Consider the following 57671-nt stretch of genomic DNA (forward strand, 5'->3'; position numbering starts at 1 on the left):
CCGGCGCTCCGAGATCGACCGCCAGGCCGCCGACAAGGCCAAGACCGGCGTGTTCACCGGCTCGTTCGCCACCAACCCGGTCAACGACGAGCAGATCCCGGTGTTCGTCGCCGACTACGTCCTGATGGGCTACGGCACCGGGGCGATCATGGCCGTGCCCGGCCAGGATCAGCGCGACTGGGACTTCGCCGAGACCTACGACCTCCCCATCATCCGCACCGTCCAGCCCAGCGACGGCTTCGACGGGAAGGCCTTCACCGGCGAGGGCCCGGCCATCAACAGCGGGTTCCTGGACGGGCTGGAGGTCGGGCCGGCCAAGGAGGCGATCATCGCCTGGCTGGTCGAGCACGGCCACGGCACGGCCACCGTCCAGTACAAGCTGCGGGACTGGCTCTTCAGCCGCCAGCGCTACTGGGGCGAGCCGTTCCCCATCGTCTTCGGCGCCGACGGCGAGGCCCGGGCCCTGCCCGAGGACCAGCTGCCGCTGGAGCTGCCGCCGATGGAGGACTTCACGCCGAAGACGTCCGACGACGAGGACTCCGACCCCGAACCGCCGCTGGGTCGGGTCGAGGGCTGGACCACCGTCGAGCTCGACCTGGGCGACGGCGAGGGCGTCCAGACGTACCGGCGCGAGCTGAACACGATGCCCAACTGGGCCGGGTCGTGCTGGTACGAGCTGCGGTACCTCGACCCCACCAACAGCGAGCGCTTCGTCGACCCCGAGAACGAGCGCTACTGGATGGGCCCCGGGGACCGGAAGCCGCACGGTGGCGTCGACCTCTACGTCGGCGGCGCCGAGCACGCCGTGCTGCACCTCCTCTACGCCCGGTTCTGGCACAAGGTCCTGTTCGACCTGGGCCACGTCAGCTCCAAGGAGCCCTTCCACCGCCTGTTCAACCAGGGGATGATCCAGGCCCCCGTCTTCCGCGACGACCGGGGCTTCCCGGTGCCCGCCGCCGACGTGGTGCACGCCGACGGCACCTACACCTACGAGGGCGCCCGGGTCACCCGGGAGATCGGGAAGATCGGCAAGTCGCTGAAGAACGTCGTCACCCCCGACGAGATCTTCGAGCAGTACGGCACCGACACCCTGCGGCTCTACGAGATGTTCACCGGCCCGCTCGACCAGAGCCGCCCGTGGGACTCGACCGCCATCGTAGGCATGTTCCGGCTGCTGCAGCGCATCTGGCGGGTCGTGGTCGACGAGGAGACCGGCGCCGTCCGCGTCGACGACGGCGCGACGCCGTCGGACGAGACCCAGCGGGTCCTCCACCAGACCATCGCCGCGGTCCGCGACGGGATGGAGGGCCTGCGGTCCAACACCTCGATCGCCCGCATCACCGAGCTGACCAACCACCTGACGGGCACGTACCCCGACGGGGGGGTGCCCCGCCCGGTGGCCGAGGACCTGGTGCTGCTGCTGGCCCCCCTGGCCCCCCACGCCGCCGAGGAGCTGTGGTCCCGTCTGGGCCACGACGACACCGTCACCTACGCCTCCTACCCCGAGGCCGACCCGGCCTGGCTGGTGGCCGACACCGTCGAGCTCCCCGTCCAGGTCAACGGCAAGGTGCGGGGCCGGGTGACCGTCGCCGCCGACGCCGACCGCGACGCCCTCGAGGCCGCCGCCCGCGCCGCCGTCGCCGCCCAGCTGGAGGGCGGGACCGTCCGCAAGGTCATCGTCGTCCCCGGGAAGATGGTCAGCTTCGTCGTCTGAGGTCGCGCCGCCAGCCACCGAACCTGCGACACCCCGCAACCTGCGACAGGTGGGCCAGCACGACCCTGTCCTCGCCCACCCCGATGCGGTCGTCGCCGCCGTCCGGACCGCGCTCGTCGCCGCCCTCCGCGCCGCGGCGTGACGGCGACGACGATCAGGCGACGACGATCAGGCCTTGGGGGTCAGCACGAAGAGCGGGATCTCACGGTCCGTCTTGGTCTGGTACTCGTCGTAGGCGGGCCAGACCTCGGTGGCCCGCGCCCACCACTCGGCCTTCTCGTCGCCCGTCGCCTCGTGGGCGACGTAGTCGGCGACCGTCGGCCCGTCCTGGAGGGTGACCACCTCGGGGTGGGTGACCAGGTTGTGGTACCAGACCGGGTGCTGCGGGGCCCCGCCCATCGAGGCGACCGCGGCGTAGCGGCCCTCGTGCTCGACCCGGATGAGGGGCGTCTTGCGCTGGTTGCCCGTCTTGGCGCCGAGGGTCGAGAGGATGATGCAGGGCACGCCCTGCATCTCGCCCCCCTCGGCCCCGCCGCTGGACTCGTACTGCTCGACCTGGGTGGCGATGGGCTCCCAGGGGCTCGGCTCGTAGGGCGCGTCGATCGGCATGGCGGGGACGCTACCTCCAGGGCCGGCCCGGCCGTGCCGCTCCGGACCTAGCGTGCGCCCATGGCGTTCCGCGGCTGGCCGACCGAGGCGATCGACCTCTACACCGGGCTCGAGACCGACAACACCAAGGCGTTCTGGGACGCCCACCGACCGGTCTACGACGAGGCCGTGAAGGCCCCGTTCGCCGCCCTCTCGGAGGCGGTCGAGGAGGAGTTCGGCCCCCTCCACCTGTTCCGGCCGCACCGCGACGTCCGCTTCTCCAAGGACAAGAGCCCCTACAAGACAGCGGCCGGGGCGGTGGCCGAGGGCGAGGGCGGCACCCGGTTCTACGTCGAGATCAGCAGCGCCGGGCTGCTGGTGGCGGCGGGGTACTACCACCTGCTCCCCGACCAGCTCGACCGGTGGCGCCAGGCCGTGGCCGACGACGGGAGCGGGCCGGCGATCGCCACCGCGGTGGCGGAGGTGCGGCGCCGGGGGCTGGACGTCGCCGCTCGCGAGAGCCTGAAGCGGGCGCCCCGCGGCCACCCCGCGGACCACCCGCGCATCGAGCTGCTGCGCATGAAGGGCTGCCACGCCGGCCGGTCGTTCCCGCCCCGCCGGTGGCTGTCCACGGCCGGAGCCCTCGAGCGCATCGTCGACACCTGGCGCCGGGCCGAGCCCCTCACCCGGCTGCTCGACCTCCACGTCGGGCCCAGCCACCTCCCGCCCGACGAGGCCCGCTAGCGCGACAGCCGGCCCAGGCCGGGGACGAACCGCCCGGTGGCCGCGGCCCAGCGGCGGTAGGCGGCGCCGTGCACGCCGACCAGGTGCGGCTCCTCGACCAGGCGGACCTGGACGTGGATCGTGACGGCGGCGAGGGCGGCGCCGGCGAGCGTCGGCAGGGTGGGCACGAGCAGCGCCACCGCCCCGGCGAAGGCCAGCATCCCGGTGAAGATCGGGTTGCGCACGACGGTGAAGAGGCCGTCGGTCACCAGGTCGGTCCGCTCCCCCGCCTCGACGCCGATCCGCCACGACGCCCCCATCTGCACCTGGGCCACGACCGTGAGCACCCCGGCCACCACGGCCAGGGCGGCCCCGGCGCCCGCCACGGCGTCGGACCCGGCCAGCGCGGCCACGCCGAGCGGCACGGCGGCGTCACCGGCGGCGAGGGCCCAGGCCGGGCCGACGGCCAGGAGGACGAACCCCAGGCCGAGGCCGGGGCCGACGATGCGGTCGAGGCCGGTGCGGGAGAACCGCCACCCCGTGTCCCCGTGCCGGCGGACCTGCACGACGGTCCGCCAGCCGAACCCGAGGACGGTGAAGACGACGAGCGAGACGAGGGCCAGGGCCGGTCGGGTCATGGACCTAGGATGCGAGGGATCCTTCACGTTCGTCGACTCGCTTTCGGACATGACGCCCGCCGCCCTCGCCCCCCACCTCCGGCCCCGCAAGCAGCCCCGCCAGAGGCGCGCCCACGAGACCCGTGCTCGCATCCTCGACGCCGCCCGGGCCGTGTTCGAGGAGCACGGCTACGCCCACGGCACCACCAACCGCATCGCCGAGGCCGCCCGGCTCTCGGTCGGGTCGCTCTACCAGTACTTCCCGAACAAGGACGCCATCCTGGTCGAGCTGGTCGACGCCCACATCGAGGCGGGCGCTGCCGCCGTCACCGCCGCCCTCGCCGCCCCGGACGAGTGGGACCGGACCCCGCTGCCCGACCTGATCGGACCGGTGGTCGCCGCCCTCGTCGCCCTCCACGCCGACGGACGCGAGCTGCACCGCGTGCTGTTCGAGGAGGCGCCCCGCCCGCCCGAGCAGCTGGCCCGGCTGCGCGCCCTCGAGCGCGACCTCACCGACGTCGTGGCGACCCTCCTCGCCCGCCACCCCGAGGTGCGGGCGCCCGACCCCCGGCTGGCCGCCCGGCTGTCCATCGACGTCATCGAGTCGCTGGTGCACCGGGTGGCCACCGACGCCACGTCCGGCATCGACGACGACGCCCTCGCCGCCGAGATCACCCGGCTGGTCGTCGCCTACCTGCGCGCCACCTGAGGCGGCGTCACCCCGGGGCGGGGACGAAGGAGATGGCGTCGACCTCCCAGAAGGCCCGGAGGGCGACGATGCGGCCGTCGGCCCCGACGCGGTAGGTGTAGACCCCCTCGACCACCGCCTGGCTGCCGTCGCCCAGCGTCGTGGTGATCGTCCCGACGTTGGCCACCTCCGAGCCGCAGGCGTACGACTCGCGGATGGCGAAGCGGACCCGGTTCGGGCCGATCACGGTGTCGTAGAACGCGGCGATGGCGTCGGGGCCGTGGTGGCCGTGGCCCTCCGGGTCGAACATCGACGGCCCGATGGGGTCCTCGACGACGGCGTCGGGCGCGAACAGGGCGAGCCACCCGTCGCGGTCGCCGGCCTCGATGGCGGCCATCGACCGCTGCGACGCGGCGCGGGCGGGGTGGGTGTCGGTCCGGGGGTCGGTCACGGGGGCTCCGATCAGCGCAGGGGCTCGATGACCTCGACGGCGAAGCGGTCGACCGCCTCGTCCTGGGCCACCGGGTCAGTGGGATCGCCGCCGAAGAAGTACCAGGGCACCGTGATCACCTCGGTGACGCCGCAGGCGGCGACCTCGGCCATGGCCTCGGGCGTCGCCGCCACGATCGGGGTCAGCTTCACCGAGAAGGCGGGATCGTCGGGGGCGAGCCGGGCGTCGTCGCCGGCGGCGTCCCGGGCTGCGGTCAGGCGGGCGGTGATGGCCTGGATCTCGTCGAGACCGCACTGGGCCCCGATCCACCCGTCCCCGAGGCGGGCGGCCCGGCGGAGCCCGGCGTCGGAGTGGCCGCCGACCTGGATGGGCACCGGCTGCGGTGGCGCCGGGTCGACCCGGAGGCGGCCGAAGTCGTAGAAGCGCCCGTGGTGCTCGACCCAGCCCCCGCCGAGCACCGTGCGGATGACCTCGATCTGCTCGTCGAGCCGCTTGCCCCTCGTGGACATGTCCTGCTCGAGCCAGGCGAACTCCTCGGGGATCCAGCTCAGGCCCACCCCCAGCTCGATCCGCCCCGGGAACAGCGCCGCCGCCGACCCCACGGTCTTGGCCCACAGCAGCGGGTGGCGGAGCGAGAGCTTGTTCACGTTGGTGCCGAAGGTGATCCGCTCGGTCGCCGTGGCCATGGCCGGGATGGCCACCCACGGGTCGACCCAGGGGGCGTCGGCGGGCCAGAACCGCTCCCCGTCCGCGGTGTAGGGGTAGTCGGCCGAGACCTCCTCGGGGTAGAAGACCGACTCGGGCATGGAGATCCCGTCCCACCCGGCGGCCTCGGCCCGGACGGCCAACGGGACCAGCCGATCGGCCGACAGCATGGGCAGGGCGAGGGTGAAGCGCACGTCCCCAGTCTGCCCCATCCCTAGAACACGTTCTCGTTTCCGTGGCCCGGAGGGCCGGTGCTAGGTTGAACCCTCCCTCGGGGCTATAGCTCAGTTGGTAGAGCGCTTCCATGGCATGGAAGAGGTCAGGGGTTCGATTCCCCTTAGCTCCACTGGTTCCGTGGCCTCCCACCTCCTCGGTTGGGTGCCGGTCTGGGTGCTTATCCACCAGATCCGCCCCCGGAGGGCCGCCATGACCGACCCGGACGATCCCCTCAAGTTCGAGCCCGCCGACGACGAGATCGTCGTCGTCCCGGCGCAGACGGTGTCAACCGAATACATCCGCCGCGTCGCCTCCTTCGTCGAGGAAGTGGCTCGACTTCGCATCGAGATCAGCGGGCTCGCCGACCGCATGGCTGCAGAGATCCTCACTCGTCGCTTCGAAGCGACGTGGCTCGGCAGCTCCGAGGCTGCGGCAGAGGCGTTCGACGTTGCGACCGGTTGGGACCGCCTCGCAACCGATGCAACGGCAGCGGCTTCGTTGCTCCTCGCTGCAACGGGCGACCTCGACACCGACCTGCCAAACGAGGACGCGCCGACGTGGTTCCTCCGCCTCAAGCTGCGCCACGTGCTTAACGAGCGGCGGCGCTACTCGCCGGACGAGGACCGCTGGACCGACTCGGTTCCCGACTGCCAGGAAGAGCTCGAGCGTCGAGGCGTTGACACCAGCTAGCTCGAGTGCTCGACGCAACGCCCGGCGTACCGCGATCGAACGCGAGGGCAGTGGTGCGCTCAGTCCCGAGCTGGTTGCGCTCGGGAGAAGTCGTCGAGACCGCGCGCAGCGGTCCATCCATACCGCAGCAATCGCCAGCGCGGCACCTCGATCCGCTTTGCTGGCTGTGCCCTGGGCTCCGCCCGACTACTTCTCGATCGACTGAGCTCGATCGGGCGAACGGTGCCGACGGAATCCGAACGTGCGACCCGAGCGCGAGAGCCGTGCCAACATCGTTCACGTCGACCCTCGGAGCGCACCATGAAGATGCCACCCCGACGACAACCCGATCACCAAGTCATGCGCGGCGCCGCCACCGATGCAGCAGCATCGCTTCGAGCGGTGCTCGGGCTTGGCTGCCTGACATGAGGCGGGCGGGCACGCCCATCGAGATCAGTCCCGACGGAACCCGGCGCCTGCAACGGGTGCCGTTCACCGAGCGGACATTCGCCGAGAACTGGCTCCAAGAGCTGATACAAGAGCACCCGACGCTGCTGCCGGTCGATGAGATCCGAGCCTCGATCGGTCCCTTGACTTCGTTGGGCCGGGAAGTCCCGACCACCGCTGGCCAGATCGACAACCTGCTCGTGGATCCGAACGGCACGTTGGTCATCATCGAGACCAAGCTCTGGCGCAACCCTCAAGCCCGTCGAGATGTCGTCGGCCAAGTCATCGACTACGCCGCTGCGCTCTGTCAGCTCTCGTTCGACGAGCTCGACCACGCAGTGCGCCTTGTCAACGGCGACTGCGGCATCGCCGACCTGCTCGGAGGCGATGACCTCGAGCGTCAGCAGTTGATCGACGGAATCAGCCGCGGGCTGCGAAGCGGCGACCTGGTACTTCTCGTTGTGGGCGACGGCATCCGAGAGGAGATCGAGAGCATCGCCGACCTGCTCGGAGCTGCCCCCCACCTGGGGTTCACCTTCGGCCTCATCGAGCTCGCGGTCTACGACTCCTCTGCGTCGAGCACTCTCGTCATCCCCACCGTCGTCGCCCACAGCGTCGAGATCACGCGAACGACGGTGCGGGTCGAGGTCCTCCCGGATGGGCGTCTCGATGTGAAGGTCGCTGCGCTCAACGACGAGGACGCCGCTGCGCCGTCACGCCGTCAGAAGCTTGACGCTGAGACGTTCGCCCACCACTTGAGCGGGAACGTCGATCCGGCGACGCTCAGCGATGTTCTCGCTTGGCGAGACCAGGTCGCAGCCGACCCGCGCCTCCGAGTGGACTATGCGAGCAAGAGCATGATCTTTCGGGTCCGGCCGGTCGGCATCGCACGGGAGTTCACGGGCCTGCTGATCGAGGAGACCGGGAACGTCTCGGTCGGCTGGCTGCACCAACAGGTCACGGGAGTCGGAGCGCAAGGCGACATCGCCACCAAGTACGCCGCGGAGACAGCCATGCTGGTCGGCGCAGCACCGCCGACTCGCTACCCCGACACCTGGGGTGATGGAACCGGTGATAGCGGATGGGTCGACCTCGCCGCCGCCCTCGCCCGCCGCGCTGAGCTCACCGAGCGCATGTTGCAGGTGGCCGACGAGCTCGAACGGTCACTACACAACTAGGGGTTCTGTTGCGTTGGTTGTGGCCAGCGCGTCGACCTCTGCTGGATTGAACCGCCGACCGGTATGCGCGGCACCGGCCGTTGGGGGTCTCGGCTCGTGCCGTCCGGTAGGTCGACGGGCGGGCTGGCTCGTAAGTCGGCTGCCGCCTTCGGGTTGGCTCTTCCAGGGTTTGCCTCCGCCCGACGCCTGGTACGTCGACCGGCTCATCGGGCCCGATACCGTCACGACCCCTCCCCGAGTCGACGATCGACGCCTTCGAGGACCACGGCACCGTCCCCGCACCATCGACGACGACGCCGACGCGGCCTTGAACGGAGGGAGATCGGGACCTCTGTTCCCACCACCTCCGTGGAGATTGCCCACTCGGCGAGCGGTTCACGCCAGTCGGATCTCGAACGGCCTTTTCGTCCCTGCCATTCCCCTTGACGCTGGAGACATTCTCCAGCATGTCTCCAGTGTGTCCATAGAACGGGGAGCAGGCAATGGAGAACTTCGTGAACATCCCAGTGCCGGAGCGGTACGCAATCCGCGTCATGCAGGCGATCGTCGCATGGGATGCACAGGACGCTGCGGAGCCGAACGGGTCGGTCGAGATCCGAGCCAACGGCAGCGACGCCCAGCACCTGACGATCGCGTCGGACGGATGGGCGGACGCTGATCTGCTGAGGCTGATCCGCGACACCCAGCACAAGACGATGGCGATTCTCCGGTCGATGATGGACTTGCTGAGCGAGCAGCCAGGCCGCGGGTTCACGATGGAGGAGATCGTCCCCGTCACCGGCCACCCGCGCGCGAGCGTGGCGAACGCGATGACCAAGCTCCAGCCCCACTTCGACAAGTGGTACGACGGCCGGGGGCTGCCCTTCGTCCGCACCCCGGACCCAGCGGCGCCATGTACGGTACAGCGTCACCCCCGCTCGAGCTGAGCAGTGGAAGGCGCTGCGAGGGAACCCGTGAGCGCGTCCAAGCCCCTCCCGGCCAGCACGCTGCGGTGCAGCCGCTGCCGACATGAGTTCGGCCCACCCGAGCTTAACGCCGAGTCGTTCCACGCGGTCGCGTTCGCGCTCATCAGCCACCTCCGCGGAGTACACGGTGACGAAGGCGGGGCCGTCAGACTGGAGCGACACCTGGTTCAAGCGCGACCTGCCTGAGCTCACTCCCCGCCTATGTGGGTAGGTGGTTGGTGGGTCGGTCGGCACTCAACAGAACCTCCCTCCCCTGGCCACATGGGTCAACCGTCCGCCGCCCACCGCCCACCGCCGCTCTAGGCCGTCTGCCCCATGCACTCTTCCGACGACGAGTCGAGGGCACACACGTCAGAGGGGCCGTCCCTCGCTGACTGCGAGTCGGAGCTCGCGCTGAGAGACACCGAGCGCCTTGGCGATCGTTCGCTCGATGTTCCGTGAGAGCTCTCGCGCGCCGCCATCGAGGCCGACCTGGAGGCCGTCGGATCGTTCGTATCGTTCGTGGTCGCCCTTGCCCCGACCTGGAAGCTCAGCGAAGCCGTTGTCCTTCAGCCATTTCCTCGCTTGACGCACCGAGACCGTGTACGGGCGGGCTGACAGGCGAAAAGAAGCGGTCGAGCCTGGCGGAATGACCAGGTAGATGTCCGAGGTGATCGGGAAGACTGATCGGAGCATGTTCGGTCCCGCCTGCCAGTGTGCAGGGTTCGACGTCGGAGCGACTCTTGCTTCAAGCACCTGGGTCTGGAGGCGGGCGGCTCCGTCAGCGAGCTTCCCGGGGGTCAGGTAGTGGCGCGCCATGCGATAGCCCGGGGGATCAACGTGCATGAACCGCCACTTCATCCACCGTCGAAGGGCTCTGCGGATGGCGCTGGGAAGGAGGCGATGGTACGGCTGGTCGCCCAGCCGCTGGTAGGCGTCAGCGTTGGCCAGTGCTTCTTCGATGTTGTCATCGGTGCCGACCGTTGCCCGGTAGACCGCTCGGTCGTAACGCAGGTAGTGGTCGGGAGCGGCGCGGTCTGCGAGGGCCAGACGAATGCCGAAGCCTTCGAGCTTGTGGTGGAAGTGCTCGTGCAAGAACAGCACGAAGAACGCTGCGAGCCTCAGGTCCAGGACGGTCTTGTGGGTGCGCGGCGAGTCCCATGCGAACCATGAGATCTCGATCATGAGCTTCTCGAGGCAGTCCTCCCGGATGTAGATGCCCCACCTCGGGCCGTAGTAGTGCATCGGCGCGTACCAGGCACACGAGTCCCATGGTGGGGGGATCGCCTCGGACTGCCGTCGGTCCAGTTCTGCGTTTGATCGGGCGATGCCCAGTCCCCCCAGAACATCCGCAGTGAGCCCACCGTCCGAAGCCATCTGGAGGTCGTCTGCGACGAAGTCGCCCGACGTCAGATAGGCCCAGTCGACCTCTGCGATCTGTTCGTCAGGGCCCACCCGTCCGATCCGTACGTCGTCATCAACGGACTCAGGGGGACGAAGGAGGTCGTACTCCTCCAAGAAGTCGAGAATGCCGTCAACCTCGCGCACGGCTGCCTCCGAACTGAGTCTTGCGATCCCATTCCTTCGTTGTGGGCGTCATCTCAGACCTACCGGCTCGTCGACACCCGCAGCCTCGGTCTGGATCTCCTTCAGCGTCCGTCCGTCCTCGGCCTTCCACTCGACTCGGCCGTTGGAGGTCCTACCTTGCAGGACCATCGCTGCGTTCGATGGCGACGAGAAGACGTAGTCCTCGGTCAACCGCAGATGCTTGCCCTCGACGGCGAACACCCCCTTCTCGATCATCGCCTGCCGGATCTGAGTGCCGTAGGCGTGGATCGACGGCACGGCGACCGTTCTGCCGAGCGCGCCGGCGTACACCACGAACCCCTCGGAGGTCTCGGTGCCCTGTGCGATCGTGTCCTTGCCCCTCAGGAAGAGGCGCACCGAGCTCGACGGCAGCTCCTCGGCCTTCTGGAACGACAGGAGACCCAGGACGGGGTAGATGAGCAGCATCTCCCGGAGGAACGCTTCGGCCTCGGCGGTGTCCGGCTCGGAGAGCGGGGGGAGCGATCCGACGTTGCCGTTCTCGAGCTCGGATCGGTTCGCGGCCTTGGCCAGGGCGATGAGCCTTGCCTCCAGGTAGCGGATGTGGGCCTTGTTGAGGTTGTCGTCCTTGCTGGTGAAGACGATGACCCGGTTCCAGAAGTCCTTCGTCTTGTTGTGGCTGTCCAGGCGACCGGGCAGGTCGTCGGTCTCGCCGATGTAGATGCGCAGCGCGGGGACTCCCGACTCCGTCGGGCCGGACAGGAGGTACACGCCCGGTCCGTCGAGGTCAGATCTCGAGCGAAGGTCGCGGTACCGGGTGCGGGGTGCCATGAGGGCCTTGCCGGTCCAGTTGCTCTTCTCGACGACCCAGACGCCGTCGGCGATCCCGCCCGCAAGGAAGATCCGGATCGATGCACCTAGAGGGGCATCAGCGTCCGTCACCGGATTCCACCACCCGAGGTGAACTCGACCGTGCCTGCGTTGAGGTCGACATTGCGGGTTCGGTACCCGGCGTCCCAGCCAGGCGCGTGCATGAATGTGAGCCTCGACGGTCTCGTTGGCCCACCAGGCTGGGTGCCGGCGCGCTGATGCCGGCAGGTCGTCACCGAGTAGTCGTTCGATGTCGGTGAAGCGCATCTGAAGGACGGGCTCGTTGCAGGCGAGGAGGTGGTCGTGGAGCGGGTCGTACTTGCCCATCAGGTCGGCGCCTCCTCGGCGTCGATCGCGATGCCGATGCCCTGGAGGGACTCGGCTAGCTCGGTGAACTCGGTCAGGGCGGCTTGGAGGTCTTCGACGATCTCGGCGGCGATGACGCCTGGCGCGGGGAGGTTGTCTGTGTCTTCGAGGCTCTCGTCGCGCAGCCAGAAGATGTCGAGGCTGGCCTTGTCCCTCTCGACCAGGTCGTCGTAGGTGAAGCGGCGGAACCGCTCGCTCTCCTCCCGCTCCCCACGACGGTCAGGCCGGTAGCTGTCGACGAAGTCGTAGAGGTCGGCGCGGCGCAGCGGGTTGGTCTTTAACGTGAAGTGCTGGTTCGTCCGCAGGTCGTAGATCCACAGGTCCTTCGTCCACGGCGTGTCCGACCCGGGCTTGCGGTCGAAGAACAGCACGTTGGCCTTCACACCCTGGGCGTAGAAGATCCCCGTAGGGAGCCGCAGCAGCGTGTGGACGTCGCACTCGTGCAGCAGCCGCCGCCGGATCGTCTCGCCGGCCCCGCCCTCGAACAGCACGTTGTCGGGCACGACCACCGCCGCGGTGCCGCCGACCTTGAGCAAGGTCTTGACGTGCTGGACGAAGTTGAGCTGCTTGTTCGACGTCGATGCCCAGAAGTCGTCGCGCACCACGGTCAGACTCTGGCGCTCGGCCTTGCCCTCGGCGTTGACGATCTGGACCGATGACTTCTTCCCGAACGGCGGGTTCGTCAGGACCATGTCGAACCGGTCCCCCGGGTCGGCCTGAACCGCCCCGGGTTCCGTGACTGCTCAGGTCATTGGGTGATCGGCTCGGGAGCCGGGGTGATCTGACGGTAGTGGGCGGCTTCGAACTCGGCGGGGGTGACGTAGGTGTTGTCGGTGGTGATCTCGCCGTGGAGGCGGCGGTGGTTGAACCAGTCGATGTAGCCGAGGGTGGCGAACTCGACGTCGTCGAGGCTGCGCCATGGGCCCTGGGGGTAGATCAGCTCCCATTTGAAGAGGCTGTTGAAGCTCTCGGCCATGGCGTTGTCGTAGCTGTCGCCCTTGGACCCGACGGAGGCGACGATGTCGTTCTCAGCAAGCCGTTCGGAATAGCGCACCGCGAGGTATTGCACGCCCCTGTCGCTGTGGTGGGTCAGGCCGTCGAGCGAGCGGCCGTCGCGGGTGCGGTTCCACACGGCCATCTCGAGCGCGTCGAGAGCGAGGTCGGTGCGCAACGATTTGGAGATCTGCCAGCCGACGACCATGCGGGAGTACACGTCAATGATGAACGCGGCGTAGACCCAGCCGTCGAAGGTGCGCACGTAGGTGATGTCAGCCACCCAGAGCCGGTTCGGTCCGGGGGCCTTGAACCGGCGGGCGACGAGGTCGTCGGGGCGGTGCTGGCGCTCATCGGATCGGGTCGTGACCTTGAACGCGCGGCCTCGACGAGCCCCGGAGAGTCCCAGATCGCGCATCAGCCGCTCCACGGTGCAGCGAGCGACACGGGTGCCTTCCCGGTTGAGCTGCGCCCAGATCTTGTCGGCTCCATACACCGACAGGTTCTCGGCGTGCACCCGGACGATCTGCTCTTTCAGCTCGCCGTCGCGGATCGCTCTGGCAGACGGCGGCCGCTTCTTCGCCACCCAGTAGGTGTTCGGGGCGATCTTGCAGCCGTGCTCGGTGAGCACCCTGCAGATCGGCTCGACCCCGAACCGCTGGCGATGCGCGTCGATGAACTCGATCAGCGCTTTGACTGGCGGTCGAGCTCCGCCCCGAAGAAAGCCGACGCCGCCTTCAAGATCGGCGGGTTCAAGCGGTGGCCGCAACGACCTGTGCGTAAGCCTCTGATGGTGTCAGGTAGCCGAGGGTCTTGCGCGGACGGCCGTTGAGGCTCCGCTGGATCTCGACGAGTTCGGAAGCGGAGACCTTCGAGAGGTCGGTGCCCTTGGGCAAGTACTGACGAAGGAGACCGTTGGTGTTCTCGTTCGAGCCGCGCTGCCAGGGCGAGTGCGGATCGCAGAAGTAGATCGGGATGCCTGTCGCCGTCGTGAAGCTGGCGTGGGTCGACATCTCGGCTCCTTGATCCCAGGTGATCGACCGGACGAGCTCGTCGGGCAGCGTGGCGATGGCCTTGCGCATCGCCTTCTCGACGGTCACTGCCGACCGGTCGCCGTCGAGGTGCAGGAGGAGCACGAGGCGGGTGGTGCGCTCGACGAGGGTGCCGACAGCGCTGCGGCTGGCTTCGCCGAGGATGAGGTCGCCTTCCCAGTGACCCGGCACGGCGCGGTCGTCGGCTTCGGCGGGTCGCTCGGAGATGTTGACCATCCCGGGAATGCGCCCTCGCCCGTCGACGGTGCCGCGCTTCTTGCGACTGGCCCGGCCCGAGCGGAGGCATCGGGCCAGTTCACGCCGGAGTTCTCCTCGGCCCTGGACGAACAGCGACTGGTAGATCGTCTCGTGACTCACCCGCATCTCCGGGTCGTCCGGGAAGTCCAACGGTAAGCGTCGAGCGATCTCGTCGGGCGACCACAGCTCCTCGAGCCGCTTGGTCACCTCATCGAGCAGCCGGCCGGCTCCGAGCTTGCAGGGCTTCGGTCGTCGGGCGGCGTGGCGGGCGCGCTGGTGGGCGGCCCAGGCCGAGTAGCCCTGGCGGCCGCCGTTGGCGGCAACCTCGCGGGTCACCACCGACGGGACCCGACCGATCGCCCGGGCGATCGCGCTGAGCGAGTCGCCGGCGCGGATGCCGACGAAGATCTCCTCGCGATCAGCGATGCTCAAACAGCCCGGGCGCGGTTCCCACGTGTCGGGGACCCCGGTTGTGAACCGGCCGTCGCGGACCATGAGCCCGACCATCGGCGCGGTGCAGCCGATCTCCCTGGCGATGTCGACGAGCCGCCACCCACGGCCTCGGAGTCGGAACGCAAGCTGCTTCTGCTCGTGGGTGAGGATTCCGGCCATGGCGCTGCTCCTGTGATCGAGGTGCTCGGATCGTCACAGGACCGGTGCGCCCACCGGTGGATTCCGCCATCTCGTTCGCTCGGCGCAGCTCTTTCACCTCACGCTCGAGGTCTTTCATCCGGGCTCGCTCGTCGGTGGTCAGACCAGGCCGGCCACCGCGGTCGACGTCGGCCTGCTTGACCCAGTTCCGCAGCGTCTCGCGGTTCAGGTCGAGCTTGTCGGCGACCGAGCAGACCGCCTTCCATTGCGACGGATACTCGTGTTGGTGCTCGAACACCATCCGCACCGCGCGCTCGCGCAGCTCGGCAGGGTGCCTCTGGCCCCTCGGAAGTGCAGGCATAGCTCCATCCTCTCAAGAGAAGGAGCAGTCACCAGACCCGGGGCGGTTCAGCCCGCAGCGCGTCGTCGACGTGGACCGGGCTGTCGGACTCGGGCGACTCGATCCCGTGCAGCAGCAAGTTCATCGCACACAGCCGGGCCGTGTTGTCGACGATCTCCCACCCGGTGAACAGCCCCGAGCGCAGATGGCGCTTCTGGTCCGGGTCCAGGTTCGGGTGGTGGCGCACGATGTGATCGAACGCCGACAGGAAGAACCCACCGGTGCCGCACGCCGGGTCGCATATGCGCATGTCCGGGCCCGGCGCCATCACCTCGACCATCGCCGAGATCAACGCCCGAGGCGTGAAGTACTGGCCCGCCCCCGACTTGGTGTCCGCCGCGTTGCGCTCCAAGAGCCCCTCGTAGGCGTCGCCCTTCACGTCGGCGTCGAGGGTCATCCACGACTCGCCTCCGATCAGGTCCTTGATCAGTCGCTCCAGCTTGGCCGGATCCTGGATGCGGTTCTGCGCCTTGCGGAACACGACTCCGAGCAGGTCCTCGGTACCGCCGAGGTGGTTCAAGATGGCGATGTAGTGCGCCTCCAACGCCTCACCCTTGAGATCGAGCAACGACGGCCAGTCGTAGCCCTCCGGCACGATCCGCTCGAGACCGAGCTGTTGCTGCTCCTCGGCCATCTTCAGGAACAGCAGGTACGTGAGCTGCTCCAGGTAGTCGCCGTACGACAACCCGTCATCCCGCAGGATGTTGCAGTAGTTCCAAAGCTTGTCGACGATCACCTTGGTGTCGCTCACGATGCCTTCGCCCTCCGGGTTCGCTTCGTCGGGATGGTCGCTGCCCGCTCCGCCCGGATCCGTTCAAGCAGTGCGGAAGCCGGCTCATCGTCCGGATCCTGTGGCACGAGCTGACCGGAGAACGCAGCTCCGAGCACGGACCGCCGCAAGGTCGTAGACCGAACCCGAGAGCGATGTACCTCCGCTCTCACACGCTCACATTCCGACATCGCCGCGTCGAGCCGCTCAACCATCGCAGACTGCTCATTGAGCGACAGAAGCGGCAGCTCGATGAGCCGAAGCATCTCCTGGTTCACCTTGTAGATCCCGGCCGTAGTCCGGGCCTGCCCCTCGATCTGGCGACGAACAGGAGTCGAATCCCACACAAGGCTGAGGAACCGCACGTCGTAGTCCGACGGCTGGACGCGAACTCGAATGAGCGTGTCGGGATAGGCGACCGGATCCGGCGTTACAGCGACTAGCCCACCGCGACCAACCAGCGACAGCGAGCCGTTTCCTCTAGATACGAGGAAGTCGCCCTCTTGCACGAGGAACGGTCGGGCTTCCTCACCGGTCCATGCACCACCCTTGCGCTCCGCGAGATCGATCCGACGATTCCTGAGCGCCGTCAAACGCAGAACCGGAAATCCGTCAGGATCAGTTCTGACCGACCGGCCATTGGCGAGAGGCTGTTCGAGCAGGTCGGCTAGCGCGACCGTCTCCGCCCGGTCCCAGGTGGAGTCGATGAGGCGCTGCACGAGCGTGCCGGTCCGCCGGTGGGCTGAGTTGACGCCATCCTCGGCGGCGTCGAGGCGGGAGAGGTGTTCCTCGATGGCGGCGACGATCCGCTCCTGCTCGGAGAGCGGCGGCAACGGCACAGGAGTCGAGTCGAACCGTCCCTTGGTGATGTGGACCATCCCGGACCCGTGCGTCTGCCGCTGGAGGTCCGCCAAAGCGTTGTCGAGCAGCCAACGATGGAACCCAGGACGGATGCGGCTCTCGACCTTGAAGATGTGCTGATTGAGCACAGCCTCGGGGCCGCGCCACACGTAGACCCCCAGTGTCGCCGCCCAGGAGACGAGGAGATCACCGTCGTGGACGGTGTGGCGCTCATCGGCTTGGCCTTCGTAGTAGTTGAAGGCGGCACCGGAGCCCGTGAGGTTCTGGATACGGATGATGGGGCGACCGCTATCGCTCCACTCCGACTTCTTGAACCCCCGCCCGTTGAGATACCTGCCGATCTCACCAAGGGTCGTCCACTCCCACCCGGGTGGCAGCTCGCTCATGCTGCGATGGCCTCGGTGAGTTCAACCAGAAGGCCGTCGAGGTCTTGCCCGAAGAGCTCGCGTGCCTTGCCGAGACCGCCGCGCTGGCTGAAGGGCGGGTCGAGCAGCTCTCGCGCCTCGATCGACAGCGAGGCGGCGAGGTGATCGCGGATCAGGGTGAGCCATTCGAGCTGTTCGTCGGTGAAGGTGCGCCCGGCGTTCTGCTGCTGGACGAGCCACGCGTCGAACCGCTCGGCGACCTGCTCGGGGAAGGGGGCGAGCTCGTCGGTGTCGCCGATGGTGTAGCGCACGAGGCTGACGATGTTGGTCAGCACGGTGCCGGCAGAGCCGCGGACCTTGGAGGCGTCGAGGGTCTCGTATGCCTCCCACAGACGTTCGGGGGTCCAGCGGTGCGGGGGCCTCCCGATGGCCTCGGCCAGCTCCTTGACGTCTCGGTAGGTGAGGCGCTTGGCGTAGGGGCGGCTGTAGAGCACCTGGAGGGCGGTGATCTCGTCCTTGTGCTCGTTTAGGAACTCCCGGAAAGACTCGACGGTCTGCTCGGCCCGGGCCCGGGCGTCGACGGCGAACTCGGCCCGGGTGACGCGGTCCTCGCTGATCTCGTCGATGACCTGGTCGAAGCTGCGCTGCACGTTGACCAGGGCGTCGCGCAACTCGGCGTTGGCGGCCAGGGGCTTCACCGCCTCGCCAAAGAGCACCTTGCGGGCCTGGTCGAGCTCGACGTCGGTCGGGTCGGTGCTGCCGGTGGCGGCTCGGGCGGCAGCGATCTGATGGTCGGGGTCGATGGCCTCGACGAGGCCGTGCTCGATCGCCTTCAGCGATTGGCCGGCGAGCGTCTCGAGCGCCTCGCGGTCGGCAGGGGCGATGCGGTTGTCGATGCGGGCCAGGCGGGATGCGAGTGTGGAGACGAGATCCTCGCTGATGTGCCCGAGGGCGACCTGGTGAAGGACCTTCTCCAGCGACACGCCCCGCTTGCGCTCCAGGGGCGTGGTCTCGATGAGCTTGGTCTCGGTGACGCCGACGGCGTCGACGAGCACGAAGCGGTCCTTGTGGGCCGCGTCGGGGGTGACCACCTGGAGGTCGCTGGCGGGGATGGTGCGCACCCCGCGGCCCTTCATCTGCTCGAAGAAGTTCCGCGATCGCACCATGCGCATGAACACCACCATCTCGATGGGCTTCACGTCGGTGCCCGTGGCGATCATGTCCACGGTCACGGCGATGCGCGGGTAATAGCTGGTGCGGAATGCCTGGAGCAGGTCCTCGGGCTTCTGCCCGTCGGATGCCTTGTAGGTGATCTTGGCGATCACGTCGTTGCCCTTGCCCAGCTCCTCCCGGGCGGCACGGACGATGTCCTCGGCGTGGCTGTCGTCCTTGGCGAAGATCAGCGTTTTGGGGACGTGGCGCAGCCGGCCGTGCTCGTCGAGCTCGCGGTCGGGGAACATCGCCGGCAGGTTGTCTCGGATGGCCCGGATCACTGTGCGGATCTGGTCCTTGGCCACGACCTTGTTGTCGAGGGCCTTCTCGTCGTAGGTCAGGTCCTCGTCGACCTGCTCGAGGCGCTCGTCCCTGGTCTCCCGGTCCCGGAACGTCGTCCAGTAGCCGGCCTCGATGGTCGAGCCGCCCTCGCTGATGGCGGTGGAGAGGCGGAACACGTCGAAGTCGACGTTCACCCCGTCCGCCACCGCCTGGGGGAACCCGTACTCCATCACCAGGTTCTGGTTGAAGAACCCGAAGGTCTGCTTGCCCGGCGTGGCGGTGAGCCCGATCAGGAACGCGTCGAAGTACTCCAGCACCTGGCGCCACACCCCGTAGATCGACCGGTGGCACTCGTCGACGATGATGACGTCGAACGCCTCGATCGGCAGCGCCGGCTGGTAGTCGACCTCCACCGGCCGGTCCGGCTCCACGGCCTCCCCGGTCTGCTCGTCGAGCTCCCCGTCGAGGTCCGCGTCGCCTCGCAGCATCGAATAGACGCGCTGGATCGTCCCGATGCACACGCTCGCCACCGGGTCCACCCTGTTGTGGGTCAGGTGCTGGACGTTGTAGAGCTCGGTGAACTTCCGCCCCGACCCGGGCACCTCGAAGCCCTGGAACTCCTTGAGGGTCTGCTTGCCCAGGTTGCCTCGGTCGACCAGGAACAGGATGCGCTGCGCCTGGCCGTGGCGGATCAGCCGTTCGCAGATGTTCGCCGCCGCGAACGTCTTGCCCGACCCCGTCGCCATCTGGATCAGCGCCCGCGAGTGGTTGTCCTTCAGCGACTGCTCCAGGTTCGTGATCGCCTCGAACTGGGCGTCACGAAGCCGAGCGGGATCGTGCTCGAGCACCGGCATCGCCGGGATCCGGGCCCGCAACGTGCCGCCCCCGTGGGCCACGTGATCCTCGACCTGCCTTGCGAACGTCTCGGGCCGATGGAACCAGAACACCCGCCGCGCCGTCGGCTCCGGGTCCATGTGGCAGGTGAACCACGTCTCGGCCCCCGTCGACTCGTACGCGAACGGCAGGCACCGCACCATCGAACCGTCGTCACGCTCACGATCGACCAGGTAGGCCGGCAGCTCGTCAGGGACGTTCGTCTGGTACTTGACCGTCTGCCATTCCACCCCTGACAGGGTCGTGCCCTGCTTCTTGGCCTCGATCACCCCCACCGCCTGCCGGTCCACGAACAGCACGTAGTCCGCCGGCCCGGCGGTGGTGACCAGCTCCCGCACCGCCACCCCCTGCGCTGCGTAGAGGTTCACCGCTCGGTAGTCCTGCACCACCCAGCCTGCCGCCTCCAGCATCTCGTCGATGCGGACCCGAGCGCGCTGCTCGGGCAGAAGCCGCATGCCTTGCCCCTCCGTCATGCGCTGCACGCTAGAAGACCCAGCGGCCGCAGTTCGGCCCACCCTTACACCCGGAGCCGAGGTGCGCCGCCGGCTCTGCCCAACCGGCCACGACCCGACGTCGCCCTCATGGGCGACCCTGAATCGGCGGGTGGTCGCCTTCGCCCCTTGTGTGCGCCCGGAGGCGGCGGCCCACCGCTCGACCTCCGGCCAGGACCAGACGTTGCCCATGGAGAGCCGGGCCATCGGCTGGGGAGACTCCGGGTGCCCGCGGCGCCAGTCGATGATGACCCCACGCCGGCGCCTGCGAGGCTCCACCAGCGATCAGCGACCCTCCACGATCCGAGGGGAAGCCCTGACAGCGACGCAGAGGCCGACGTCGCCGGCACGGCAGCGTATGGAGTGCTGGTGCCGATGGTGCCGTCAACCTCGGGAGCGCAGCACCGTCACCAGGTGGTGAACAACGTCCTTCTCGGGCTGCGACAGCGCCGGGTCGACGTCGATGGCCTCATTCAGGTCCATCGCGCTTCTTGCTGCAGTTATCGGAAGGAACCCGAGCATCCGCGACAGCCCGCCGGGCGGGAACTCCAGGATCTCCTCGAGCCGCCAGATGGTGTCGATCCTCGGCTGCGTCTTTCCCGCCAGCCAGCTCGATACGCCCGCCTGGCTGGCGCCCACAAGATTGGCGAGCTCGACCTGCGTGACGCCGCGGCCCCGCATCGCGGCTCGCAGCTCGTCTCCGAACCGTCCGAGGGCCTCGTGCCGGGGTGCGCTGTGCTGCGGCCGGTCAGCGCGTCCACAGCGCTCCGATACACCCTCGGGCTCGCCCGGGGTAGCACCGGGCGGCCGCTTGCTACCGTCATTCATGTCAGTACCTCTGCGTAGGTAGTGGCCGGGTCCCGGGACGTTGGCTCGTCGCCGGGACCATCAGGATGTTGTCGGTCGCCAACCGTAACCACAAGGTTGGCGGTCGTCAACTAGCCTCGGTTGCATGCCCAGGCTTGTCGATCCCGAGGAGCTCATCGGCGCAAGCGAGGTGGCCGAGATTCTCGGGCTCTCGAGCCGGTCTGCGGTCAGCGTGTACCGCAGCCGCTACGCAGACTTCCCGGCCCCTGCGGTAGACCGCAGCCCGTGCGTCCTCTGGGTTCGATCTGACATCGCCAACTGGATCCATGGTCGACGTTCACCATCGGGGTAGTCGGTAGGAGTCCTCCATAGCGACTCGCCGACGGCGCGCGCGAACGAGGACCATCGGGTGGTGGGACCGGAGGCCCCTTCCAGTAGGTACTACGTGTGCTAGCGGGACCCGACCTACTCAGACGCGTCGAGCAGCGCAAGGCCGGCGAGAACCTCTACGGGTGGATCATCGCCGGCGACGAGCGCCTGGGCTTGAGCGCGCAGCTGATCCTTTGCACCCACGGTGAGCTTGCCCATGGACGCAGCGACCAGGAGCTCGGCGACCAGAAGCACAGTCCCCTCCCCGCCGCGGTGGATCAGGTCGGCCACCTCGTTCTTTGCGCTGACCGTGGTGCCGCCCCACCACAGCTCTCCTGGCCGCAGCCATCGGAAGATGCAGGCGATGATGATCGGGTCATAGTACGAGCGGACGATGGCTCCGACCTCGAACTGCCTCCAGAGAGGAGCGCCCCTCGCCTTCTCACCGTGGAGACGGGCCTCGTGCACGGCTGCGCCGATGGATGCGTAGGCCGCACGAGCCCTCAAATTCTCGCCGTAGTACGAGTGCGGGCTGAGGCGAGCAGTCGGCGCATCAACGTCGTCAATCCCCCAGAGCACGGGGTCCGCCATGCCTGGATCCGAACAGATGGCGCGGCGGCCTTCAAGGTAAGTCTGCACGTCGGGCGGCAGGGACTCATCGGTGACCCGGCTCAGGGCATCGAGCTCGTCCTGGAGGGGTGAACGGCGGTCCTCGGGGAGCACGCTGTCCCACAATGCAAGCAGGCGGGTTGCGAAGCTGTTGAACAAAGTCTCGGCTCGTCTCAACGACGCTGGCCGCAGGTGCACGACAACAGCGTCGATCGCGGCACCAACTCCGACTGTGCGACCCAGGTCCTGGATCGCAACGAGAGTCCGTTGGAGCGAGAGTCCGCTCACTGCTCCGAGCCGGAAGAAAAGGAGCCGCGGGGCGCCGACCACGGCATCCGGGTCCGAGAACCGCTCCTCGGACGCCCCGTCGAAGACGACGACAGGGCCGTTCAGCCGCCGTCCGAGGGCCGTGTGGAGGAAGGGCTCGAAGTTCGCTCGGGAGATGTCCGTGACGTCGACGACGACAGCGTCATACGGTCCGAACTCATCGGCGCCTCCGGGAGCACTCATGGTCGCCGCTTCCCGACGCTGCATCTGCTTGACGCATGCATCGGCGAACAGAGCCCACATGCCGTCCGAGAGCAACTCGTCGTGGCTCACCTTCACGGTCATGCGTTTGGTTGGGCCCATGCGCGGGTGACCCGAGCCGACGCCTGGGACGCCCTCGAGCTCGATGGCACCGGCAGCGTCTGCGAGTTCCCAGAATCGTCGGTTGTCAGCGGCGTACCGGACGCTCGGCATGACGAGGTCGGGCGCAGGTAGCACCATGCTCCCGAATGACCGGGGGTCGATCTGCACGAACCGCGCCTTGTCCGGACCACGACACATTCCGCAGGTCTCGGGTTGCTCTTCGATGTCCGCTCTTGCCGCGTGCCACGTCGTGACCTTCACCCCTTCGACGGCGATCGACTCTGGGACGGTCTCGGCCTGCTTGGCGATGACGACGTGCAGGGTTCGATCGCCTTCGACCATGGACGCCAAGCCACGCTGCATCCGGTCACGTGCGGTGCCAGTTGCATGCACCGACAGCAGACCTATGACGGGCTCAGAGGCGGGCGACACATCACGGAAGGCTTTGGTGGTATCCAGCTGGTTGAATGGGTACGCCTCTAGAACAGCGACTCGCCCGGTTCTCAACCCCGACGAGCGCATCAGGGCGTGCAGTGCGACGATTATCGGAGTCAGGCTCGCCGAGTCGGCCACGACGCCCAAACCGTCCGCAGCGTCGGGCAACATCCAGGAGGCGAGGGCGATGGCGTCCCGAGGCGACCGCACTGCGTCGGCCATGCGGATGAAGGTGTCCGAGTGTGTGCCGCTCGGCAATCGATAGTGGTACCCCTGGGGTCGCCAGACGGCCTTGCCCCAGGCGAGCAGAGCCGCCACTTCAACTGCGCGGCAACGGATCTCAATGTCTTCGGGCAGGTCAGCCGGATCTTGCAGTGATCCGTCGTCGGCTGCGATATGCCAACTCAGGGTCTGACCTGGAGCGAACCGAATCACGCAGAGTGGCGCAGTGCTGCCCAGGCGGGTCAGGCTCACCCGAACCGAGCGCAGGAAGGCTGCGAGGTGGTCCGCGGTGCAGACCTCCGGAAGCCAGCGCACCACGACCACCTCGACGGCGCCGAGCATCTCGGAAGGCGCTCCCCTGACGAGGTCGCCGAGTCGCTCCGCTTCGGTGTCGGACCCGCCATCGAGGTCGGGGTCGAGGAAGAGGAGGTTGGCTCCACCCGTCGCACCGACGAACCACGTTCGAGACGTGGTGTCACTCAGTCGCCCGTAGCTATCCCTGGTTTGCACAGGCGAAGAGCTCCGGCTGGTTGTCCTGCTTCTCGTCGGCCGACTCGATGGTGAGCGTGGCGTGCACGACCGTCCCTCGACACTCGAGCGTCGGGAGGCGCTCGGTCGAGACCTTGCCTTCGCTCCACCGGGCTCGGATGGTGCCGCCCATCTCGTCGTCGGCGATGGTCAACACGTCGACGGAGCCACCGAACCGCTGAGCCAGCTCGATGATGCGGCCGTAGCCGAATCCCTCGGCATGCCCGTAGGTCGGCAGCGTCTGCTCCAGAAGTCGCCTCACGAGAGCCTCGGAGGTCGCGCCGGTGAGCTCGGACCGCAGTTGGCGCAACTTGGGCCGCAGCGTCCGGCTGATCCCGTGCCCGGTGTCTGCAACGACGAGGTGTACGCGGTTCACACCTCCTCGTGTCGAATACAGCTCGACGTACGCCTTACGTCCCGTCTTGGGAAGGTCAGGAAGGCGAGCGATCGGCGCAAACGGATGGGTGGACAGGTTGTAGAGCAGTTCGCGGATGACCGTTCCGGCCGCCTCACTGAAGTTCCGCACCCATGCACCGGTGGCTCGAGGAGCGGCGTACCGGGTGACCCTCTCGACCCATGGCACGGCGACGTTGTCGCTGACCTCGATCGCCAGGCGCTCCCGCGGGACTGACTGATGGGGGTTGTTCAGCATCAGGAAGTCCGCTTGGATCGGTCCGACGCCGGTCGGCGAGCCGGGGCCAGTCGCGCTGAGTGCCTGCCGGAACTCGGCTCGATTGGGATTCCAGTTCGGCTTCCAGTCCTCCAGCAGATCCTGTCGGCTGACGTCGCCGACGAAGAGCCTGGTGGGTCCGTCTCGCTGCGCCATGGCGAACAGCAAGCCTCCACGAGCGATGCCTGCGTTGAGACCGTCGTGGTCGGGTAACCACACCGTGAGCGGACCCCTCCCGCCCGAGGTGAGCAGCACGCTCGAGACGACCGATGCGACGCGGGCGTCTACCCGACGATGATCGTCGTTGACCTCGGTGCTCAGGGGTCTGAGGTCGAGATGGATCTCGCGGCCTCGCTCGCGAAACCCACGGCTGAACTCATCGAGTTGGTCGTAGCGCCGGAGGCCGTCGAGCGTGATCGTGATCGGATCGATGCGGCACGGTAGATCAAGCGCCGGCCGGGCCGCACAAGGGCCACGCCGAGGTGACCAAACAGATCCCACGCTCTCCACTCCCCTCCACCTGCTCACCCACGGACGATCTTGCCAGGTCCCGACGGCGCCCTGGACGGACGCCAACATGGAGTGCGCCGACCAGCACCTGGAGCAAGTCTTGACCACATCCCTGCGCGAGACCATTGATTCGACCCTCGCTGAGCTCGAGGCCCGGGTCGTCGGGCTCGAAGGTCCGCTCAGCGAGGCCCACCAGGTCTACGCAGCGGCAGCCCTCGTTCGAGGCGTCAGCCTCACCCGAGCAGCGACCTTGGCCCTGGACGCTGGAGAGACCGTCGCCGTTGGCGTGTTGGCCCGGCCGATCTGGGAGACCTGGCTCGCTGGGATGTATCTGTTGCTAGGTGGCCACGAGGCGTGGATACGTATGCACTGGGCTCAGATCGAGAGCGACGGGAAGGTCGTGCGCGCCAACGATGTCGACGTCGGCGAAGTCCTGACCGTCGACGGCGCGGCCTTGCTGGAACTGGAGCGAAGGCGGCTGGTCGCTGCCGGCGAACGCGACGAGGCCGACGACTCGGAGGTCATCATCGCTCGGCTGTGGGTCGAGCGGATGGCAGACCTGGTCGGGCCGATGCTTGCGGAAGTTGACGGCACCGACGGCGCAGTCCCGAGGGGCTACGACGTCGTGTTCCGTTCGCACTCGGCATGGGACATCCACGTCGGCACCAAGGCTCTCGAGTACTTCATCCGAACCGACCTCAAGGCCGGCACAGCGACCCTTCGGCCGATGGAGCCGTGGCTCGAGCCTCTGAGCTCGGTCGGGATCGCCGCAATGCACCTCGCCTACCTCGGTCAGCATGTGTTCGACCGGTTCGACATCCCGTCGGTCGAGATCTCGACAAAGCTTGCGCTGCTGGTATCGCTGCTGGACCCTGTGATGGAGTAGACGCCTGCCAACATCCCGCCGTGAGCCTTGCCGATCGCGACCTGGTCGATGACCTGGCCGCCGCGGTCTGCGATCCTCTCGACGCCGTCAGCCGGCGCCCTCCGACACCGCGTCGTCCGCCTTCTGGGGCCTGGCGCCAGCGTCGTCGGCCTTGGGGACAGCGATGGCCCGGCTCAGGTCCAATTCGATCTCGTCCAATGCAACAGATCCCGGTCAGGTCACCCGGCTGGCGTACTCGGCGCTGGACTGGAAGCCGGTGATGACGCGGACGGTGCCCCGGGCGTTGGCCTGGTCGACCCAGTAGCGGAAGCCAGCCAGGTCCGGTACGCGGTCGAGCATGCCGAGGTAGACGAGGGTCACGGTGACCTCTGACGCCTGCGCGGCGACCGCTGACGCCAGCTCGGAGCGGGAGACCAGCCAGGATCCCCGGCTCTGCCCGCGGGCCAGAGCCGCTTCGCCGTCGCGTTGCTCGGCCGCCGTCGGGGCTCGACCCCACAGGTTCCGGTACGTGTCGGCGACGAACGCGCCGTCGGTCTTGGCCTGAACGGCGGGATCGGCGACCACTTGGTCAGCGATGGCCGACAGGGGCGTTCCGGCCCGTCGGGATGCCACCTGTTGCCGGAAGGTGGTGGTGTTCGCCGGCGGTCGGCCGAAGGTGCCGAGGTGCAGTCGAACGACCGGCCCGAGGACCGCCGCGAACTCGGCCGAACCGATGAGCTGGCGGATCAGCTCGGCGCCGGCGAGGCCAGTGTTCATGCGGTGGGTCCAGTACCAGGCACCTGCGGCCTCGGGCTCCCGGCGCAGGATGTCGCGGTACTGCTGGAGCACGAACCGACGGGCGCACCGCAGGGGCCGCCACGGCGCCGCACCTCGGAAGACCTCGCCTCGCCGGTCGGCGGTGCGCTTGAACATCGGCCAGTCGGCCCGGCAAAGAGGCTGACCGGTTGTGAACAGCATGAGACGGGTGACGTCGCCGGCCCGCGGCGGACCGGCGCTGCGCAGGCTCACCCCTTGGACGGCGATGACCGTGCGCCCACCGACGTCGGCAATGGTAGGGGTCGCAGCCGGTTGGAGAACGGGCCCGGGGAGGCCGACGCTGGCCTTGACGGCGCCCGTCTTGCCGTCGAACGCCATGAGCTCTTGATGGAGCGCAGCGACGACCTCTTGCACGCCGTCGTCGTCGAGGTCAGCAACGACCACCCCACCGTGAGCGCCGACGCCAGCTCCGCATCCCCCGCTGTTGGCGCATGCGTTGTACCGGGTCGTCCCGTCGCGGCGACGCACCGAGACCCGTCCGCCCTCGGACCCGAACGCGACCTCGACCTGTCCGTCGCCCTCGATGTCAGCGAGAGCTGGGCCGTTCGAGACCTGCCCATTCGTCGTCACCGGCCAGCCCGGGAGGTTGCGTCGGGTCGCTGCCGAGAAGGCATACACCCTCTGGGTCTGCGCTGTGGTCGGAAAGTTGTTGCCGGTGCCGACGACGATGTCCACCTTGCCATCGCCATTGACGTCGCCCAGGGCGGGGGTCGACCACACCGTCTGGCCGGGCACCGAGTACGGGTAGCCGCTGTAGGTCCGCCAAGAGCCGCTGGCCCGGGTGAACGCCCACACGAGCCCACCGCCAGGGACGCCGAGCGGGTTCCCGGCCCAGATGTCGCCGCCGACCACCACCTCGGGACGCCTGTCGCCGTCGATGTCACCGACGGCCGGGCTGGACCACACTGTGTCCTCGACGTACATCCGGAAGATCTGGGACCCAGTCGCCGTCCATGCGTAGATGGTGTGGTCGTAGCTGCTCGCCACGATGTCCGGCTGGCCATCGCCAGTGATGTCAGCCACCGCAGGCGTTCCAAAGAACCCGTCGGGCCGGCAGTCCTGTCCCGCCGGGCAGTGCAGCGGGGCCCCCTGCCGGACGGTCAGGTGGACCGACCCGGTCGGCCCGTCGAGGACGACGACGCGACCGTCCATAGTCCCGACTACGACATCAGGTGCGCCGCTCCCACGAAGCTGGCGCACGACCGGCGAGGACTGGATCGCGGTCCGTCCCAGGTCCCGCTTCCACAGCACGCTCATGTCGGTCGACCGGTAGGCAGTGACGAAACCGTCGAGCGAGGCGCTGATGACCTCGGGCGTCGCATCGCCGGTCACATCTGCGATCGCCGGCGACGAGAAGTGCTCCCACACAGGTCCTGAACCCGGGTAGACGCCTCGCAGGACGGTATCGACGGTGCGCTCGTGACGCAGACCGAGGGCCTGAGCTGCCACCTGGGCGGTCGTCGGTCCGGCCCCCTCGAGCGGCCCGGTCGCACTCGCCGGTGCCAGGTGCATTGCGCAGACAACGGCCAGGAGCCCGACGAGGGCCGCCGCCCGGGTCGCTCGAGGTTTCGTGGTCGTCATCGGAACAGAGATCGGAGCGACGGGTAGAGGACGCCAGCAGCGGTGGCCCAGTCGTAGACGCTGCCGCCGGTGCCGGCGGTCTCCACGAACACTCGGCGTAGGCCCTCGATGTCAGCCGGGGCCGTCGGTGAACCGATGACTTGGACCACGGCGGCGAGCAGGTCGAGGTTCCGACGCACCCGGTGCGTGTTGTCCAGGGCCGGGCCGATGACGACCACCCGATATGCCGCGCTCCGCCGACGCATGGCCCCTCCCCCTGCTCGGAGGTTGCGACCCTACGGGGCGGGCTACCGAGGGTCAACAGCCGAGACCGAACACCGCCGACACCGTTGCTCGAGGTCCTGGGGGACTGCCGCGCGTGGAGGTGACATCTGATCTGTGGTGCCGGAAGGTGCCGCTGGAAGGATGTTCACCATGCCCAGGCCCTATCCGAAGGAGTTCCGCGAGGACGTGATCCGGGTGGCCCGCAGCCGTGAGGACGGTGTCCGGATCAAGGATATCGCTGCGGACTTCGGGATCTCGGAGTCGTGCTTGCAGAACTGGTTGACCCAGGCCGACCGCGACGACGGGGTCCGCCCTGGCCCGTCGAGCGAGGACCATGCCGAGAACCGCGAGCTGCGCCGCCGGCTCCGACTCCTCGAGCAGGAGAACGAGGTGCTGCGCCGGGCGGCGGCGTATCTGTCCCAGGCGAACCTGCCGGGAAAATGAGGTTCCCGCTCGTCCGTGACCTTGCTGTTGACGGGGTTCCCGTCACGGTGACGTGCCGGGTCCTCAAGCTGTGCCGCCAGCAGTACTACCGCTGGCTCGACCAGCCCGTCGGCGACGCTGAGCTCGACGAGGCGTGGCTGACCAACGCCATCTTCGACGCCCATGTCGATGACCCCGAGTTCGGCTACCGGTTTCTCGCCGATGAGGTCCGAGCCGCCGGCTTCGAGGTCTCGGACCGGGTCGTGTGGCGGATCTGCCGGGACAACCGCTGGTGGTCCCGGTTCGGCAAGCCCAAGCGTTCCAAGGGCTCCAAGCCCGGCACGCCGGCTCACGACGACCTGGTCCGGCGGTGCTTCACCGCCGCTCGCCCGAACGAGCTGTGGGTCACCGACATCACCGAGCACCCCACCGGCGAGGGGAAGCTCTACCTGTGCGCCATCAAGGACCTGTGGTCCAACCGGATCGTCGGCTGGGCCATCGACTCCCGCATGAAGGCCCGCCTCGTCGTCGCCGCCATCGAGATGGCCGTCGCCCGCCGCGACGGCGACGTGGCCGGATGCATCGTCCATTCGGACAGGGGGTCGCAGTTCCGCGCTCGGAAGGTGCACCGGGCCCTGGCCCGTCACGGCCTGGTCGGCTCCATGGGCCAAGTCGGCGCCGCCGGCGACAACGCCGCCATGGAGTCCTTCTTCGCCCTGCTCCAGAACAACGTCCTCGACCGCCAGCGCTGGGCGACCCGCGACGAGCTGCGCATCGCCATCATCACCTGGATCGAACGCACCTACCACCAGCGACGACGCCAACCCGCTCTCGGCCGATTGACCCCCCTCGAGTACGAGACCACCATGACCCCACAGACGGCCACCGCCGCCTGACCCCACCTGTCACCTCAGCGCGCGGCAGTCCCTGGCGTTCGCCGATCGGGGCTAGACGCATCGCCAGTTCCGGTCGATGACCAGCTGGCGACGTTGCAGCCGGGTCTTCGTTGTCGCCGACCCCCGTGCCTCTGAACCACCTCGTCCATGGCGCCGACTCGACGATGGGCTCGGCACGGGACCAGAAGCACTGTTGTGTTGTCGGCCGGGGCGGCCATGGGTGCCGAGTTCGTAGTGGCCGCGTCGGTTGTCGTGTAGGTTTGCGCCGGGATCTTGGGGGGTGTTGATGCGCCGGTTGTGCGTTGTTGTGGCCGTTGCGGTGTTGGTGGCGGGTGTTGGTGTGGTTGGAGTGGGTGGGCCGGGTGTGGGTGCGCAGGAGGCGTCGGGGTCGTCGTTGGTGGAGGTGGCGTCGATCCCTCGGGGGCCGGGCCGGTTTGTCGATGCGGCGTACCGGGATCTGTTGGGTCGCTCCTCGGAGCCGGCGGGCCGGGAGTTCTGGGTGGGCCGGTTGGCGTCGGGGGTGACGCGCACGTGGGTCACCTTCCAGATGGCGCACGGCTCAGAGTGGACGCGGCGGGTGGTGCGGCAGAAGTTCGTCGAGGTGGTCGGCCGCGAGCCGTCCTCGGCGGAGCTGGCGGCGTGGTTGGACCCGTTGCGGCAGCGTCGGACGCGGGTGGCGGACCTGGTGGCGTTCCTGTATGGGTCCTCGACGTTCTATGCCCAGGTAGGTGGGAGTGGGGGGGCGTGGGTGGACGCGGCGTTCCAGCGGCTGCTGTTCCGAGCGCCCACCGCCACGGAACGCACGGCGGCGTTGGGTCGCATCGCCGGGGGGAATCGGCGCGCTGAGGCGTTGCGGATGGTGTTGTCGGTGGAAGCCAACGGGTACCGGGTCGATGACCTTTACCGGTTGTTGTTGGGCCGGGCGGCAGAGCCGGGCGGCAGGGAGTTCTGGGCGGGCAGGTTGGTCAACGGTGACGACCTGCGGTTGGCGGCGCAGCTGGCCGGCAGCAACGAGTACGAGGCCACGTCGCAGACGCGGATCGTCGAGGGGACCATCGAAAAGCCCGCCACCACCGCCATTGCGGCCCCCGGCCAGGTGAGGGACCTGGTCGACGGGGACCCGGCCGATCCGCCGGTGGTCGGCGACACCGCCATTGCAGTCCTCGACGCTGCGGCGGTGGCTCCGGGGGCGACACATGTGTCGATCCCCGTCTCTCCGGAGAGCCCGGACGGGTTCATGGGGGCGGTGACGTCTCGGGTGGTGTCGGGGGCGTCGGTGACGGTGGGGTTGCGGCGCACCCCGTTGGAGGAGGTGTTCCCGTCAGCGGACTTCTCTGGGACGATCGACCTGCCCCAGCCCGTCGATGGCGGCACCGTCGCGGCGAGCAGCACCGGTGATAGCCCGCGTCCCATGCGGTCGGCGTGCAGTGGGTCGGGGAACTCGTTCAAGTTCAACGCCAAAGCCGGTGTCCGTGTCGAAGTGGTGGGCAAGTGGAGCCCCGCCGGTGAGAAGAAGCTGCGCTTCGTGGCCACGGGCAGCATCGGCGGCAGCGTCGACATCTTGTTGGGGGCCAGTTTCTCCTGCGAGCTGCCGGCCCGGGGATGGACGATCCCTTTCGCCATCGGTCCCGTCCCGTTCACCGCTGATGTCAAGCCGTTGTTGCGCATCGACGGTGAGATCGGCGCCCGCATCACCGGATCCATCTCCTACGGGTGCACCGTCGGCGCCGAGTGGCGCAACGGCCAGGTCCAGAATCTGACCGGGTGCGGGCCTGTCAGATGGTCTGTGTAGGAGCTCCTCTTCCATGAGGTAGTGAACGTGTCCATGACCGATGACGAGGTCGAGCGGTCGGCTGAGCGGGCTGCTGTGCAGCAGCTCGTCGATGCCGGACTGCTCGACGATCTGATGTCCCGGGTTGATGCCGGGGAGGTGCAGCTGACCGGCGAGGGCGGCTTCTTGCCCGAGATGATCAAGGCCGTCCTCGAACGGGGTCTGGCCGCTGAGCTGACCGGCCATCTCGGCTACGAGCGGGGCGACCCGGCCGGACGGGGGTCGGGGAACTCGCGCAACGGCTCCACGCCGAAGACGGTGGCGACCGAGGTCGGCGATGTCGATCTGGCCACGCCCCGGGACCGGCTCGGGACCTTCGAACCCCGGCTGGTCCCGAAGGGCGCCCGGCGGACCGGGGGCCTCGACGAGATGATCATCTCGCTCTACGCCGGCGGCATGACCATCCGCGACATCGGCGCTCACCTGGCCCGGACGCTGGGCACCGAGCTGAGCCACGAGACGATCTCGAAGATCACCGACGCCGTGCTCGAGGAGGTCAAGGCCTGGCAGAGCAGGCCGCTCGAGGAGCTCTACCCGGTGATCTACCTCGACGCTCTGGTGGTCAAGGTCCGAGACGGCCATCAGGTCCGCAACAAGGCCGCCCACATCGCCGTCGGCGTCGATCTCGACGGCATCAAGCACGTGCTGGGGATCTGGGTCCAGGCCAACGAAGGGGCCAAGTTCTGGGCGGCGGTCTGCGCCGAGCTGGCCAACAGGGGCGTCCGAGACGTCCTCATCGTCTGCTGCGACGGGCTCACCGGGTTCCCCGAGGCCATCGAGGCGACCTGGCCCCAGGCCACCGTGCAGACCTGCGTCGTGCACCTCATCCGGGCCTCGATGCGCTTCGTGTCCTACAAGGACCGCCGAGCCGTCGCCGCTGCGCTCAAGCTCGTCTACACCGCCCCCAACGCCGAGGTCGCCGAGGCCGCCTTGCTCGAGTTCGCCGAGTCAGACCTCGGTCAGCGCTACCCGGCCACGGTCTCGACCTGGACCGCCGCGTGGGAGCGGTTCATCCCGTTCCTCGAGTTCCCGCCGGCGCTGCGCAAGGTGATCTACACGACCAACACGATCGAGTCGCTGAACTACCAGCTCCGCAAGATCATCAAGAACCGCGGTCACTTCCCCAACGACGACGCCGTCGTGAAGCTCCTCTGGCTCGCCATCCGAGACATCGAAGACAAGCGGGCCCGCCAACGCGCCGCCGAAGCCGGCAAGGCCCGCAACAAGCGCACCGCCCCCGGCCACCTGGTCGAAGGCGCCGCCACCCACGGATGGCGACCCGCCCTCGGCGCCCTCACCATCGCCTACCCCGACCGCCTCGCCGGCCGGATCTGACCCCCCAACCACGAGCTGCTTACACAGAAGTCTTGACAGGCCCCCGGGTGCCGCCGCGAGACCGCCACCTCGACCTTCACTCCCGCCTTGGCCCAAGGCAAGCTCACCGCCACCTTGGGCGTCGAGATGTCGGTCAAGGTCGCCGGCGTCCTCGGCTTCGCCCTGGACGCCGGGGCCGTCGTCACCGGCACCGTCGCGCCCCTGGCCACCCCCTGGTGGACCGTCACCGGGGCCGCCACCGCCGGGTTCAGCCTCGTCGCCGACGTCTGGCTGCTCTCGGTCCGCATCGAGCTGGCCCGCTACAGATGCTGCAACTTCACCATCGCCACCGCCCAATCAGGACCCCCGCCCGCGCCGCTGCTGGCCATCAACACCTCCACCCTTCCCCCCGGGACCGTCGGCTCCCCCTACACCGCGACGGCCACCGCCACCGGCGGCATCACCCCCTACCGCTGGACCGTCACCGGCCTCCCCGCCCCACTCACCATCAACTCCGCCACCGGAGCCATCACCGGCACCCCCACCACCCCGACCACTGCGACGGTCACTATCCGCGTCACCGACGCCGCCGGCACCACCACCACCCGCACCGCCACCCTCACCATCACCACCACCCCCCCACCCGGCACTGACTTTGCGACCACCCGGGTCTCGGTCGCCTCCAACGGCACCCAAGCCAATAATGGCTCCTACGGGCCGGTGATCAGCGACGACGGCCGCTACATCACCTACTCCTCCCTAGCGTCGAACCTCGTCACCGGCGACACCAACGGTTCCTACGACATCTTTGTGTTCGACCGGACCACATCAGCGACCACCCGGGTCTCGGTTGCCTCCAACGGCACCCAAGCCAACAGCGATTCCTACGAGCCGGTGATCAGCGACGACGGCCGCTACATCACCTACTGGTCCCTAGCGTCGAACCTCGTCACCGGCGACACCAACGGTGTCTACGACATCTTCGTGTTCGACCGGACCACATCAGCGACCACCCGGGTCTCGGTTGCCTCCAACGGCACCCAAGCCAACGGCGAGTCCACGCATCCGACGGTCAGCAGCGACGGCCGCTACATCACCTACACCTCCTCTGCGTCGAACCTTGTCACCGGCGACACCAACGGCTTCTACGACGCCTTTGTGTTCGACCGGACCACATCAGCGACCACCCGGGTCTCGGTTGCCTCCAACGGCACCCAAGCCAACAGCGACTCCCTCCCGCCGGCGATCAGCGGCGACGGCCGCCACATCACCTACACCTCCTCTGCGTCGAACCTTGTCACCGGCGACACCAACGGTGTCTACGACATCTTCGTGTTCGACCGGACCACATCAGCGACCACCCGGGTCTCGGTTGCCTCCAACGGCACCCAAGCCAACGACGAGTCCTCCGTCCAGGCGATCAGCAGAGATGGCCGCTACATCACCTACAACTCCTTTGCGTCGAACCTTGTCACCGGCGACACCAACAACACCTCCGACATCTTCGTGTTCGACCGGACAACATCAGCGACCACCCGGGTCTCGGTCGCCTCCGACGGCACCCAAGCCAACAGCGATTCCCAGCGCCCAGCGATCAGCAGAGACGGCCGCTACATCACCTACACCTCCTCTGCGTCGAACCTCATCCCCGGCGACACCAACAACATCTACGACACCTTTGTGTTCGACCGGACCACATCAGCGACCACCCGGGTCTCGGTCGCCTCCGACGGCACCCAAGCCAACAGCAACTCCTCCCGCCCGGCGATCAGCGGCGACGGCCGCTACATCACCTACGGCTCGGCGGCGTCGAACCTTGTCACCGGCGATACCAACGGCCAGCCCGACATCTTTGTGTTCGAGAGTTCGGGCTGACTAGCCCATACGAGCTGCTGAACCGCCCTGAGGGTTCGTCGGAGGCTCCTGACCTTGAAAAACGTGGATGGAGTCATGCCACACGAGCGTACGGTCGGGCGTGTTGCCGACGCGTCGGGAGTCGCCGGAGGAGAAAGCTCAAGCCGTGCGGTCGGTGCTTCAGATGCGACCGAGCTGGGGATGGCGCACGCCTGCATTCAGTGGGTCGCGACGCGCGACAGTTCGGGGCGAGGTCGAGTGATCGCACAAGGTAGAGCTTTCCCTCGCCGGTGGGGTGCTCGGTGATGTCGGTGACCCACAGCCCGTTCGCCGGTGATAGGGCATCAGCGAGCCCGGTCGTTGATCACCTACGGGCCCACGACCCCCCGGGGGGTTTCCCGTAACGGCCTTGCACCCGGTCGCAGCCCTCGCCCAGGCGGCGCATCCACGGATCCGAACGCGAAGGTTCCGAGTCCGCGATGGGTCAGGCGGGACCGGGATCTGGGCCTTACGTCAGAAGGACAGGCGGCATGGCCGAGTCAGCCGACAGACTCTCGTCGACCAATCGGGAGCCGGTCGGCTGCCTCGATGCTTGTTGCATGACAACAGGGTCCGTGTCGATGTGCGACGACTCGTTCGAGGGCTGCCGACAGAACCATGCGAACCCTTGCCCTGCAACCCGCAGGGGCTGGCGGTGACTGCCCGTTCCCAATGAGACGGCGCGATCTTCCCACCGCAGCCGCCTCGGACCCGCCCGGCGGGCCGGGCTCTTTGACGTTCAGGATCGCACCTACGACGGCGCCCCGTCAGGTGCGCCATCGTCCCGAGCGTGGGAGTGGACGGTCGACGACTACAGGGAGCAGATCAGCCCACTCCCCCACGTGCGCCCGCCCCACATGCGCCTGGGCACCAACCTCGCACCGGCCCAGATCGCGCCGCCCGGGCGTCTGAACTGACGCTCACCGCCGGCCTGCGAAGGGATTAAGTCACCATCGCGCAGATGGCAACCCGCCCTCGACGGGAACAAGCAACCGTAGGCTGCGATACAGACTCAGGGCGTTTGCGGACCGCTCGCTGGAGCCGAATCATCAGATGGCACCGGGCTCTGCTGCGGCGGTCGCCGAGTCCCCTCTGCACCGGCGTCGGCAGTTTCCACGGCTTCGGTCTCTCCGGACCCCGTGACCGACATCTCGCCCGGCAATGGGAAGTGGCGCTCAAGGGCAAGACGGGTTGCGGTCTCCACCTCGGGGGGCAACTCGTCACCGGTAACGACTGCCGAAGCGAGAAGGCGCCGCTGTTCGGTCAACCAGTCCTCGGCCGCGAGAACCACGAGAACGCGCTCCTCGTACTCGGCGATGCTCATACGAGCCCGGTCCGAAGAAGGCGGCGTCCTCTTCTCGGCGGAGGCACTCGGTTGGGAGACGGCAAGCTCAATCACCTGCTCGGCATCAGCAGACGCACTAGCGGCCTTGCGGCGGCGCCAGCGGCGTCGATGACCCCACGCTTCGCGCAGCTTCGTACCCACCCACGGGAACACAACGGCGACGAGATACTGGCCGATCGCCTCTCCGAGCTCCTCGACCTGGCGGCGCTGTTCTGGTGTCAGCTCGTCGCGGCCCTCGTCGTAACCGTATGGCCCCGGGTCATAGCTGCGGGCGCGCTGGGAGTCATCGAAACCTGCTGCTCGCGATTCGGGGGGGCCAAGGAGCTTGTTGGATCCGTCCTCGCGCAGGAGGTCGCGCTCGACGCCAGGCGTCTCCGACGACTTCGACAGGTGCGTACCTCGCGGCACTCGGACAAACCGCAGCTCCCACTCGTCGTCCATGCGTCCATCCTCTCACGCCCTCAGGCTCCGAGATCAGTGCCAGGTACCGGCGCGTGCAGGTGAGCTCCAGACGGCCGCTGGGGGCCACTCCGTAGCTTGGTCAGTGGCCCGGGGTGGCGTCAGATGGCCGGTTGCGGCGCCCTACTGGTCCAGTTGTGGTCCCGAATGACTCGCTCAGGCGGTTGGGATGCCACCAGTCGTGCCGTGGGGGCTCTGGTCAGTCCACTGCATGCCGTTCCAGTACCGCATGGTCGCCGGCGACGCCGGGTCGGGGTAGTAGCCAGGCGCTGCGATTGGCGGTGCGGCAACCACTGGGCCGTGCCCGGCCGAACCCATCAGCGAGGACGCCCTCTCCGACCAGTAGCGATGCGGAAGGCTGGCGAGCCGCCAGGCAACTATGAACACGAACATCGTGCCGTAGAGCGGAACGAAGATGAACAGGCTATCGCGCTTGCGATAGGCGATCTTCGGCAAGACCAGCATCAGTCCGCCCAGAAGGAGGCCGATGGTCACGAGTTGGCCGACTCCGGCGGCGGTCGCTACGGCAGCGTCGTAGCCTTCATGATCCACGACGAAGTGGTAGTCGGCGTTGCACGGCGTCAAGACGCAGGTGACGTAGTCGTCGGGATCCGGCGCCAGCGCACCAGCAATGCCCGCCGTCAAGCCGAAGGTCACGACGCCCGACACCGCCAGGATCGCAAGGAACTTCGCCACCCTCATCCCGGACCATCGGTCACTGCTCCGGACATGTGAGGGAGGCAGTCTTGTTTGAACTCTGCCAGCCGAGACATGGGTGGTGGTCTGGTTGGCGTGGTGGTGGTTGGCTGGTTGGTTCGAGCCCGACGGGCCTGGCGGAAGGCTCAACACCCCCGCCGGACGATCACAGCAAGTGGGCCACCGTCACCGTGAGGGCGTGCCACTAGGGCGCCGCCCGTGGCGCTTCCGCCCTCTCCCAGCGAGGGGACCCAGACTGTCGGGCTTGACATTCATGGCAATTCTCCCTCGAGCTCAGGTGGCGGACTTCAGTGGTTCGCAGTGCTTGAAGGTTCTTTGACTGCCCGGCCCCAGTAGGAAACGGTCCATCACCCGATCGCCCGCACACCGGGCGAGGCGTCCAGGATCGTGCCTTTTCCTGTGTCTGACCCTTGGCACGTACTGGGATCGCTGGCAGGAACGGGCCAGTCAGTGCCGTTGTCGGGGTTCGTGCCACGGGTGCCACACAGGAGTTGGCCCGAACCCATTGGCACGGAAGGCGGTTCTGTCTCCAGGCTCGACGGACCTGCGGGTCCGCACCGGAGCACCCCCTGACCTGCGGCGTCACGTCCCGGCAGATCAGCTGATCTTGGTCGTCCGGTTGCCTGGTGGGGCGCCTGTGGGGCTGGTTTGCGGCCTCCAACAACGCTCGCTACGGACTCATCGGAGCCCGACGCTTGCAGTCGGCGCTAGTGCGTGCCGGGGCCGGCTCAACCTTTGTCGGCGCTTCGGATCTGCGGGGGGTGTAGGCGGTTGATCTGAGGGTCCGCGGGCGCGGCACAGGGGCTCAACCAGGATCGGGGTTGCGAAGCCAACCGAGCCTGGAGAGCCCCTGTGGAGACTGACGCTACGCGCATGTGCGCCCTTGTGGTGGGCTTGCCCGCCATCCGCGTGCTGGGCGTCGAGGACGACCCGGGCGAGCCGTTGCGGGTCCACGTCGAGACCACCGCGACCGTGGTCGGCTGCACGGCGTGTGGCACTCGGGCGTGGCTCAAGGACCAGCGGCCGGTGGCCCTGGTGGACCTGGCTGCGTTCGGCCGCCCCGCGGTGCTGGTGTGGCACAAGCGCCGGTGGCGTTGCCCGGAACCGGCCTGCGGGACCGCCACGTTCACCGAGACCCAGCCGGCCATCGCCGCGCCCCGAGCGGGGGTGACGGACCGGGCCGGTCGGTGGATGACCCGCCAAGTCGGCCAGGGCCAGCCGGTCTCTGCGGTCGCCGGGGAGCTGGGCTGTGACTGGCACACCGTCATGGACGCAGTCGTCGCCTACGGCACCCCGCTCATCGAGGACCCCGACCGCATCGAGCAGGTGAGCGCGCTCGGCCTGGACGAGACGCTCTTCGTCCGCACCGGCACGTGGCGGCGCCGGTCCTGGGTGACCTCCATCGTCGATGTCACCCAGCCTGCGCAGCTCCTCGATGTCGTCGAGGGCCGCACCGCCAAGGCCCCGTCGGCGTGGCTCGAGGCCCGACCTGCCGCCTGGCGGGTGGACATCGCGTGGGCGGCGTTGGACCTGTCGGGTCCGTACCGCAAGACGTTCAACGACACGCTCCCCGACGCCGTGCAGGTCGCGGACCCGTTCCACGTCATCAAGCTGGCCAACACCCGCCTCGACGACGTCCGCCGCCGGGTCCAACAAGAGACCCTCGGCCACCGCGGCCACCGAGACGACCCGCTCTACCGATCGAGGCGCCTGCTCACCAAGGCTCACGAGCGTCTCGACGACCAAGGCGAGGCGAAGCTGCTCAGCTTCCTCGACGCCGGCGACCCCCACGGCGAGGTCCGGATGGCCTGGCACGCCAAGGAGACCCTCCGGGGTCTGTTCGACCAGCCCGCCGAGGCCGCGGCGGGCTACCTGGCCGAGCTCATCGAGAGCCTCCTCGACCGCTCCATGCCCAGAGAGCTCCAGCAGCTCGGCCGGACGCTGCGGCGCTGGTCCGACGAGATCGTCGCCTGGCACCAAGCGCAGGTGACCAACGGGCCCACCGAGGCCATGAACAGCCTCATCAAGCGGATCAAGCGCGTCGGGTTCGGGTTCCGCCGGTTCCGGAACTACCGCCTACGCGTCCTGCTCTACGCCGGCCGCCCCAACTGGGACCAGCTCGCCACGATCACCCCCGCTCCACCCCCGTGAAATCCGAAGCGCCCCTTTGTCTGAGGCGAATTCTCGATGTCCCTCCATGGAGGGAGCAACTTTGCTACTTCCTCTTGGGTGTCACGGAGGACCTCGACTGCTGCCTTCGACCGGTCGTTACCCGCCACGCCAAGCTTACGCTCGAACTGCCACATCCCGTGGCTGACCTCGTGGGCGAGGAGTTGCAACGACCACGCCATTGGATCGGGTGCTGTCTGCTGCCAGGACAAGTTGGCCTGCACCCAAGAAATGACAGACACGCGACCACGCAGGCGACGATCCGGCTCCTCGCCACGGCTTCGCCGGGCTGAAGCTCTAGGTTTCAGCCCATGCATCGGGTAACGCTGGTGGTTCCGAAGCTCGATGGGCTGCGAAAGGCCTTCCGGGCGACCGCTGGTCGGGTGCTCGCGCCGAAGTCCGCGCCTCGGTCAATGCTGCATCGAGTTGGAGTTGCGGACGTGCGCATCGGCCGGCGGGACAAGCAAGGACGTCCGGTCGTGACGATGCGGACCTTCGAGCAGTCGGCGAGGTGGTGCAGAGAGTGTTGCAGGCCAGTCACGACTTCGCTCTGGCCTCTCTCACTGTCGGTCCCGGTTTCGTCGACCAGTGCGAGCATCAGTCGGGCTCCGGGTACGAGCCGACCTGCGACGTGGGCGACGACCTTGTGCGGAAGCGCCGCGAGCGCCTTCGGGTCTGGGTCAAGCATCGGCGTCGGACGCAGACGGGCGCTGTCGAAGACGAACACGTGGGGTGCGCCATCGTCGGCGACCTGCCCGAGCCCGAGGTCATTAGCAGCGTGGCCATGCGGTACTGGGTGTTCTCGTATGCCGCGCAGCAGCGCGCTAAGACGCTCGGGGACGTGCGAGACGAGAAGCTGTTGGGCGGTGCGCTGGAAGCGGGCGCGGCCCGCCTTCGTCGCTTCTACGAGGGCTTGAGCGATCGGCTGCGGCAGCCGAGCGACCCGGACGGAGAGCCCGAGGACGCGCTCGATCCCGAAGCCCTGGACATCGTGGATCGGCTGCACGACCACCTGGCACGTCGCCTCGGATGGCTTGTAGCCGGGCCGGGCGAACGGCTCCTCGATCCCTACGAGGACATGGCCCACGTCGCCGCGTTCTATGAATCTGACGAGCCAGAGGACCGAGGTGATCCCGAAGCCGATCGGTGACCCTGAGGACACGGGTTCGGTTTCGCACTCGGCACGTAGTTCGGCGTCCGCACGCGGTAAGCCTTCGCGACGAGTGTGGACCTGTGTGAGATGGCGACACAGGTCCCCGGGTGGGACACGTGCGGGCTCTGTGGCAGTCCCATGCACTCACGCGGTCGCCGGGACAAGCCCCGCTATGTCTGCCCGCCGCCACGGGGTTGCGGGAAGGTCAGCATCGACCGACCCGCCCTCGACGACTGGGCAGCTGACGCCGAGCTGATCACGGCGCTGGACGGCCACAGCGAAGCCCTCGACGAGCTGAACCGCAGCTACTTCGACACCGCCGAGCTCACCTACTTCGAATGGACCTGCACCCGGGACGCCCTTCTCCTCGCGACCGAGCAGATCACATCCGATGCGCCGGAATTGCTCCCATCGGGGTTTCCGCCTGGGCGATGAGCATGAGGCGCGGCGAGTCAGAGACCGCTAACGCGTACGGGTGTGAACCTCGGAGTGTGACTGCCATCTCCAAGCTGGCCGCTGAAATTGAACCCCCAGCACCAGACGGAGGCGTCAGTGAGGCGTGCGCACGTGTGAGACCCGTGCGCGTCGGTGCTGGTCGCGCTGGCAAGGCCGGTGACGGTCGTCGGTGTTCGCCGAAAATCGGTGGTGCCGTCGCCGAGCTCCGCCGACGAGTTGGCCCCCCAGCACGCGATATTGCTACCGGCAACTAAGGCGCACGTGTGGCCGTAGCCCCCGGTGATGCTGGTGGCAGCCGGGAGACCGGCGACGGCCACTGGCGTCAATCGGCGCTCGAGGGTGCCGTCGCCGAGCTGCGCCGCGGAGTTGTCCCCCCAGCAGGCGGCAGCGCCACCGCCGATAAGAGCACAACTGTGAGAGTCTCCGGCGGCGATGTCGGTAGCGCCCGTGAGCGCGGCGACGGGCACCGGACTCAACCGAGGCTCGGTCGTGCCGTCGCCGAGTTGGCCGAACGAGTTGTCGCCCCAGCACTTCGCGGTGCCGTCGAGAAGGACGGCACATGTATGGCTCAGCTCGGCCGTGATGTCGGTGGCTCCGACCAGACCAGGGACCGCCCAAGCAACCCAACGGCCGCGAGTGGTCCCATCCCCAAGTTGTCCCGCCCAATTGTCCCCCCAGCAGGCGACGGAACTGTCGGAGCGGATCGCGCAGTCGTGATACTGGCCGGCGACAATGCTTGTGGCGTCGGTGAGACCGGGGACCGTTTCCGGCGCTAGGCGCTTCGTGGGGGAGCCGTCTCCGAACAGGCGTTGGTAGTCGGCGCCCCAGCACTTGCCAGTGCCGTCGATGAGCACGGCACAGGTATGGTTTCCACCGGCGGCGATGTGCGTGACACCGGCGAGACCAGCGACGGGGACCGGAGTGGTCGAGTTGGTGGTGGTCCCGTTGCCCAGTTGGCCAAACTCATTGTCTCCCCAACACTTGACGGTGCCCCCCGCAAGAAGCGCACACGAATGGTTGTGGCCGGCGGCGACTCCTAGGCCCGCGACCGTGATTGACAGCGTTCGTGTCGTTGACCGGCCGGCGCTGTCGACAACTCGGACGCTAAAGGCAGAACTGCCGATCGCACCGGAAGTTCCACTGATCACGCCGGCACTTGACAACGACATCCCCGTCGGCAGCGACCCCGAAGCGATCGACCAGTTCCGAGCGCCCTGACCGCCCTGGGCTGTGAGGGTCGTCGCCGGGTATGCGGATCCTGGCGTCGCAGTCGGCAACGAGGCCGTGGTCACCCACGGCGGGGCGATCACCCGCACCCGGGCCGCGAACCCGCTAGAGCCGAGCAGGAAGGTGGCCACCTCTTCGCGAGGCCGCTGTTCCCAAGTCGTGGTCTCGGACTCGGTGGGGACCCTCCGTAGTAGCCCGGTAAACAGATCGACCGCAGCGACCAAACCCTCGGTCTTGCCCTTGTACTCCCTCGACTCCGAGAAGCCGACCATCGCCTTCCCGCGGGTCCGCCGGCCGGAGTCCAGTTCGGAGATCCAGAACGAGCGCCCCGACGGCTCCCCGGGACGGCCCAGGATGTTCTGGTAGATCAGATCGACGAACTGCGCGTTCGAGAGCGTCCCGTAGCGCAGCCGGAATTCGTTCGAACGGGCAAAGTACTCGCTGATCCAGAACAGCGACCGCCGGTTGCGAATCTGAGTGGCCCAGTAGTTCAGGCCCGAGAGGTCCGGCAGGCGCAGGAAGTACGCCTGGTATAGCCGGATCGCCGGCGGCTGGGCCTGCCAGTAAGCGAACTGCTCGGCCGCATCAACTGCCGCAACCGGGCTCAGCCGCCCGTCAGTCAACCGAGCCACCCAATCAGCCCGCTCCGCCCCCGACGGCGCCCGGCCGGCGAAGTCGGCGTAGAGCCGATCAACGAGACCGCCCATCGACGCGAACGGCAGCGTGACGGGCGCCGACGGGGCCGAAGCACGCCCGACGCCGTCTGCGTTACGCGCCGCCACGCGCACCCGGTAGATCACCGTCCCTGCCTCCAGCCCGGTGACCTCGGCCTGCGCGACTCCGGCCGCCACGTCGAAGGTCTCCTGCGGAAGCGCATTCCCCGAGGGGTCTGACCGCTCGACAATCAACCGGTAACCGGTCGCACCGGCACCCCCAGCGCATTGCGGCACCGTGACGACCAGCCGATCCCGGGCCGACCCCACCACCGCCGGAGCGGACGGCACACAGGTCGGCGCCGCCTGCGCCACAATCGCACTGGAGTCGATCGCCATCGCCGCCCCCGACGGCATCAGGAATGATGCTGCGATCGCAGCGACCAACGCAGCCGCAAGAGGTCGAGCAACTCGACACGTGCCCGGACCCTTTGCCGCGACCCGAAGCGCGCCTATCAAGGCAGTCACCGCCGTGACCACCGACGCGACGCCGATGGCAAGTGCACCCCTCTGGCCCCTCATCCCCATCCCCAAGTCTTTTCTTCCCGCCCGGCGAAACCTACCACCAATTCTGACCGGGGCCTCGCCTGGCATCTCCGAACGTGCGGCCTGACGGGGGGACCAACACCCGCAGCACCCTTGCTTTGGTGCGAGCCGACCCTGGTGAAGCTGCGTGCGGCCGGAGGCGATCGGCGCCGAGATCTCCGGCGAGGTTTCGGGTCCCTGTTCGACGTCGTCAGCCCGCGCCGTCCGACGCCCCGTCGTCCGCCTTCTCGGGCCTGACGCCAGCGTCGTCGGTCTTGGGGACAGCGATGGCGCGGCTTAGATCCAGCTCGATCTCGTCATCGCCCTCGACCGTGTAAACGCCCTCGCACTCCTTCGGCGCGACGACGCTGATGGCGTAGTCGTCACCGGCGCCGGGCCGGTCTCCGAAGTACGCCACCTCGAGCTCTTGGTCGACACATTCCTCGTCGAGCTCTTCCGCCGTGACCATGCCGTCACCCACCTCGATGGATCCGAAGCGAACGGTGGAGGCCAGCAAGTTGTCGGGAGCTCCCTTGATCCCGGCCAGGTACAAGAGTGTCCCGACGAGGGTCGCGACCGAGCCGAGCAACAGGGTCGAACGCGCGGCCCGGAAGGTGCCTCGCATCTGGGCCACCCCGGACTCGTCGAGCACAACCGACCGGTGCAGCATGTGGCGGCCGAGCGGGATGTCTTTCTCCTCGAGCGCCCTGAGCGCGTCGCGCAGCGCGTTCCGAGCGTCGTCCTCGTCTTGCCGAGCGGCAATCGCTCCTCGCGACGCCGCCTCGATGGCGGTGTCGATCGCCTTGGCCGCCTCATCAGACAGTGAGGTGGCGGCCGAACGGGTAGTGACTAGCGCGCTGATCTGGTTCTCCGCCGTTGATCGCCTCGACGTCGCATCGTCGAGCGTGCGGCGAGCGTCCACCACGCAGCCGACGAACTCGTTGCGGCCTTTCTCGAGTGCGGCAATCTCCTTGATGAGTTCGCTGACGGACTCCACCTCGGGGCCGAGGTGTGCACTCGCCTCCGTCCCGGTGAGCATCTTCTTCAAATGGCGCATAGCGCGCCCGCGCCCAATCCGACTCCGGAACCAGCCCAGGGGCCCGTTTAGCCGGTCAAAGTCCGCCTCAAGTTCGCCGAGGCTGGCGTCTTCGGGTTCGAACACCAGAGTGGCCGCGCGGAGCATGAATGTCAGGCCCGTCCCGGCGACGGCGAGGCCAACCCAGCGCCGATCGGCTAAGGGGTCGCCTTTGGTGAACGCCACCGAGCCGAAGAGGGCCAGACCGATCGCGCCCACCGCGCCGATGAGCCACCGCATGGCGTTGCGATACCGTTCGACGGCCCCCATTGCCGACATCGCGGACGACGAGACGTCGGCGGCGCCGATCGCGCCGTAGACCTCGTCGACCGGCGCGGTCACCTTCGGCTCCTCGACCGGCGTCGGCTCGGGCGCCAGCACCTCAAGGATCTTCTTCAGACCCTCGGCAGCTGCTTTGGTGGCGTCGTCCGCTTCTGTAGCGTCGGCCATCACGCCCTCCCACTGCCTGGTCCGCGACCACCGGATCGCAGAGCCGGCAACCTACGTCATGTCTGCCTCGTCTGCTGGTGGGTGCCGGTCGGCTGGCTCGTGTCGTCAAAGCTTGTTCGCATGACCAAAAGATCCGTGCCGATGTGCAGCGACTCGTTCGAACCCGACGGGCCTGGCGGAAGGCTCAACACCCGGCTGGGACCCTAGCCCGTCAGGGTTGTGGCACGCCGTCCACGATGCCGGTGACGGCGCCGCCAACAACGCTTCCGGCCTCTTCTCGCCGGACGATCACAACAAGTGGGCTTGGCACCCGTGGCAGTACTCCTTTGAGTTGAGCGCGGCGGACCAACAGTGCCCGCGGTGCTTTGAGATCCTGGCTGCCCGACCAAGTAGGGAAGCGTCCATCATCCGACCGCCCGCGCACCGGGAAGGGCGTCCAGGATCGTGCCTGCTCCTGTGTCGGACCCTTGGCACGTACTGGGATCCTTGGCAGGAAGGGTGAGGTCAGGGCCGGTGTCGGGGTTCGTGCCATGGGTGCCACACGGGAGTTGGCCCGATCCCGTTGGCACGGAAGGCAGGGTCCAGGTCGAGGGGCGACCCGGCTTGTGCTCGTGCCGGGTGACTTCGATTCCGACCTCCCTCCGAGCACGCTGCAAGGTCCGCCCGGAGATGTCGGCCTCTTCAGCCAGCCGCTTGATCTCCTTCGAGGGAAGGGATCCGCCTCCGTCCTCAAGCACCTCTCGCAGCCACTCGGCAGCCTCAGTGCGGGCGGTCCGCTCCTCGAGGTCGGGCACCGAGAGGATCGCGTTTGGGTCGAGGCCGAGCTCTTCGCCGAGGGCAACTACCCCAGCGGTGTCGATCGGCCCGTCGGGGCTCTGGACCATTGCGGACTCGATCCGGTACCGGAACGCCGGAACGGCAGAGGCGTCGGTCATGTTCGCTTTGCGGAGCACACACACCCGGTCGCGTGGTTCGTCGGGGTGCTCGCCGACGGCCAGCACCGACCGGACCGAGGTGGTGAACCCGACGGAGCCGACGACCTTCGTCAGCACGTCGCGTGACTCGCCCTTGTTGAGGTGGGCGACGGCCACGATGGAGCATCGGTGCCGTTGCGCAAGGAGGGCGAGGGCGCCGAGGGCGGCTTGGACTTCGGCCTTCTTGTGGCTGTCGACCCCGCCGCCGAGGTGGGCGTCGACGGGGTCGATGATGGTCAATGCCGGGTCAAGTTTGCTCAGAGCGACATCCAGATCGGCAACGTCTCGGGCCACCGAGAATGCATCAAGCCTGACATCGACGAAGTGAACGCGACTGAGGTCGGCATCGGCAGCGAGCAGACGCGGCACCAGCACGGTCTCTCGGTCGTCCTCGGTACCGATGTAGACGACATCCCCGGGCCGACCCATGCGCGAACCAGGGAGCTCGCCCTGGGTGACCCGGGCGGCCAGGTGGGTGGCCAGCACCGTCTTGCCGAGCCCCTCACGGCCAGCGAACAGAGTCACGGCTGACTCAGGGATGCGACCAGTCCACAAGAACGTCGGGCGGCGGATGGTCACCGACGACGCAGGCACCAGGGTCAAGCGGCACGGCTCTTCCTCGACGGTCACCGCTGACGGGGACAAGATCCAGTTGGTCTCTGGGGGAGGATCCTCACCGAGCCGCAGCAGGATCTGCTTCGCCAATGCGTCCGGCGTGCCATCGGGAAATTGGTCGACTGTCGTGAACCCGTGCTCGAGGGCCAAGCCGTGGAGGTAGCCGTAGTCGCTCACTGCGTCACCAATCGGTCGATCGCCGTTGAGGTGGCGAGCACGAGCGACCTCGTTGACCAGAGGGTTCCGCCGTTAGACGCACCCCGCTCGTAGTTGGGCAGCTCTGAGACGGTCCTGCTCTTCGTGTCCAGCCGACCGCCACAGCGCCAGACGAAGGCGCTGACGATCGTGACGTCGACCGGCTTCATCAGCGTCGAGCAGCGAGGGCAGCACAGCCACTCGTGGTCCCAGGGGGCGAGGAGGCGTAGGAGCTCGGTGAGGGTGAGGTCTCGCACCGCCCGTTCGACGTCGCAGGGGTCGGGCATGATGGGGGGTGCGTGGTCGGGGCGCCGGTCGAGGAGGCCGGCACTTCGCCGCATCATGCGGCCTCGCTGCGGGACTCGAGCCACGCAAGGCAACGGTCGGGATCGAACCGCCTCGCTCGGCCGATAGTCAGCGACGGCATTCCCTGAGCGAGCAGCTTTCGCACCATGCGCTCGCTGATGCCAAGGAACAAGGCCAGCTCGTCGGTCCTCAGCCAATGGCCGGTGGTAGGCATCGAATGTCACTCCTCTTGGTCTTCGGCACCCCCATGCGAGGTGCTCGTGCCGGATGGTGCGTCGGAGTGCTGCCCTATGCCTACGATCTGAACGTGACAGTGAACGTGACGGGCCAGCTCCAGGGTTGGGCGAATCCGGACGGCTCGATCGGACAGGAGATCGCCTACGAAGGTTGGTTGCGAGTCGGAGCTGCCGAGGTGGCCGACGATGAGCTCAAGTGGTCGCTGTTGTCGTCCCAGGACAAGCTCACCTTCGAGCTCATGGGCGATGACCCATCGGTGTGCCGACGACCAGCGGCAAGTGCAACTCGAAGCCTTCTAACCACCTTCGTTGGCCTTCGGACACCCAAGGACTTCGAAGATTTCGCACTGGCATACGGCGTGCTTGCGCCCAGCGACTCCTCCGGCACGCACGACGCCGCGGGGAGCGAACCACTCGCCCTGTGGAGGGGATTGCAGGCAGACGTCGAGACCATCCTTCAATGGCTCGTCGACAACCCACCGCCTCGCTCCGACTGCAAGGGCCCCCGAGCGTTCGTTCTTGCGGAGACACACGACAGCCCGCTTCCCACGACCAAGGTCGAACGACTGCCGAGCGGCGATGTGATGGTCTCGGCAGGAGGCCCTGTCGTCAGGCACGTCGGGATCCGTCCTCGAAGGAAGATCGGTGCAGACCGCATCCTCTTGTGGTCAGGCGGGACCCGCCCGGGGGGCGCTCAAGAGATCGTCGGCTCGTACATCGAAGCCATGCTCAACAAGCGGCCGCCCGTACTCCTCTACGAGCCCGGCGAGGGCCTCGTAAACCACCTGCCTGGGCTGATCAGTGCACTGGCCCTTCAACTCGCGCTTGTCGTGGAGGGCGCGACCGACGGGCCCGTGCTGAGCCCAGCCATCGCCCGCTGCTCCGGTTGTGGGCATCGGTACCAAGCAAGCCGGCGTCCTCGCTCCGACCGGCGCAACTACTGCCCCTCGTGCCGAACCGACGGAACCGCCGATCGGGACCGCCAGCGTCGGTACCGGGCCGCTGCTCGCTAGGAGGAGTCGGCGCCCCGAATCACTGAGGGACGGTGCCGGTAGACGGCGTCGACCATGCGGGTCGAGGTGTGGCCGAGGACGTCGGCGACGCCGTGAGGCGGGATCCCAAAGTCGGCCATTCGTGTGGCGGCGGTGTGGCGCAGCTCGTTCGGCGAGAGGGGAGCGATGCCGGCGGCCCTGGCCACCTTCTGCAGCTCCGACCGAACCGTAGAGGGCCAGACCGGGGCACCGTTCGGGGCGGAGACGAGCAGGCCCTCCCCCACCGCGTCGGCCGCCGGGCGGAGCTCGTCGACAAGGATCGGCGGCATGGCCAGGGTCCGTCGGGCGCGGGTCGTCTTGAGCTCGTTCACGAGCATCGGTCTTCCCCGCTCAAGCCTGACCGCGCGGATCACCGCGACCGTCGGCGGGTCGCTCTCGAGGTCGAGGGCGTCAACGCACACGGCGGCAGCCTCCCCGGGTCGCAGGCCGAGACGCAGGCTCAGGAGCCAGATCGGCCGGTAGGGGTGCTCGGCCATGGCGGCGACCAGCTTCTCGGCCTCGTGTTGAACCAGCGCCCGGCGGTCCCTCTGGCCAATGGCGATCGTGGGCAGCTCGGCCACGGCGGCAGCGTTGTGGGCAACCAGGCGGCGCCGCTCGGCCCACCTAAGGGCTTGGCGCAGCGTCGACCGCACCTTCACCAGTGACGCACGGGCGAGCGGCTTCTCACGACGCTCGGCGAGGCGCCAGAGGGCCTTCTCGATGTCCCGGGCGTCGAGGTCGGCCACCCTGACCTTGCCCAGCTCGTCGACTAGGAGTGAGCAGGCCCAGCGGTGCGCCTCCTTTGTACCGGGCGCCCGATCCTTCGTATCAAGGTGGAGCGACTGCCAGTCAGCGAGCAGGGCGGCGACGGTCAGGCGCCGGTCCAGGTGGCGCTCGTTCGGGTCGCCGTGGACCATTTTCCCGAGCTTCGCAGTGGCGTCGGCCTTCGTCTTGGCCGAGACCTTCCGGCGTCGCCCCTCGAGGAAGACCTGACCGACCCAGCGATCCCGGCTGGTGTCGTAGTAGACGGTGCCCTCGCCCTTGGTCCGTCGCTTGCCCATGCGGCGACGGTAGCCGGTTGGGTGCCTATCTGGGTGCGTACGGGGTGCCAACCGGTGAGACTCGGTGCCCTTGTGTGCCAAGGCATCCAGGCGTAGGGTGCCCCTCACCAGCCCGGTTTCCCACCATGGCATGGAAGAGGTCAGGGGTTCGATTCCCCTTAGCTCCACTCGTCGCCGCCGGGCCGCACCTCGTGGGTGTCCGTTCGACTCCGGATCGGACCCGGGCGCCTCACCGCGGGACCAGGCGGCGCCCCCCGCAGGCGGGGGCGGGGGGCGCCGTGGTGCCAGACGTGACCAACAGGGAGAGTGGTTGCGTCACCCGGTCATGTCTGTCGCAGGGGCTGATGGTACGGGCGCAGGTCCTCGGGATCGCCCGTCGTCCGGAGGAGTGCGTCTCACCCCAAGTCGGTGGTAGGAGGAGGCGACCGCCGACCGAGGAGGGGCGACGACATGGGGTTCTCTCTGCGATGCGGCGACGTGGTCCCGGGGTGCCCTGCGGAGGTGCAGGGCGAGACCGAGGAGCAGGTCCTGAGCCGGGCGGCCGAGCACGCACGGGTGGACCACGACATGGCATCGATGAGCGACGAGACGGTGGCCGCCGTCCGAGGCGCCATCCGCTCCTCCTGAGCCCGCCATCGGTCGCACCGTCGGGCCCCGGGAGCGCGCCCCGTCCCGCCCGGCTGACCCACGACCCCCGGGGCGCGGACCGGATCGTCAGCCGAGCGGGAGGTCTGCGGTCGGACCGCGGCGACGCCGTCTCCGGTGCGGCTCGGCGTCGTGCGCACATCCCTACGGCTCGCGCGTGACGCAACTTGTCGCCGGTCCGGGCATGAGATGCACCCCATCCCCGCGCTGCGGCCCTGACGGGCCGCGGGCTGACGACCGGGCTGGGGCGTCACGGCCCGAGCGGAGGGACGGGCGCCGCCGGCGCACCGATCCCCCGTCGAGGGGATCCGGTCGCGGACGGCGAGGCCTCGCCCGGCCGGGGTCGAACTCATCGATGCCGTCGATGTGCCGATCCGAGGGGTCGGAGGACACCGTGACGAAACGACTGAAGCTGCTCTACCCAGACGAGCGCCCGACCACGGCCCCGGATGTCGTGTGGATGCCCGATGCTGCGAACCTCGACCTCGTCGTCGAGCGGTTCCCTGATGCAGCCGGGTACTTCGACCTGGACAACGGCGACCTCGAGGTTCGCCCGGGCGCCATCGACTCCGACGCCGTCAGGACCCAGATCTTCGGCCGTCTCCCCTAGGAGCCGACCTCACCCCGAGGTCGGAGTCTCGGGAGCGGGGCACCCGGTGCGCCCGGGCCGCTGCCGGCGCCGACCCGACCCCGGGAGGCCTCGGCTCCGGCGCACCGACGGTCCGGCGGAGCGAAGGAGAACCCCTCGAGGAGCGGCTTCGCCCGGTGCCGGTCGAAGGCGGCCATCGCCATGCCGGCTGTGCTCAGCGGCGGCGACTCCCAGCCGCAGGCGCACCGACCGCAGAACCGTCGCCCGTCGGGCCGCCCGTAGCCCGCCCAACCGTGCCTCGTCACGACCGGCGTCGTCCTGCTGGCGTCCATCTGACCTCCTCGACCAGAGACGTCCACCACGCCGACGGTGGGCATCGGCCGTGACCCCTGGCTCGTCGAGCGAGTATGCGCCCGCACCCTGCGGTCCACCAGAGCCCGACCGGGGGGCAGGATCGCCCGCCCGATCGGGTGGTCCTGGGCACCCAAGGGGCGCAAGGGGCCAGGGCACCCTGTCGGCCTGTCGACGGGGCCCGACGGACGGTCGCGGGGGTCGGACCCTCGCCGGCGCCGCGGCCGGGCCTGCCCTCACACGGGTGATGGGGGCTCGTCCGGGCTGCGGAGCCGCCAGGCGATCCGCTGTCGGAGGATGACCGGAGGACGGCGCCCGCAGCGCCGTGAGGGAGGAGACGCACGGTGACGCTCACCGGGTCGGGCGGCAGGTGGGCGAGGCGCCTGGCTGTCGTCGGCCTCGTCATCGGCGTCCTCGCACCGGCACCCGGCACGGCCGAGGCGGTCGCCGCCGATCCCGGCGACGTGGGTTGGGAGGGCCCGTCGTACCAAGGGGCAGCAGGGTCGCCGAGTGGTTCGAAGCCGCAGAGCAAGGTCTGGTTCAACGATGGCCTGTGGTGGGCCACGCTCTTCGACGAGGGCACCGGCGACTTCCACATCTTCCGCCTCGACGTCGCGGCGCGCTCCTGGGTCGACACCGGGACCCTCGTCGACACCAGGCCGAACAGCCGCTCCGACGCCCTGTGGACCGGCGAGCACCTCTACGTCGCGAACCACGTCTTCGCCGAGAGCGGCGGATCCACCGGGAGCGCCGCACAGCTGAGGCGCTTCAGCTACGACCGGGGCGCACGGCGCTACACCCTCGACGCCGGGTTCCCGGTGGTGATCAACGACGTGCGCAGCGAGACGCTGGTGATCGACCGGGAGCCCACGGGGCGGCTGTGGGCGACCTGGGTCCAGGATCGGACCGTCTACGTGAACCACACCACGACCGACGACCGCACCTGGGCGACGCCGTTCCCGCTCCCGGTCGCGGCCGGTGAGGTCACCTCGGACGACATCTCCGCGGTGGTGGCCTTCGCGAACGACCGCATCGGGGTCATGTGGAGCAACCAGGGTCACGACTCGATGTACTTCGCGCAGCACCTCAACACGGCCGCGCCGGGGACGTGGATGGCCCAGGAGGTCGCCTACACCGGCACCGACCTGGCGGACGACCACATCAACCTGGCGTCGGTGCAGGACCTGGGCGGACGAGTGCTCGCTGCTGTGAAGACCTCTCGCTCTGGCTCCGACGTGCTGACCCACCTGCTCGACCGGGACTGGTCGACCGGTCGGTGGACGAGCCACACCTTCGGCCGGGCCTCGGACAACCACACGCGACCCATCGCCGTCGTCGACGCCGAGCACCAGAACGTCCACATGTTCGCCACGAGCGGGCAGAGCGGGGGGTCCATCTACGAGAAGACCGCGCCCCTGGCGAGCCTCGAGTTCCCGACCGGCAAGGGCACGCCCGTCCTCACCGACGCGAGCAGCCCGGACCTGAACAACGCCACCTCGACGAAGCAGAACGTGAGCTCCGCCACCGGTCTCGTCGTCCTGGCCACCAACGACAGCACCCGTCGCTACTGGACGCACTACGACCCCCTGGGAGGCCCGTCCCCGCCACCCGGGCCGGAGGCGCCCGTCGCCTCGTTCGCCCTCGCACCCACCTCCGGGCCGGCTCCGCTCGACGTCGCCTTCACCGACACCTCCACCGGGGCTCCGACGTCGTGGAGCTGGTCGTTCGGTGACGGTGCCACCTCGACCACCCAGCACCCCACGCACCGCTACACCGCCCCCGGGACCTACGACGTCGCCCTCACGGTCACGAACGCCGTCGGCCCGTCGACGACGACGCTCGTGCGCGCTGTGACCGTCGCCGTCGCGCCCGACCCCGCCTCTGCGTTCGTCACCGCGGCCTACACCGACCTCCTCGGTCGTGTCCCGACCTCGGAGGAGCACGATCGCCACGTCGCATCCATCCGTGCCGGCGGATCCCGGTCTGCGCTCGCTCGCGAGCTGGTCGTCACCGACGATCGCCTGGCGAAGATCGTCGGCGACCTCTACCGGGACACGCTCGGAAGGGACCCCGATGACGCCGGGCAGGCCTTCTGGGTCGAGCGCCTGCGCGCCGGCGAGCAGACGGTCGCCGAGGTGACGGCCACCTTCTACGCATCTGCCGAGCACTTCACCGGCCTCGGGGGCGGGACCATCCCGACGTGGGTCGACCACCTCTACCAGCACGTGCTGGGCCGAGCACCCGACCCGGGAGGCCGGGACTTCTGGGTCGATCGGGCGTCGCGGCTCGGCCGCCGCTCCGTCGCCCTGTCGCTCCACGAGAGCCTCGAGTCCCGTCGCGGCCGGGTGACCGACCTCTACCTCGAGCTCCTCGGGCGCGACCCGGACACCGAAGGGCTCGCCTACTGGGCCGACCACCTGCGGCGCCGCGGGGACCTGGCCCTGGCCACCCACCTCGTGGCGTCCTCCGAGTACCTCACCCGGGCCCAGACCCGGTTCGCCTGATCCGAGGACGACCGCTCCGGGGCGCCGAGCCCGCGGTACGATGGTGGCACACGTCACAAGGAGGGTTGGGATGCGCCAGCCTCGTCGCCGCACCGTCCTCGCCGGAGCCCTGGGCATCGTGGTGATGCTCCTCGTCAGCGCCTGCGACGTCCTCCCACCGGCGCCGCCGGGGGGCGAGACGGCGAGCTGCGACGACATCGGCTGGGGGTCGGGCGCCAAGACGGCCGCCCGGATGTCCACCGCACCGATCACCGGCGTGCGGGCGGGCCGCCACCACTGCTACGACCGCCTGGTGATCGACCTCGGCGCCACGCCGGCCGCCGGCTGGTACGTCGCCTACGGCACCGTCAGCGAGCCGGGGTCGGGCCAGGTCGTGCCCGTGCGCGGGACCGACATGGGCGTCGTCGTCCGGGCCCCGGCCCACGACGCGGACTACAACCCGACCTACGCCCCGGCGAACCCGTCCGAGGCGGTCGACGTCACCGGCTTCTCCACCTTCCGCCAGGTGGCCTTCCTCGAGAGCTTCGAGGGCCAGACGACCTTCGCCCTCGGGGTCCGGGCCCGGCTCCCCTTCCGGGTCTTCGCCACCGAGCACACCGGTCGGGCCCAGCTCGTCGTCGACGTCGCCCACCGCTGGCCCTGAGCGGCCGGAGGGCTGCGCGGGCCGCCCGGCGGCCGATCAGGCGGGAGCGGGGGCCCAGGCCACCCGGGGGACGTCGGCCCAGAGCCGCTCGAGGTCGTAGAACGACCGGGCCTCGTCGAGGAAGACGTGGGCGACCCAGTCGCCGTAGTCCATCAGCACCCACCGCAGGTCGTCGCGACCCTCGATGCGGATCGGCCGCACGCCGTGCTCCTGGGCGACCCTCTCCTCGATCTCGTCGACGACGGCGCGGACGAGACGGGGGTTGGTGGCGCTGGTGATCACGAACAGCTCGGTGATCCCCAGGACCTCCCCGACCCGGAGGACCACGGTGCTCGTCCCGCCCTTGGCGTCGGCGGCGCGCGCCGCGGCGAGCGCCGGGCCGTCGGTGTCGCTCGGCTCAGCCACCGCCGTCCTCCTGCTCCTGGTACCGCGACAGCACGTCGCTCCCGATGGTGATCACCATGTCCTCGGCCTCCGCCTCGGCCCGTCGGGCCGACATCTCGTCGATCTCCGCAGTCTCGCCCAACAGCTCCTGCAGGGCCTCAGCCTCCTCCCGCCAGTCGTCGCCGGCGTACTCGATGAGCGTGTCCTCCTGGCCGAAGGCGTCGGCGTTGCCGAGGGTGCTGAGCGACCCACCGGCGAGGATGAGGTCCCGCATGAGCGGCATCGGCAGGGTCTCCCCCACGGCACCGTTGAGCAGCTTGATGCCGAACCGCCGGCCCGCTCGCGGCGAGACCGGGAAGGGGACGGCGTCGATGACCTGCTCCTCCATGTTGGGACCGGGGACGTAGAACGGCGCCTGCATGAAGGTCACCGGGATCCCGGCCTCGACGTCGAGCGTCTCGACCACGGGCTCACCGTCGGCCAGCTCCCGGAGGAACGAGCCCATGCCGGTGACGGCGCCGCCGATGGGCTCGCTGACCGTCGCCTCGCCGATCGCCTCCAGCCACGCCGCCCACACGTCGCGGAGGCGCTCGAGGTGGGCGATCTCGGGCTCGCCCTCGCGCGTGGCCCGCATGTAGGGCCCGACCTGGTCGGCGGCCAGGCTCACGGGGCCCTCGAAGGTGGTGCCGTCATCGGCGACCACGGGGTCGTTCACCGTCAGCTCGAGCGGCGCGACGGGGGCCACGAGCGTGGCCAGGCTCTCGTCGGTGACGTCGATGATCGGCGGCGGCACCGAGACGCCGATGACGTCCTCGAAGCCCCGCCGGAACGAGTCGTCGTCGCCGGTCTGCTCCCAGGCCTCGATGACGGTGTTGAAGACGGTCCGCTGGGGCTCGTGGATCTGGAGGGTGAGCGGCATGAGCAGGACCGTGCCGCCCCCGTCGGCGGCACCGAGCGAGAGGACCGTGGCCGACACCGGGGCGCCCTCGGCGTCGCGGTGGACGACCAGGCCGGTCGGCGTCGGGTTCACCAGCGCCCGGTAGCCCGGCTCCGACGCGTCGATCCCGCCCTCGACCACCACGCCGCCGCGGCTGTCGAGCAGACGGTCCTTGCCGACCCAGCCCAGGGCCGGGACGGCGGCGACCAGCAGGGCCAGGGCCAGGCCGAAGGCGACCGCCCGCAGCGTGACCCGCGGGGCCCTGACGCCGCCCTCGCCGACGGGGGCGTCGTCGGCCTCGCCGTCGTCGCCGGCAGGCGGCGGGGGCGGTGCGGCGGTCGGCGTCGAGGCGGCGGCCGGCGGAGGTGGAGGTGGAGGTGGAGGACCCTCGATGGGGGCCGTCGGGGCCGCCGGGGCCGGCGCCGCGGCGTCGACGCGAGGAGCCTTCTCCAGCGTCGGGGCGGCAGGCGCCGGTGGTGAGGCCTTCGCCCGCACCGGGGCGGCGGGGGCCGGGACCGGTGGAGTGGGGGCCGGCGGCGGGGAGGCTGGCTGGGGGGCGGGTCGCGACGGCGGCTCCGTGCCCTCCGAACGGCTCCACGACCGGCCGGGCTGCTTGCGCAGCGGCCCGGTCGACGGGCCGGGGGGCGGGGCGGTGATCGGCGCCGGCTGCGCCTGGGCCCGCAGGGCGGCGCGAGCCTCGGCCAGGACCTCGTCGTCGCCGTCGTGGGCGGTCGGCCGGGGCGGGCGCACCGGGGAGGGGCTCGTCCGGCCGGGGCGCGACGCGGCGGCGTCGTCCGCCGAGGGGACCGACGGGATCGACGGGATCGGCTGGGTGGCGTCGGGGTCGGCGGCCGGTGGCTCCGGCGGGGTGGCGGCGGGACGACGGCCGACGTCCCCGGGCCCGTCGGGGGCGGGGGCGGGGACGGGCGGAGGCGCCTCCGGCTCGTCCACCACATCGGCCAGGAGGGCGGCGAGCCGGGACGCGGCGTCGGAGCGGGCGCTCCCGCCACCGTCGGATGGCCGGTCGCTCATCGCCACCACGATAGAGGGCAGCCCTTCCGCTGAGCAGACACCCTGGTCAGACCGGCTCAGGATCGCGGTAGAGCCCGTGCCGGGCGACCAGGGCGGCGACGCCGGGGGCGACGAGCGGGACGAGCGGGAGCCCGGCGGCGGCCCGGTGGCGGAGCTCGGTGCTCGACACGTCGATCCGCCGCATGGGGACCACGTGGGCGCGGGCGCCGCCGCCGAGGTCGGGGGCGGGGCGGTCGGCGGGCATGACGCCGGCCCGGTCCACGAGGGCGAGCTCGACCGCGGCCACCAGCTCCTCGTGGCGCTCCCACGTCGGGAGCCCGGCGGCCGCGTCCCGCCCCATGATGAGGACGAGGTCGCGCTCGGGGTCGTCGGCCCGGAGCTGGTCCACCGTGTCGATCGTGTACGAGGGACCGGCCCGTCGGACCTCGACGTCGCTGACCCCGAGGCCGGGGACGCCGTCCACCGCGGCCTCGGTCAGGGCCAGCCGCACCCCCGCGGGGGTGACCCGGCGGTCGCGCTTCTGCCACGGGTCGCCCGCCGGGACCAGCCACACCTCGTCGAGGTCCAGCGCCTCGCCCACGCTCATGGCTGCGACCACGTGGCCGATGTGAGGTGGGTCGAAGGTGCCCCCTAGCAGCCCGACGCGCCGACGCCTCACCTCGGTGACCCAAGTCACCAGCGTGACCGGAAGGTCAGGGGTAGGGGCACGGTTGAACGCTAGCCACCCCTCCTACCCGGCCGGATCCCCTGGTCAGGCGGAATACCGGAGGGGGGTCAGAAGTTGAAGGTGACGCAATGAGCGACTCAGTTGGACAGTACCTGAACGAGATCGGCCTGGTCCCCCTGCTCACCGCCGACGAGGAGCGGGAGCTGGCCCAGGTGATCGAGAAGGGCGTGGCGGCTCGGACCCGCCTCGCCGAGGAAGGCGACCTCGACCCCGCCGAGGCCCGCGAGCTGCGCCGGGCCGACCGGGCCGCGGCCAAGGCCAAGGACCGGTTCATCCGGGCCAACCTGCGCCTCGTGGTCAGCGTGGCCCGCCGCTACCCCCTGCCCCCCGGCATGGAGCTCCTGGACCTGGTCCAGGAGGGCAACATCGGGCTCGAGCACGCGGTCGACAAGTTCGACTGGCGCAAGGGCTTCAAGTTCTCCACCTACGCCACCTTCTGGATCCGCCAGGCCATCGGCCGGGCCCTCGACCAGAAGGCGAGCCTCATCCGGCTCCCGGGTGATCGCTCGGCCAGCCTGCGGGCGGCGCTGCGGCAGGTGTCCGGCGACGGCGACGAGCTCGACGACGAGCACGCCACCCTGCACCGGCTCACCACGCCGA

48 protein-coding genes, 1 tRNA gene, 1 pseudogene and 1 other annotated feature (2 of these 51 cut by a window edge) are annotated in these 57671 nt (G+C 68.9%); of the genes and pseudogenes, 21 read left to right on the forward strand and 29 right to left on the reverse strand.

Translation table 11 applies throughout. The features are described 5' to 3' along the window. A protein-coding gene (gene leuS / locus HC251_RS14010) for a leucine--tRNA ligase (protein WP_219941224.1) crosses the window boundary here: on the forward strand, window positions 1-1714 show its 3' portion. Its footprint begins 1136 nt before the window's first position; the window shows 1714 of its 2850 coding nt (coding positions 1137-2850); its start codon lies beyond the left edge, outside the window; the stop codon is at window positions 1712-1714. 168 nt (window positions 1715-1882) lie between these two features. Here leuS and HC251_RS14015 read toward each other — a convergent pair whose 3' ends face one another. Further along, a complete protein-coding gene (locus HC251_RS14015) occupies window positions 1883-2323 on the reverse strand; it encodes a nitroreductase family deazaflavin-dependent oxidoreductase (protein WP_219941225.1) in 441 nt (146 codons plus the stop codon). A gap of 60 nt (window positions 2324-2383) precedes the next feature. On the opposite strand from HC251_RS14015, the gene HC251_RS14020 reads away from it, so the two are divergent. Then, complete coding sequence (locus HC251_RS14020) at window positions 2384-3046, forward strand: DUF2461 domain-containing protein (RefSeq protein ID WP_219941226.1); 663 nt, start codon at window positions 2384-2386, stop codon at window positions 3044-3046. Here HC251_RS14020 and HC251_RS14025 read toward each other — a convergent pair. After that, window positions 3043-3663, reverse strand: coding sequence for an isoprenylcysteine carboxylmethyltransferase family protein (locus tag HC251_RS14025; RefSeq protein WP_219941227.1), 621 nt, complete (start codon window positions 3661-3663; stop codon window positions 3043-3045). The genes HC251_RS14020 and HC251_RS14025 overlap by 4 nt on opposite strands. Before the next feature lie 49 nt (window positions 3664-3712). On the opposite strand from HC251_RS14025, the gene HC251_RS14030 reads away from it, so the two are divergent. Then, complete coding sequence (locus HC251_RS14030; RefSeq protein WP_219941228.1) at window positions 3713-4351, forward strand: TetR/AcrR family transcriptional regulator; 639 nt, start codon at window positions 3713-3715, stop codon at window positions 4349-4351. Between the two features lie 7 nt (window positions 4352-4358). On the opposite strand, the gene HC251_RS14035 is transcribed toward HC251_RS14030, so the two are convergent. Both HC251_RS14035 and HC251_RS14040 read right to left on the reverse strand, forming a co-directional pair. Then, complete coding sequence (locus tag HC251_RS14035) at window positions 4359-4793, reverse strand: nuclear transport factor 2 family protein (protein ID WP_370651299.1); 435 nt, start codon at window positions 4791-4793, stop codon at window positions 4359-4361. Beyond that, window positions 4793-5680, reverse strand: a complete 888-nt coding sequence (locus HC251_RS14040; protein ID WP_219941229.1) for a TIGR03619 family F420-dependent LLM class oxidoreductase — start codon at window positions 5678-5680, stop codon at window positions 4793-4795. The genes HC251_RS14035 and HC251_RS14040 overlap by 1 nt, the downstream gene beginning before the upstream one ends. 79 nt (window positions 5681-5759) lie before the next feature. On the opposite strand from HC251_RS14040, the gene HC251_RS14045 reads away from it, so the two are divergent. The 4 genes from HC251_RS14045 (at window position 5760) to HC251_RS14060 (ending at window position 8922) form a co-directional block, all read left to right on the forward strand. Continuing rightward, window positions 5760-5832: transfer RNA gene (locus tag HC251_RS14045), tRNA-Ala, on the forward strand. A gap of 80 nt (window positions 5833-5912) precedes the next feature. Beyond that, window positions 5913-6392 carry a hypothetical protein gene (locus tag HC251_RS14050; protein ID WP_219941230.1) on the forward strand — a complete coding sequence of 160 codons (480 nt, stop codon included), beginning with the start codon at window positions 5913-5915 and terminating at the stop codon, window positions 6390-6392. Window positions 6393-6856: 464 nt separating this feature from the next. Then, a complete protein-coding gene (locus HC251_RS14055; RefSeq protein ID WP_219941231.1) occupies window positions 6857-7996 on the forward strand; it encodes a hypothetical protein in 1140 nt (379 codons plus the stop codon). Window positions 7997-8478: 482 nt separating this feature from the next. Continuing rightward, a complete protein-coding gene (locus HC251_RS14060) occupies window positions 8479-8922 on the forward strand; it encodes a hypothetical protein (RefSeq protein WP_219941232.1) in 444 nt (147 codons plus the stop codon). Window positions 8923-9312: 390 nt separating this feature from the next. On the opposite strand, the gene HC251_RS14065 is transcribed toward HC251_RS14060, so the two are convergent. The 12 genes and pseudogenes from HC251_RS14065 to HC251_RS14115 all read right to left on the reverse strand — a co-directional run bounded on the left by HC251_RS14065 (window position 9313) and on the right by HC251_RS14115 (window position 24648). After that, the gene (locus tag HC251_RS14065; protein WP_219941233.1) at window positions 9313-10488 is read right to left on the reverse strand and encodes a hypothetical protein; all 1176 of its coding nucleotides are present in this window, start codon (window positions 10486-10488) and stop codon (window positions 9313-9315) included. Window positions 10489-10536: 48 nt separating this feature from the next. Further along, window positions 10537-11682 carry a GIY-YIG nuclease family protein gene (locus tag HC251_RS14070; protein WP_219941234.1) on the reverse strand — a complete coding sequence of 382 codons (1146 nt, stop codon included), beginning with the start codon at window positions 11680-11682 and terminating at the stop codon, window positions 10537-10539. Continuing rightward, window positions 11682-12446, reverse strand: a pseudogene (locus HC251_RS14075) (class I SAM-dependent DNA methyltransferase); the annotation flags it as partial. The pseudogene HC251_RS14075 and the gene HC251_RS14070, both read right to left, overlap by 1 nt. A gap of 23 nt (window positions 12447-12469) precedes the next feature. Next, window positions 12470-13483, reverse strand: a complete 1014-nt coding sequence (locus tag HC251_RS14080; protein WP_219941235.1) for an IS3 family transposase — start codon at window positions 13481-13483, stop codon at window positions 12470-12472. Continuing rightward, window positions 13313-13441, reverse strand: a sequence feature (AL1L pseudoknot). It overlaps the preceding gene by 129 nt. Further along, entirely contained in the window at window positions 13467-14510 is a 1044-nt protein-coding gene (locus HC251_RS14085) for an IS30 family transposase (protein ID WP_370651251.1), read from the reverse strand. The genes HC251_RS14080 and HC251_RS14085 overlap by 17 nt, the downstream gene beginning before the upstream one ends. Then, entirely contained in the window at window positions 14422-14955 is a 534-nt protein-coding gene (locus HC251_RS26225) for a transposase (protein ID WP_370651252.1), read from the reverse strand. Before HC251_RS26225 ends, HC251_RS14085 begins: the two co-directional genes overlap by 89 nt. Window positions 14956-14983: 28 nt before the next feature. Next, window positions 14984-15745: a class I SAM-dependent DNA methyltransferase gene (locus HC251_RS14090; protein ID WP_255566418.1), complete on the reverse strand. Its 762-nt coding sequence runs from the start codon at window positions 15743-15745 to the stop codon at window positions 14984-14986. Beyond that, window positions 15742-17010, reverse strand: a complete 1269-nt coding sequence (locus HC251_RS14095; RefSeq protein WP_219941237.1) for a restriction endonuclease subunit S — start codon at window positions 17008-17010, stop codon at window positions 15742-15744. Before HC251_RS14095 ends, HC251_RS14090 begins: the two co-directional genes overlap by 4 nt. Beyond that, a complete protein-coding gene (locus HC251_RS14100) occupies window positions 17007-19850 on the reverse strand; it encodes a type I restriction-modification enzyme R subunit C-terminal domain-containing protein (protein ID WP_219941238.1) in 2844 nt (947 codons plus the stop codon). Before HC251_RS14100 ends, HC251_RS14095 begins: the two co-directional genes overlap by 4 nt. Window positions 19851-20252: 402 nt before the next feature. Beyond that, complete coding sequence (locus HC251_RS14105) at window positions 20253-20696, reverse strand: helix-turn-helix transcriptional regulator (RefSeq protein WP_255566419.1); 444 nt, start codon at window positions 20694-20696, stop codon at window positions 20253-20255. 444 nt (window positions 20697-21140) lie between these two features. Then, on the reverse strand, window positions 21141-23282 hold the full coding sequence (locus HC251_RS14110) for a hypothetical protein (RefSeq protein ID WP_219941240.1): 2142 nt from the start codon (window positions 23280-23282) through the stop codon (window positions 21141-21143). A gap of 151 nt (window positions 23283-23433) precedes the next feature. Further along, window positions 23434-24648, reverse strand: coding sequence for a hypothetical protein (locus HC251_RS14115; RefSeq protein WP_219941241.1), 1215 nt, complete (start codon window positions 24646-24648; stop codon window positions 23434-23436). A 100-nt stretch (window positions 24649-24748) separates the two neighbouring features. On the opposite strand from HC251_RS14115, the gene HC251_RS14120 reads away from it, so the two are divergent. Beyond that, entirely contained in the window at window positions 24749-25534 is a 786-nt protein-coding gene (locus HC251_RS14120) for a hypothetical protein (RefSeq protein ID WP_219941242.1), read from the forward strand. 213 nt (window positions 25535-25747) lie between these two features. On the opposite strand, the gene HC251_RS14125 is transcribed toward HC251_RS14120, so the two are convergent. Beyond that, window positions 25748-27799, reverse strand: a complete 2052-nt coding sequence (locus tag HC251_RS14125; protein WP_219941243.1) for an FG-GAP-like repeat-containing protein — start codon at window positions 27797-27799, stop codon at window positions 25748-25750. A gap of 128 nt (window positions 27800-27927) precedes the next feature. After that, window positions 27928-28149 carry a hypothetical protein gene (locus HC251_RS14130; protein ID WP_219941244.1) on the reverse strand — a complete coding sequence of 74 codons (222 nt, stop codon included), beginning with the start codon at window positions 28147-28149 and terminating at the stop codon, window positions 27928-27930. Window positions 28150-28345: 196 nt separating this feature from the next. On the opposite strand from HC251_RS14130, the gene HC251_RS14135 reads away from it, so the two are divergent. From HC251_RS14135 to HC251_RS14150, 4 genes are all read left to right on the forward strand, one after another. Further along, window positions 28346-29514 (forward strand): IS3 family transposase gene (locus HC251_RS14135; RefSeq protein ID WP_219941245.1). Its coding sequence is split into 2 segments (ribosomal slippage): window positions 28346-28630 and window positions 28633-29514, totalling 1167 coding nucleotides; the frame shifts between segments, so codons are not numbered across the junction. A gap of 364 nt (window positions 29515-29878) precedes the next feature. Next, a complete protein-coding gene (locus tag HC251_RS14140; RefSeq protein WP_219941246.1) occupies window positions 29879-31306 on the forward strand; it encodes a DUF4214 domain-containing protein in 1428 nt (475 codons plus the stop codon). Between the two features lie 33 nt (window positions 31307-31339). Then, window positions 31340-32680, forward strand: a complete 1341-nt coding sequence (locus HC251_RS14145; RefSeq protein WP_219941247.1) for an IS256 family transposase — start codon at window positions 31340-31342, stop codon at window positions 32678-32680. 87 nt (window positions 32681-32767) lie between these two features. Next, window positions 32768-34534, forward strand: a complete 1767-nt coding sequence (locus HC251_RS14150; RefSeq protein ID WP_219941248.1) for a putative Ig domain-containing protein — start codon at window positions 32768-32770, stop codon at window positions 34532-34534. Between the two features lie 1030 nt (window positions 34535-35564). Here the strand turns inward: HC251_RS14150 and HC251_RS14155 are convergent. Then, a complete protein-coding gene (locus HC251_RS14155; protein WP_219941249.1) occupies window positions 35565-36338 on the reverse strand; it encodes a hypothetical protein in 774 nt (257 codons plus the stop codon). A gap of 174 nt (window positions 36339-36512) precedes the next feature. Continuing rightward, a complete protein-coding gene (locus tag HC251_RS14160) occupies window positions 36513-37058 on the reverse strand; it encodes a DUF2510 domain-containing protein (RefSeq protein WP_219941250.1) in 546 nt (181 codons plus the stop codon). Window positions 37059-37946: 888 nt separating this feature from the next. On the opposite strand from HC251_RS14160, the gene HC251_RS14165 reads away from it, so the two are divergent. The 3 genes from HC251_RS14165 to HC251_RS14175 all read left to right on the forward strand — a co-directional run bounded on the left by HC251_RS14165 (window position 37947) and on the right by HC251_RS14175 (window position 40830). Continuing rightward, complete coding sequence (locus tag HC251_RS14165) at window positions 37947-39224, forward strand: ISL3 family transposase (protein WP_219941251.1); 1278 nt, start codon at window positions 37947-37949, stop codon at window positions 39222-39224. A 529-nt stretch (window positions 39225-39753) separates the two neighbouring features. After that, window positions 39754-40392, forward strand: a complete 639-nt coding sequence (locus HC251_RS14170) for a hypothetical protein (protein ID WP_219941252.1) — start codon at window positions 39754-39756, stop codon at window positions 40390-40392. A 90-nt stretch (window positions 40393-40482) separates the two neighbouring features. Next, window positions 40483-40830, forward strand: a complete 348-nt coding sequence (locus HC251_RS14175) for a zinc ribbon domain-containing protein (RefSeq protein WP_219941253.1) — start codon at window positions 40483-40485, stop codon at window positions 40828-40830. 17 nt (window positions 40831-40847) lie between these two features. On the opposite strand, the gene HC251_RS14180 is transcribed toward HC251_RS14175, so the two are convergent. The 5 genes from HC251_RS14180 to HC251_RS26230 form a co-directional block, all read right to left on the reverse strand. Next, a complete protein-coding gene (locus tag HC251_RS14180) occupies window positions 40848-43130 on the reverse strand; it encodes a DUF4214 domain-containing protein (RefSeq protein ID WP_219941254.1) in 2283 nt (760 codons plus the stop codon). Between the two features lie 397 nt (window positions 43131-43527). After that, complete coding sequence (locus HC251_RS14185) at window positions 43528-44841, reverse strand: hypothetical protein (RefSeq protein WP_219941255.1); 1314 nt, start codon at window positions 44839-44841, stop codon at window positions 43528-43530. Between the two features lie 404 nt (window positions 44842-45245). Then, window positions 45246-46607: an AAA family ATPase gene (locus HC251_RS14190; protein WP_219941256.1), complete on the reverse strand. Its 1362-nt coding sequence runs from the start codon at window positions 46605-46607 to the stop codon at window positions 45246-45248. Further along, window positions 46604-46912 (reverse strand): hypothetical protein, encoded by a 309-nt coding sequence (locus HC251_RS14195; RefSeq protein ID WP_219941257.1) that lies wholly within the window; start codon window positions 46910-46912, stop codon window positions 46604-46606. The genes HC251_RS14190 and HC251_RS14195 overlap by 4 nt, the downstream gene beginning before the upstream one ends. Before the next feature lie 53 nt (window positions 46913-46965). Further along, a complete protein-coding gene (locus HC251_RS26230; protein WP_219941258.1) occupies window positions 46966-47145 on the reverse strand; it encodes a helix-turn-helix domain-containing protein in 180 nt (59 codons plus the stop codon). A 66-nt stretch (window positions 47146-47211) separates the two neighbouring features. Between HC251_RS26230 and HC251_RS14205 the strand changes: the two genes are divergently transcribed. Beyond that, on the forward strand, window positions 47212-48180 hold the full coding sequence (locus HC251_RS14205; protein ID WP_219941259.1) for a zinc-ribbon domain-containing protein: 969 nt from the start codon (window positions 47212-47214) through the stop codon (window positions 48178-48180). On the opposite strand, the gene HC251_RS14210 is transcribed toward HC251_RS14205, so the two are convergent. Beyond that, a complete protein-coding gene (locus tag HC251_RS14210; protein WP_219941260.1) occupies window positions 48177-49259 on the reverse strand; it encodes a site-specific integrase in 1083 nt (360 codons plus the stop codon). The genes HC251_RS14205 and HC251_RS14210 overlap by 4 nt on opposite strands. Window positions 49260-49709: 450 nt before the next feature. On the opposite strand from HC251_RS14210, the gene HC251_RS14215 reads away from it, so the two are divergent. The 4 genes from HC251_RS14215 to HC251_RS14230 all read left to right on the forward strand — a co-directional run bounded on the left by HC251_RS14215 (window position 49710) and on the right by HC251_RS14230 (window position 53991). Further along, window positions 49710-49886, forward strand: coding sequence for a DUF1059 domain-containing protein (locus HC251_RS14215; protein ID WP_219941261.1), 177 nt, complete (start codon window positions 49710-49712; stop codon window positions 49884-49886). A 412-nt stretch (window positions 49887-50298) separates the two neighbouring features. Then, entirely contained in the window at window positions 50299-50514 is a 216-nt protein-coding gene (locus tag HC251_RS14220; protein WP_219941262.1) for a hypothetical protein, read from the forward strand. A gap of 674 nt (window positions 50515-51188) precedes the next feature. Then, entirely contained in the window at window positions 51189-53348 is a 2160-nt protein-coding gene (locus HC251_RS14225; RefSeq protein WP_219941263.1) for a DUF4214 domain-containing protein, read from the forward strand. 70 nt (window positions 53349-53418) lie between these two features. Further along, window positions 53419-53991 (forward strand): hypothetical protein, encoded by a 573-nt coding sequence (locus HC251_RS14230; protein ID WP_219941264.1) that lies wholly within the window; start codon window positions 53419-53421, stop codon window positions 53989-53991. A 36-nt stretch (window positions 53992-54027) separates the two neighbouring features. Here the strand turns inward: HC251_RS14230 and rsfS are convergent, their stop codons facing one another. Genes rsfS through nadD form a run of 3 tightly spaced genes read right to left on the reverse strand, consistent with a single transcriptional unit; the run spans window position 54028 to window position 57020 of the window. Then, window positions 54028-54396, reverse strand: coding sequence for a ribosome silencing factor (rsfS, locus tag HC251_RS14235; protein WP_219941265.1), 369 nt, complete (start codon window positions 54394-54396; stop codon window positions 54028-54030). Next, window positions 54389-56344, reverse strand: coding sequence for a hypothetical protein (locus tag HC251_RS14240; protein WP_219941266.1), 1956 nt, complete (start codon window positions 56342-56344; stop codon window positions 54389-54391). The genes rsfS and HC251_RS14240 overlap by 8 nt, the downstream gene beginning before the upstream one ends. Before the next feature lie 46 nt (window positions 56345-56390). After that, entirely contained in the window at window positions 56391-57020 is a 630-nt protein-coding gene (gene nadD, locus HC251_RS14245; RefSeq protein WP_219941267.1) for a nicotinate-nucleotide adenylyltransferase, read from the reverse strand. Window positions 57021-57139: 119 nt separating this feature from the next. Between nadD and HC251_RS14250 the strand changes: the two genes are divergently transcribed. Continuing rightward, window positions 57140-57671 carry the 5' portion of an RNA polymerase sigma factor RpoD/SigA gene (locus tag HC251_RS14250; protein WP_219941268.1) on the forward strand. The gene runs 314 nt beyond the window's last position, so only the first 532 of its 846 coding nucleotides appear in the window; the start codon lies at window positions 57140-57142; its stop codon lies off the right edge, out of view.

This window comes from Iamia sp. SCSIO 61187 (assembly GCF_019443745.1).
GTDB lineage: Bacteria > Actinomycetota > Acidimicrobiia > Acidimicrobiales > Iamiaceae > Iamia.

What these genes read in the sequence shown, in the direction of transcription:
- HC251_RS14240 (WP_219941266.1), bottom strand. Translation starts at nt 56,344, where the DNA reads ATGAGCGACCGGCCATCCGACGGTGGCGGGAGCGCCCGCTCCGACGCC.
- HC251_RS14230 (WP_219941264.1), top strand. Translation starts at nt 53,419, where the DNA reads ATGCGCCAGCCTCGTCGCCGCACCGTCCTCGCCGGAGCCCTGGGCATC.
- HC251_RS14070 (WP_219941234.1), bottom strand. Translation starts at nt 11,682, where the DNA reads ATGGGCAAGTACGACCCGCTCCACGACCACCTCCTCGCCTGCAACGAG.
- HC251_RS14030 (WP_219941228.1), top strand. Translation starts at nt 3,713, where the DNA reads ATGACGCCCGCCGCCCTCGCCCCCCACCTCCGGCCCCGCAAGCAGCCC.
- HC251_RS14085 (WP_370651251.1), bottom strand. Translation starts at nt 14,510, where the DNA reads ATGGTCGGGCTCATGGTCCGCGACGGCCGGTTCACAACCGGGGTCCCC.
- HC251_RS14015 (WP_219941225.1), bottom strand. Translation starts at nt 2,323, where the DNA reads ATGCCGATCGACGCGCCCTACGAGCCGAGCCCCTGGGAGCCCATCGCC.
- HC251_RS14095 (WP_219941237.1), bottom strand. Translation starts at nt 17,010, where the DNA reads ATGAGCGAGCTGCCACCCGGGTGGGAGTGGACGACCCTTGGTGAGATC.
- HC251_RS14165 (WP_219941251.1), top strand. Translation starts at nt 37,947, where the DNA reads ATGTGCGCCCTTGTGGTGGGCTTGCCCGCCATCCGCGTGCTGGGCGTC.
- HC251_RS14195 (WP_219941257.1), bottom strand. Translation starts at nt 46,912, where the DNA reads ATGCCCGACCCCTGCGACGTCGAACGGGCGGTGCGAGACCTCACCCTC.
- HC251_RS14105 (WP_255566419.1), bottom strand. Translation starts at nt 20,696, where the DNA reads ATGAATGACGGTAGCAAGCGGCCGCCCGGTGCTACCCCGGGCGAGCCC.
- HC251_RS14145 (WP_219941247.1), top strand. Translation starts at nt 31,340, where the DNA reads ATGACCGATGACGAGGTCGAGCGGTCGGCTGAGCGGGCTGCTGTGCAG.
- HC251_RS14060 (WP_219941232.1), top strand. Translation starts at nt 8,479, where the DNA reads ATGGAGAACTTCGTGAACATCCCAGTGCCGGAGCGGTACGCAATCCGC.
- HC251_RS14210 (WP_219941260.1), bottom strand. Translation starts at nt 49,259, where the DNA reads ATGGGCAAGCGACGGACCAAGGGCGAGGGCACCGTCTACTACGACACC.
- HC251_RS14160 (WP_219941250.1), bottom strand. Translation starts at nt 37,058, where the DNA reads ATGAGGGTGGCGAAGTTCCTTGCGATCCTGGCGGTGTCGGGCGTCGTG.
- HC251_RS14020 (WP_219941226.1), top strand. Translation starts at nt 2,384, where the DNA reads ATGGCGTTCCGCGGCTGGCCGACCGAGGCGATCGACCTCTACACCGGG.
- HC251_RS14185 (WP_219941255.1), bottom strand. Translation starts at nt 44,841, where the DNA reads ATGGCCGACGCTACAGAAGCGGACGACGCCACCAAAGCAGCTGCCGAG.
- HC251_RS14050 (WP_219941230.1), top strand. Translation starts at nt 5,913, where the DNA reads ATGACCGACCCGGACGATCCCCTCAAGTTCGAGCCCGCCGACGACGAG.
- HC251_RS14215 (WP_219941261.1), top strand. Translation starts at nt 49,710, where the DNA reads ATGGGGTTCTCTCTGCGATGCGGCGACGTGGTCCCGGGGTGCCCTGCG.
- HC251_RS14180 (WP_219941254.1), bottom strand. Translation starts at nt 43,130, where the DNA reads ATGGCGATCGACTCCAGTGCGATTGTGGCGCAGGCGGCGCCGACCTGT.
- HC251_RS14100 (WP_219941238.1), bottom strand. Translation starts at nt 19,850, where the DNA reads ATGACGGAGGGGCAAGGCATGCGGCTTCTGCCCGAGCAGCGCGCTCGG.
- HC251_RS14155 (WP_219941249.1), bottom strand. Translation starts at nt 36,338, where the DNA reads ATGGACGACGAGTGGGAGCTGCGGTTTGTCCGAGTGCCGCGAGGTACG.
- HC251_RS26230 (WP_219941258.1), bottom strand. Translation starts at nt 47,145, where the DNA reads ATGCCTACCACCGGCCATTGGCTGAGGACCGACGAGCTGGCCTTGTTC.
- HC251_RS14025 (WP_219941227.1), bottom strand. Translation starts at nt 3,663, where the DNA reads ATGACCCGACCGGCCCTGGCCCTCGTCTCGCTCGTCGTCTTCACCGTC.
- HC251_RS14110 (WP_219941240.1), bottom strand. Translation starts at nt 23,282, where the DNA reads ATGCTCGGCGCCGTCGAGGTGGTCGTGGTGCGCTGGCTTCCGGAGGTC.
- HC251_RS14175 (WP_219941253.1), top strand. Translation starts at nt 40,483, where the DNA reads ATGGCGACACAGGTCCCCGGGTGGGACACGTGCGGGCTCTGTGGCAGT.
- HC251_RS26225 (WP_370651252.1), bottom strand. Translation starts at nt 14,955, where the DNA reads ATGCCTGCACTTCCGAGGGGCCAGAGGCACCCTGCCGAGCTGCGCGAG.